The following is a 57,671-nucleotide window of genomic DNA, read 5'->3' on the forward strand; positions in this document are numbered from 1 at the left end:
GAGTTGTAACGGTGTTGCTGCAAAGCCTTGGTCACCAAAACGACGAGCAATTTCACCAGAGAGTGCGGCACCAACGGAACGATCGGTATTCATGATATCGTAGAAAAAGGTTTTTGATTGTTTTTGGGCTAAATAAGGCTCTGCATCACGTAAAATACGTTGGTTTAATAAACCTTCATCAAAAGAAGGGTTCTTTTCAGTACAAAACACCGCTGTGCCAGCCTGTGGTACGCTCGTCGCTAATAGGCTTTGCAAGTTAATTTTGCTCTGTTTTGCCGTAGTACCTTCAATAATTTCAAGTAAATCTGTGCGACCAATTAAATCAGTCAGTTTAGTCACACCCAATGCCGCCATTAGCTCGCGGGTTTCCCTTGCAATAAATCGAAAGTAATTAATCACCCGCTCAGGTAACCCATGATAGTGATGTTGCCTCAGGGAATCATCTTGTGTTGCAACACCGGTTGCACAGTTATTGAGATGGCATATGCGTAAGTATTTGCAACCTAATGCAACCATGGGGCCTGTGCCGAAACCAAAGCTTTCGGCGCCTAATATAGCGGCTTTGATGATATCAAGGCCCGTTTTTAGGCCGCCATCTGTTTGTAGCCGAATTTTATGACGTAACCCATTGGCGACAAGAGCTTGCTGCGTTTCTACAAGGCCAAGCTCCCATGGGCACCCAGCGTATTTAACCGAGGTAATTGGACTCGCTCCAGTTCCGCCATCATAACCTGCGACGGTGATCAAATCAGCATATGCCTTTGCAACCCCTGTCGCTATAGTGCCAACACCCGGCTCAGATACCAGTTTGACGGAAATAAGAGCGTGAGGGTTGACTTGTTTGAGGTCAAAAATAAGCTGTGCCAAATCTTCAATTGAATAAATATCGTGATGTGGTGGTGGTGAAATTAAGGTGACACCGGGCACGGAATAACGTAAACGTGCAATATACGGGGTGACCTTGTCTCCCGGTAATTGCCCACCTTCACCCGGTTTCGCGCCTTGAGCCACCTTGATTTGAATGACATCAGCATTGACTAAATAAGCCGGAGTGACGCCGAAACGCCCAGAAGCGACTTGTTTGATACGTGAACGTTTTTGTGTACCGTAGCGTGCGGGGTCTTCTCCACCTTCGCCTGAATTGGAAAAACCACCGAGCGTGTTCATTGCGATGGCTAACGCTTCATGTGCTTCTGGGCTTAATGCCCCAATCGACATTGCAGCGGTATCGAAACGTGAAAATAGCGCTTCTTCAGGCTCTACATCGTCCAGCAAAATTCCATTATCTGAAAATTTTAAGGTGAGTAAATCACGGAACGTCGTGACTGGGCGATTATTCACCAGTTGCGCATATTTTAGATAATCATTGTAGTCACCACTGTGGACGGCTTGCTGTAAGGTTTTTACCACATCAGGGTTGTAGGCATGGTACTCACCATTGTGCATATATTTGAGTAAACCGCCTTGCTCTATAGGTAGACGCGGTAGCCATGCTTTACGGGATAAATTAAATAGGTCTAATTCAAAGTCACTAAAGTTAGCTCCACTAACTCGACTGACTACACCGTCAAAGCACAGTTGGGTGACTTCTTCATGTAAGCCAACGGCTTCAAACAATTTTGAACAGCGATATGAGGCCACTGTCGAAATCCCCATTTTCGACATGATCTTATATAGCCCCTTATTAATACCATTGCGGTAATTCAGCAAAACATTACCAAGAGGCTTATCAAACAGCTGTTTTTCCGCCATTGCTGCGAGTGATTCATAGGCTAAGTAAGGGTAGATAGCCGTTGCTCCAAAACCTAATAACACCGCAAAGTGGTGTGGGTCTCTGGCGCTGGCTGTTTCGACAATTAAGTTAGCATCGCAACGTAAATGGTTTTCAACTAAACAGTGCTGGACGGCACCTACGGCCATTGCGGCAGGAATAGGCAAGCGCTCTGGTGAAATATTACGGTCAGAAAGCACTAATAATACGGCGCCATCACGCACTTTTTGCTGCGCTTCTTGGCACAGATTTTCAATCGCTTGTTTTAATGAATAAACAGAAGGTGGATAGGTAATATCGACAGTGGCTGTTTGATAGTAGCGACTATCTTGTTGGCATAATTGCTGGAAATCAGAATAGAGCAAAATAGGGGATTTAAAACTGAGCCGATGCGCTTGCCCTTCCGCTTCACAAAACACATTCATTTCTCGCCCAATACAGGTGGCAAGTGACATCACATGTGCTTCCCTAAGTGGATCGATAGGGGGGTTAGTGACTTGTGCAAATGACTGGCGAAAGTAATCATAAAGAATGCGTGGACGCTGTGAAAGCACGGCAAATGGGGTGTCATCCCCCATTGACCCTGTGGCTTCTTGGCCATTTTCACCAAGGACTCGGATAACTTGCTCTAACTCTTCGCTGCTGTAAGCAAATTGCTTTTGATATGAGGCAAGGGTTTGGTTGTCCATGGAGCGTTGCCCTACTGCATCTTGCGCTTGCTCCATGGCTTCAAATGGCGTTAACCGAATAACGTTTTTTTCAAGCCACTCTTTGTACGGATGACGACTCTTTAGGTCATTATCCGTTTCCGCACTGTGTAAAATACGCCCCTCTTGGGTGTCGATTAGCATTAGCTCACCGGGGCCAACACGGCCTTTTTCGACCACCTCATCAGGTTGGTAATCCCAAATGCCAACTTCAGAAGCGCATGTAATGAGCTTATCTTTGGTAATCACATAACGGGCTGGGCGTAGACCATTTCTATCTAGGTTACAAGCAGCATAACGGCCATCAGACATGACTAAACCTGCTGGGCCATCCCAAGGCTCCATATGCATGGAGTTGAAGTCAAAAAAGGCTTTGAGATCTTCATCCATGTCGGGGTTATTTTGCCAAGCGGGGGGAACAAGTAAACGGATCGCTCGAATAAGATCCATCCCTCCATTGAGCAATAATTCGAGCATATTGTCGAGAGAGCTTGAATCTGATCCGGTTTCATTGACAAAAGGTGCCGCTGTTTGCAAATCGGGGATCAGGGGGGTACGAAACTTGTATGAGCGCGCCCGCGCCCATTGGCGGTTGCCTGTAATGGTATTAATTTCCCCGTTATGTGCTAAATAGCGAAATGGCTGGGCCAGTGGCCAACGTGGTACGGTATTGGTTGAAAAGCGCTGGTGGAAAAGGCAGATAGCAGATTCCATTCGTAAGTCGGCGAGATCAGGGTAAAAACGGGGCAGATCCGTTGCCATACATAACCCTTTATAAATGGTGACAAGGTTAGATAGGCTACAGATATAAAAATCATCGTCATGAATACGTTTTTCGATACGACGACGGGCAACGAATAAGCGTCTTTCAAGGTCTCGTGGTCGCCAGCCGGCAGGGGCATTGATAAATAGCTGCTCAATTTTCGGGAGGCTAGAAAGTGCAATGCTGCCAAGAATTTCACGGTTAATAGGAACTTCACGCCACCCAACAATCGCTAAGGTTTCATCTAAGATCTCTTCTTCAATAATACGTCGGCAATCTGCTGCAATGGTTTCATCTTGACTTAGAAAGATCATCCCAACGGCATAGTTACGTGCTAAACGCCACCCTTGCTCTTGTGCCACTAAATGGAAAAAGCGGTCAGGTTTCTGTAACAATAAGCCGCAACCATCGCCTGTTTTTCCATCAGCGAGGATTGCACCGCGATGCTGCATTCTGGCGAGTGCATGGATAGCGGTTCTGACGATTTTATGGCTAGGTTCACCTTCGATATGGGCAATCAGGCCAAAACCACAGTTGTCTTTCTCTAATCTTTTATCGTACAGCATAGATTCTCCGTCGTCTTTCGTACTACAACGTTATTGCTATGTTTTTTCCGCTGAATAGAGAGTGTTGCTCTACTTTCAGGGAACCGGTTCTTTATGCCTAGTTGTAGCGCGAAATATCTAGGAAATAGCTACCGTAGAGGTTTTAACTACAACTGTATTGGCGTACTTCTTTGCTCTTCACTGTAAATAAATTCAATGGGTTATCTTGGTTTCTTCTATTTATTGCTCTGGCTTATTGCTTTGGGTTAATTCATTCATTTACTCATCTTTTTTGCTGGTTATCTTTTGAGCACACCAAACAACAGCGCCAATGAGTCGCTGTTTCTATTCTTAATAAAAAATAAACAGTGTATGGGAGTAATTGTTATGTATACGTCATCAGCAGAGAGGGCGGTACACGGTCAGGTTTTAACTTAGCGAGATTCCTTTTCTAGGTCAAATAGTGCGTAATAAGCATTATTTGCAAGATAAAATAATGTTATTTATTTGATAAAGAAAGAAAAACTTATCAAAAATGCTTTTGTGATGCACGTCTTGTTTTTGTAAATACTGTGATATACATCACCAATAAATTGATTTTTTTTGCGCTAACTCTATCGAGTTTTACTTATTAAATAATTAAATGTTTTTAGTTTAAGAGTTAGGCTGGTTTTTTATTCTGTTTTTTGTTGTTTTATAAAATTAATAATGTAGTTGTTTGTTATTATAAATGCTTATATTTTTGAAAAATAAAGTGTATTTTAGATAAGGAACGTGCTTCAATTAAAGAATATCGCGTATTATTTTATTTTTGAATAATAAGGTATCGAGCATAAAGACCGTGAATAAAGAGGGGGGGTAATCGTATGAGTAACAAAAAATCCCTTTTATTGATGAGCAGGATCGACATTTCTTATCAACAATGACTCGGATTTGCCTTATTTGATATATGATTCAATGAGTATCATATTAAGGGGTGGTTATGAAAGTACTTCGCGGTCTTGCGCAATATTATGTCGATTTAATGATGAAGCTCGGACTCGTCCGGTTTTCGCTCTTACTCGCATCTGCATTGGTTGTTCTCGCAATGATAATGCAAATGGCGGTGACAATTGTATTGCGTGGTCAAGTTGATAGCCTTGATTTGGTTGGCTCTATTTTCTTTGGTTTAATTATTACACCATTAGCTGTCTATTTTTTATCTGTGGTGGTTGAACAACTTGAAGAGTCTCGGCAGCGCCTTTCTCGCATGGTCGATAAGCTGGAAGTGATGCGTAAGCGCGATGCTGAACTTAATACGCAATTGCAAGGCAACATAGAGCAGCTTAATCAGGAAATTATTGAGCGGGAAAAAGCGGAAAGCGCGCATCTTGAATTGCTTGAGCAATTAAAACAAGAAATGAAACACCGCGAGCAAACACAAATTGAGCTTGAGCAGCAGTCCACATTATTGCGTTCGTTTCTTGATGCATCGCCAGATTTGGTCTATTACCGTAATGAAAACAATGAGTTTTCAGGGTGTAACCGGGCAATGGAGCTGTTAACAGGTAAGAGTGAAAAACACCTTGTTGGGTTAACCCCGTTAGATATTTATGATGTTGAAATCGCCTCTAAAGTGATGGAAACCGACGAAAAGGTATTCCGCCACAATGTTTCTCTCACCTATGAACAGTGGCTCGTTTATCCGGATGGGCGAAAAGCGTGTTTTGAGCTACGTAAAGTGCCGTTTTATGATCGGGTTGGTAAGCGACATGGTCTAATGGGCTTTGGGCGTGATATTACAGAGCGTAAGCGCTATCAAGAGGCATTGGAGAACGCAAGCCGCGATAAAACGACATTTATTTCAACAATTAGCCACGAACTTCGCACGCCGCTCAATGGTATTGTCGGGCTAAGCCGTATTTTGTTAGACACCGACCTAACGGCGGAACAAATGAATTATCTGAAAACCATCCATGTTAGTGCGGTCACATTAGGGAACATTTTCAATGACGTGATCGAAATGGATAAGATAGAACGTCGTAAAGTTCAATTAGATAATCAACCTGTTGCTTTACCTCAATTTGTCAATGACTTAGAAAATCTCAGTGGTCTTTTAGTTCAACCGAAAGGGTTGAAGTTTGTCATGGATGTGGCGGCTGGACTGCCTGAAAAAGTGCTGACAGATGGCACCCGACTTCGTCAAATTCTCTGGAATCTCATTGGAAACGCCGTCAAGTTCACTCAGCAAGGTGAAGTTAAATTGAGTATCTGGCGAGAAGGGGAAGATAAGCTATTCTTCCGTGTTCAAGATAGCGGTATTGGTATTCCGAAAGATGAGCTAGATAAAATTTTTGCGATGTATTACCAAGTAACAGACAGTGCGGGTGGCAAACCCGCAACAGGCACTGGGATCGGGCTGTCGGTATCACGCCGCCTTGCACAAAATATGGGCGGGGATATTCAAGTTGAAAGTGAAATTGGGCAAGGTTCAATTTTTACGCTATCCATTGTAGCACCTGTTATTGAAGAAGAAGTGATTGATTCACAAGTCAATGACGATGAGTATCCACTACCTGCTTTACATATCTTGCTTGTGGAAGATATTGAGCTAAATGTCGTCGTAGCCTGCTCTGTGCTGGAGAAATTAGGAAATACCGTTGATGTTGCCATGAACGGTAAAGAGGCATTAACGATGTTCGCTCCTGGTGAATACGATTTAGTGCTACTAGATATTCAACTGCCAGATATGACGGGAATTGATATTGCTCGTGAATTGAATCAACGCTACCAGAAAGAGGATCTCCCTCCATTAATCGCACTGACGGCGAATGTTTTGAAAGATAAGAAAGAGTATTTCGATGCAGGCATGGATGGCGTATTAAGCAAGCCATTGGCCGTCTCAGCCCTTAAACAGGTCATTGAGCAGTTCTGGGGTGAGCATGCGAATGAAACGCCTCAGAAGGGCATACAAAGCGTTTGCGGCGATACTGATGAGTCCGTGCTAGATTGTGAGATGCTGGAACAGTATATGGAGTTGGTTGGCCCGCAAGTTATTTATGACGGCCTCGAAGTCTTTGAAAAAATGCTACCAAGCTATTTAGCGATTTTAGATTCCAATATGGTGGCAAAAGATCAGAAAGGTATCGTCGAAGAAGCGCATAAAATTAAAGGGGCCGCAGGCTCTGTAGGATTGAAAAATTTGCAAAAAATTGCACAACAAATTCAATCACCTGAACTACCTGCTTGGTGGGATAATGTACAAGAGTGGGTGGATGAGTTAAAACAGGATTGGAAGTCGGATATAGAAACTTTGAGAAACTACGTTGACGGGCGTGCAAAAAAATAACCCCAACCGAAGTTGGGGTGCGCGAATACTGCGCCAACACCAGGGAAATCGTTGATCTACCTATGGTTTTCTTTTTGGGCAGACCTTTAGAATCTGTTTACTGCTTAAGAGAATAATACCAAGATACCAAATATTAGCGAATTTGTTACAAGATTCATTAAAATCTGTGATGAAGATTGATGTTTATTCCCTTTTTGCGGTTCAGTGATAATTTACTACAAATGGAGCGAGATATGAAATCAATTGCGGTTATTTTAAGTGGATGTGGTGTTTTTGATGGAAGCGAGATCCATGAGTCAGTATTAACTATGCTAGCTTTAAGTAAAAAAAATGTCGAAGTCCACTTTTTTGCACCAGATGAAGATCAACCTACTGTTATAAATCATATTACTGGTGAAGTAAAAACAGAAAAACGCAATCAAATGGAGGAGGCTGCAAGAATTTCTCGTGGGAAAATAGCGCCTTTATCCTCTGCGGATGCAAATAAGCTAGATGCCCTCATAATTCCTGGTGGTTTTGGTGCAGCAAAGAATTTATGTGATTTCGCGGTTAAAGGAAGTGACTGTGAAATTAATAAAGAACTATTAAGTTTAGTCCAACAAATGCACCAACAGAAAAAGCCATTAGGCCTAATATGTATTGCGCCCGTTATGCTTCCTAAGCTTTTAAATACATCAGTTGAATTAACAATTGGTAACGATAAGGAAACGATTGCCCACATTGAAAAGATGGGAGGTAAGCACATTACCTGTACTGTCGATAATATTGTGGTCGATCATGCTAACAAAGTCGTTACAACACCTGCTTATATGCTGGCTCAATCGATCTCAGAGGCTGAAATCGGTATTAATAAGCTCGTTGAGAAAGTATTAGAAATGGCATGATCAACTAAATGAGAGTGAAAATTTCTCTATTATGGCGCTGGTTAAGGAAAGTTTTTCTTTCATTAGCCGCTTTTTGGTTTTTGACTGTGATTGCATTTAAGTTCTTACCAGTGCCATTTTCTGCCGTCATGATAGAAAAGCAAATATCCGCATGGATAAACTTAAACTTTTCTTATGTTTCTCATTCTGAGTGGGTTGATGAAAATCACATTTCTCCCTATCTGTATTTGGCGGTAATAGCCGCCGAAGATCAAAATTTTCCTCATCACTGGGGTTTTGATCTCGAAGCGATAGAGAGGGCTTATAAGCATAATATGAGTAAAAAAAAGACGATTCAAGGCGCGTCAACTATCTCTCAACAAACAGTAAAAAACCTTTGGTTATGGAATGGGAGAAGTTGGATAAGAAAAGGGCTTGAAGCAACGATGACTCCTATTATGGAAGTTATGTGGTCTAAAACACGAATCCTTACTGTTTATTTAAACATAGTTGAGTTTGGTGATGGGGTTTTTGGGGTTGAAGAGGCATCAAAAAAATTCTTTAAAAAGTCAGCAAATCAATTAACTATGGAGGAAGCTGCACTATTAGCAGCAGTTCTACCAAATCCTCATCGATTTAAGGTAGAATCACCTTCTTCTTATGTGTTAAAGCGGCAGGCTTGGATCTTGAATCAGATGTACCTTCTTGGAGGTAGGAATTATCTGAAAAGCAACGCTATTGGTCCGACCAAATAAAAAAGTCATGAATTTTTACTCATGACTTTTGTTTTTATAACAATATATTATTGTTTATGATTAATTGAGATAGGTAAAAGCGGTCGTGACACGACGGACGCCATCTGTTTCACTGGCAATTTTTGCAGCAGCATCACCTTCTTGCTTAGTTAAAACACCTAGCAAGAATACTTCACCATTTTCAGTAATCACTTTCACACTGGAGGACTTCACCGCATCGCTAGTGAGAATTTTGGATTTGATTTTGGTTGTGAGCCAAGTATCTTTTGACGCTGTTCCTAAAGTAACGGGCTCTCCTTGGCGGACCTCATTATAAACCGCATTGGTTCCCTCGACATTTGCTGCTATCTGCTTCGCTCGCTCAGCCCATGACATATCAGGACTTTGGCCGGTTAGCAGAACATTTCCCTTATATGCTGTCGCAATAATGCGCGCTTTGCCTGTAATGTCTTTATCTTTGTTGAGTTGACCACTGACACGAGCTTCTAACGTGCCATCATCAACTTGCTGACCGACCGTACGAGGATCTGTCGCACTTTTGGTGGCAACCGCCGCTGAACCAACAACGGCAGCGCCAATACAGCCTTGTAGCATTGTCATGCTGACAACAATGGCTACTATTGGGAGTAATCGCATTTTTGCTCCTTAATCATCCTGATGGGGGAAAAGTGTATTATCGATGAGATCACAAAGACAATTCACGGTAAGAAGGTGGACCTCTTGGATCCTGACACTACGTTGTGATGGAATGCGTATTTCCACATCTTGAGGGCCTAAGAGGCCAGCTAGCTCGCCACCATCATAACCCGTCAGTGCTACAATCGTCATATCCCGCGTCACAGCAGCTTCAACCGCTTTGATAATATCGCTACTATTTCCATGTGTTGAGATAGCCATTAAAACATCACCATGCTGACCCAGTGCTCTCACCTGTTTAGCATATATTTCAGTTGGTTGTTTGCTACCAGAAATCGCGGTTAAAACGGCATTGTCCGTATTTAGTGCGAGTGCGGGAAGACTCGGACGCTCAGTTTCAAACCGATGGATCATACTCGCGGCAAAACGTTGTGCTGTTGCCGCTGAAGCACCATTTCCACAGCACAAAATTTTATTACCATTTAGCAGTGATTGAACCATCATCATTGCTGCCCGTGATATTGCATCCGGCAATGCTTCTGCCGCTGCTATCTGAGTTTGAATACTTTCTGTAAAACAGACTTTAATTCTATCCAGCACTTGCTTATTTTCCTGTGAAATTAACCAACATGTTCACTATCGTTAAAGGCATTCTGTATCCATTCAAACTGACGACCAGTAATCGCACAGATATCAAAACGACATGCGGTAGTTTCGAAGCTTTCTTGTTTTTCGGCAAGCCAATATTTAGCGGTGGCAATCAGTTTTCTGCGTTTGCACCGATCAATTGATAACAGTGCTCCACCATATTGCTTATCTTGGCGAAAACGTACTTCAACAAATACCCAACCAGTGCTATCACGCATGATAAGATCAATTTCACCATGGCGATTTCTGGCATTTCGTTCAATAAATGTTAACCCCTGTTGTTGCAGGAAAGCCAGTACCCGATTTTCATAGTACCGGCCAGTTAACCATTTTAATGTTTTTTTGAGAGGTTGCATGACGTCCTTGTCTTAAAGTTTGGCAATTATCCTAATTGCGCGACAAAATTTATTTTGCCAATTTGATTTGCCCTTGATTGAATTGCAACCAAGGAAGATCGCGGTATACAACACAGTTTTTATCGACACTTAAGGCACCAGATGCACCTTGTAAGCGGAATTGAGCATTGTGTTGTAATTGATCATAGTTATTCGCGAGTGCCCAAGCATCGACCCCTAACGCATAAAGACGTAATAGGGAATAGTCATTGTTGAGCTTTTGTTGAGCTTGTTTGCGCAAATTATTATTTGCACCCGCTAACAATGGAATATCACTGAATTTAACCCCTTCCATTTCGAAACGGAAATCAGCGCCATTACCTGCTTGGTTACTGCGTGAGCTAGCATAGAGCGCAGGGCGTTGGCGGCTACTAATCGCCATTTCAATCATTGGTTTGATTAAAGTTAATTCATCACGAGTCGCCACAATATAGACCGCATCAACGGCACTCGCTGAACTTACTTGCGGCTCAGGCTGAGTAAGCTCAGGATAATTTTGTCCATCGATTGATTTTGCCGCCACTTGCTGATTAACAATAACAGGTATACCTGTCATGCGAATACCCGCGCCGCGGTTTATCGACTCTTTGAGCGATGCAGTAGATCCAAAGGACTGTTTGAGTACGGTTGCGCCACCTTTTGATTGCCACTCTTCAGCGAATGCTTTAGCAATACGCTCACCAAAGGCATTTGAAGGAACGAGAAGCAATGGAGCACGTTTCCCATCGGCCATCATATGTGCAGCAGCATTTTTGGCCTCATCTTCTGGCGACAAGGAAAAATAGCAAAGATTTGGGCGTGGCTGTAGCTTATCGGCATCTAATTCATTCAGTGCCAATACACTTAATGGCGATCCTGCTTGCGCAATCGCTTGTACTTCAGGTTTCAATAGTGGACCAACCACTAACGTGAAGCCTTCACTTTGTGCTTGTTGCAGTAACTGAGGCAGTGACTTCCCATTCGTATCAAAGACTTTGACACTTTGGGTATTGGTTGGCGCGGGCGCAATGTTCAACGAAGGATTGACCACTTCAGACTCACTGCTTGGGCTATTATTACCTGTGGTCGCTGCAACTTCCGCATAGATTTGCTCTAATACATCGTTACCGCTATTTGCCTCAGGTGTTGCTACTGGTGCACTATTACTGGTTGCCACAGGGGCTTGTGGTAAGCCTTTTTGTGCATCCATAAAGCCCCGCATAATAGCTTCACCAAAGACTTTCCCTTGACCGCTCATAGGAAGGAAAAGCGCAATTTTTGGTGAGGTTCCAACTGGTGGTTGCAATGACTGAGTAAGTTGATTTGGTGGGGTTTTTACCGCTGGGTGATCCGCATAACGGATTTTCCAGTCATTAATACCGGCACGTAGTGCATCAATATCGTCACGGTTATTGAGGTAGATATCCAACAAATCAACCCATCCAGCGAGGGTATTTTCTTCGACTCCAATTCCCTCCACCTGATTAGGTGTCATTTGTGTTAACATTTGCCACGTACCATCGATATTTGCCTGATGAGCAGCTTGTTCTGTTAGCAATGGCTCTTGGCTGATATAGGCACGTAAAGCCTCAACGGAAGGCTTACCTTGTGCAGAATCAATGATAGACTGATAACGACTGACTTCAGAGCTGATTTGCTCAGGTGTCGTTGGGGTGATCGGTGCTCTGTTATCCCCTGTGAGTTGACAGCCTGACAACACTAAAGCAGATAGCATTGCCGTGCAGATTAACCCTTTTTTTACATGCAAAAAAATTGAAGGACGCATACTGTATCCAGTGGTGTATTTTCAGTTGCTTAATTTTAAACCGGCTATTCGGATGAAACAATGAATCAACCTAATCAAGCAGTGGTTATGGCATCCACGCTGTATATTGTGCCTACCCCTATCGGTAATATGGGCGATATCACGCAACGTGCGCTGGATGTTCTTAAACATGTTGACCTTGTCGCTGCAGAAGACACACGGCATTCAGGAATGCTGTTGCAGAATTTTGCCATTAATGCACGCATGTTTGCCTTACATGATCATAATGAACAGCAGAAGGCAGATCAATTAATTAGCAGACTTCAACAGGGTGATAGTATCGCATTAGTTTCCGATGCAGGTACACCTTTAATTAACGATCCTGGTTATCATTTAGTCACTCGCTGCCGTGAAGCCGGGATCCGCGTTGTTCCATTACCGGGAGCATGCGCCGCTATCACTGCTCTCAGTGCTGCGGGGTTACCTTCTGACCGTTTTTGCTATGAAGGTTTTTTACCCGCCAAAAGTAAAGGTCGTAAAGACGCCCTTAAAGCACTTGAACGAGAAACTCGCACATTAATTTTTTATGAGTCAACACATCGCTTACTCGATAGTTTAGCAGACATGGTTGAAGTGTGGGGGCCAGAACGGCATGTTGTACTTGCTCGTGAAATAACCAAGACTTGGGAGTCAATCGAAGGGCGTCCTGTCGGTGAATTATTAGCGTGGGTTAAAGAAGATGAAAACCGTCATCGAGGCGAAATGGTGCTGGTTGTTGAAGGCTATAAAGCGAATCTAGATGAGGATGATATTTCACCGGAAGTGATCCGTACCTTAAACTTATTACAGCAAGAGTTGCCACCGAAAAAAGCGGCTGCGATTACCGCCGAAATATACGGGTTGAAAAAGAACCGCTTATATAAATTGATGCTTGAACAATCAAGTGACGAGGAATAACGGTACAAACCCCTATACATGAATAGATAAAGTGCCTATAATCCGCCTCGGAGTTGGCTAGACAACCGCTGCTTTATCGTTGTCCTTTGGGAGACGGGTAGAGGGGAGGAAAGTCCGGGCTCCACAGGGCAGGGTGCCAGATAACGTCTGGGAGGCGTAAGCCTACGACTAGTGCAACAGAGAGCAAACCGCCGATGGCCTGTTTACAGGCTCAGGTAAGGGTGAAAGGGTGCGGTAAGAGCGCACCGCGCGGCTGGTAACAGTCCGTGGCACGGTAAACTCCACCCGGAGCAAGACCAAATAGGGGTTCATATGATGCGGCCCGCATTGAACTCGGGTAGGTTGCTGGAGCCAGTGCGCAAGTGCTGGCCTAGATGAATGGTTGTCCACGACAGAACCCGGCTTATCGGCCGACTCCTCAAATAAACGCCCCAACGTGCATGAGTACGGTGGGGCATTTTTTATACTCATATGCGATAGTGCCTATCTTTTGGGGGCCTAAAGGCTGCATCTTTTTTCATTGGTACGTTTTTATAGGGTGTCATGCATACCAAATTTTTATAGTAAATTATCGTATTCGAATAATATTGGTAATACCATATAATGAAGTCCGATAAGAGAAATATCCCATTCTAAAAGAGAGTTTATACAATGAAATATCTCGCTTTATTTCTAAGTCTTATAGTGATAGACGCGAATGCTTATTTACTTGATTATAAGCCAATTGATATAGAATCAATAATAAATGAAAAAGCGACAACACAAAAAATTAATCTTTTTTCAATAATTGAAAGTTGCGATAATGTTAATTTATTAAAAGAACAAGTCACAGAATTAGAAAATACTAAATTTATTGACTGTTCAATGATTGATGGGCGAGATTTCCTTGTGCTTGAAACGTCGATTGATTTAGGGGGAGGTTCATCACCAAAGACATTATCACTTCATGCAAATGGTAACGATGAATTTGGATTAGACGTCAATGATGAATGGATGATGAAGCTCAATGAAATTGCTCATAACTATTTATTTCTAATTAAATTAAAAAATAATAGTGATAAGCATTATCAAAGTGTATCAAGTACATCTGCCCCCATATTCAATAATTATCCTTCTAATGTGAATCGTCATTGGCTAAAGCCTGACGAAGAAGTCAATGTTATCGTTCCGTTATTATCGCCTAATTATAAGCCATTAATGGAAGGGCAAAAATTAAGAGAACCCTCTAAGCTGTTTATTAAAACCAATAAACTGGCAGATACTGGGAATGCTGAGGCGCAGTATCAGCTAGGTAACATGTATGAAAAGGATACCGTTCATATTCAGCGTGATAGAGATATGGCATTTGAATGGCATAAAAAGGCGGCAGATCATGGGGATGCTATTGCGCAATATATCACCAGTGAAAACGATTATTGGATGGCTAATGTTAAAAATAAGGTCAATATGAAACGCCTCAGCATTGAATATTTAAACAAATCAGCCGCTCAAAATGACCCCGTTGCACAAAAACATCTTGCTGAACATTATCTAACTGGGAGCTATCTTAAAAAAGATCCGCAAAAAGCATTATTACTATTGAAAGCCTCGGCGGAACAAGGAAATGAGCGCGCTCAAACAGAATTGGGGCGACAAACTTTTAACATGGGAGATAAAGTTACAGGTTACGCATGGTATTCGATAGCTGCTTATTCCGTTAAATACGATGAGGATACGTTAAATAACATGGAAAAACAGATGACCATTGATGAACTAAGAAAAGCAACGATATTATCGAAAGAGCTTAAGCGCAAATACCCAGTGAAAAAAATTGCATATGAATAGCTAATTAAATAGCTCATATATAATAGCGTATTGTCCGTCAAATAAGCTATATTTTTGCTTTGTGTATTTCTTTTTTTGCCTTTTTATAATGTGTAAGTTGAGCGCTTTAAAAATAATAAAAACGTTATCACTATTAAAGATAAAGTAATGCTGGAAAAGTGATGAGTAGAAAATAGTATATTTAGTCATGAATGGAGATTAAGTCAGTTAGATGGAATTTAAAAGTGTCGTTTGTTTAAGAAGTAATAAATAGGTGAGCCAGTCATTATTAATGATACAGAAAGAAAAATACGCAACTATCGCGATGAAAAAACTTTAATTTAGATATAGCCTGTTGCAGTAAAAAATTAATAGAGTTTTTTGCGAATAAGGATATTCATTACTTTATTAGAAAAATATTTTTCAGTTTCCCCGTTGGTAATATGGGTTTACAAGAGAAATGAATGAGATAAAAAATTATCGGTCTGATTTTGGTTCCGGTGGAAAAGCGATATACCAGTCAACATAGTTATGGGCGATTAATAGGGGGAGCTATGGATATGAATTTTATTCTTTATGATAGACAAAATAATAGATGTTTATTGTAGAGGGGAAAATATCCCCCTCTACTCTTTGAGGCAAACTGATTAACGCTATTTTAGTGCTTGTTTAACCATTGTGAGCAGTTGGCGTACATCTTCTGGACGTGTATTTCCACTCTCTTTATCAATGATTGAACTATAGATATGAGGGATGATTTTTTTCACACCAGCATCTAATGCAATCTGTAAAATTTGGGAAAAGTTTTCCAAATCAATCCCCCCTGTAGGTTCAAGGGAAAAGTCAAATTTGGCACAGGCTTGTGCAACGACTTTATACTCTTCAATATAAGTTAACCCTTTCATATTAAAGAATTTGATTGAACTAGCTCCCATGTCTTTAAGCATCATAATCGCCGTTTCTACCGGCACGATACCATCAGGTGCTTGGGAGCTTAATGGCCCCGTTGATATTTTCACCATGCCTTTTGTTCCACTTGGTGAAACCAGCGCATTGACAAAGGTTTCATCCTGCCCAAGCAGGGCGCGGCTAATTGGAGCGCATGTGAAGACTTGGTTAACGTGTTGCGGTTGGATCGCTTTTGAAATCAACGAAACCATTGTGGATTGGTTAGGGTCACCGGCCCCTAAACCAATAGAAAGCGCATTATTGGTTTCTTTTGCATAGATGCGCATATCTGCAATGGCACTGGTTAAATCAGGGTAATTTTTAGAGAGCACGCCAACGACCACAAAGGTTTCCGCGGCTTCATAAATATCTTTGGCATTTTGATGGCTGCCTGCGAGTACATTTAAACATACCCGATCTTGATAAAAATTTGGTGATAATTTCATACTACATTCCTTTAACTAACAATCGGATACGTTCAGCAATCGTATTAAGTTGCTCATTGCTAACACTACGAATATCAGCTTCCACTTTGCCTTCATTCGCTTTGTATTCACGGAAATAGATTGCTGTATCCCCTTGTTTTAATTCATTCATGATTTGGTAAGTTGTTTTACCTATCATTTTTTCATCGAAACTAATTTCAGCACGTGCAATATCACGTCCAGCCGCATCCCAAACGATACGTGCTGAAATGGCAGGCAGCGAATTGAGTGCTTCGATAAATTCACCCATGCGCTCAACCATCTCCGCGCCAGTTTCTTTAGTGGCTGTCAAATATTGCTCGATCGCGAGCGTCAGGCCTAAAATCCCTTCTTTTCCGACTTTCATGGCTCGGCCAATACCTTGGCTCTGACGTTTTACCCATTCCACATAGGTTTTTTTACCGATCACTAACCCACTTGTAGGGCCTTCAATGGCCTTTGCGCCACTGTAAATAACTAAATCAGCGCCGGATTGGTAGTAACTGGTGAGATCTTCTTCCGCAGCAGCATCAACAATTAAAGGAAGATTGTGTTGGCGAGCAACGGCAGCCGCTTCGCTAACACTGAGCATACTTTTTTGAACTGTATGGTGAGATTTAATATAGAGGATGGCTGCTGTTTGTGGCGTTACCTTAGCTGATAGTTGTGTAGGTGAACACTCATTGGCAAAGCCCGCTTCGATAACCTTACCACCACCTAATGCCACCATAGTATCGACAGGCGCACCGAAATTCACATTATGGCCTTTCGGTAAAATGATTTCCCGTGGTACGTTTTTTGACGATGAGTGCAGATTTAGCAGTAAATCATCATCATCACGCACGATTACCGCAGCAATCGCCTGTGCTATCCCTGCTGAAGCACAAGAGACGACAACGGCGCTTTCGACATTGAGCAATTTGGCAATATAATCGCCCGTTTTATTAACCAGATCTTTGATCTCAAAGTAATGGTTTAGGCCGTAAGCTACGCGTTCGACAACTTCTGGACTCGGCGTAGAGACGCCGAGTATGGTCATGCGGCCAGAGGCGTTAATCACATGTCTTAGCTGATATTTCTCATAAATCGATTGCATATTCAGATTCACCTTCTGCATGAACAATATGTTTTCCGCCAATAATTGCCGCTATAGGCACAAAGCGATGAGTGCCAGTACGACATTCTCCTTCTGCATCCGTCAGCTCTGTGCGTTCTTCTTTCAGGTCAAATAGCGTGATATCAGCATCAAAACCAGGTTTTAAGTAACCTTTTGCGGGAAGCGCTAATAAATCGGCAGCTTTTTCTGTTACACAACGAATTATTTTTTCAGCACTAAAGCCCATGCAAAGGAATTTCGTCATCACAAATGCAAGGCTGTAGACAGGGCCATTAACGCGGTTACGGTGGTAGATATCGGAACTAATAATGTCTGGGTAGGTACCAATACGCATGGCTTGTTCGGCGACTTTAAAACTAAAGCTTTCAGCGCCATGACCCACATCCAAAATCACTCCTCGAGCTAATGCTCGGGCAATAGAGGGTTTTAAGTTACCATCACTACCGAGAATTTGATTCGGTTTACCGTTGAAACAGTGAGTAATAATATCGCCGCGTGTTAAGAGATCGGCAATTTCATCAATATTGGGTGGGTTATTACCGATATGTACCATAAGTGGCAGTCGATGTTTTTTCTGCATTTGTTTCGCTTTAAGCAGCGGTTCAATACCGTTATCACCAACAACACTTTTACTCATGCGAGCCTTCATACCAACGACAAAACCCTCATGGCGCTCAATCGCTTGCTGAAAACAGGTTTCATCAATATTCTTCATATCTGATAACTCATTTTGCGCGATAATACCGATACGAGAGATATTTAATAATGAAAAGACGTTGGTTTGGGCTTTTTGGGTTAATTGATAAAATTTGTCGATATCATCAGCACCAACACTGCCTGCATCAACTAATGAAGTAACACCTCCAGCAGCACCGGCTAAATCTGGTTGATCGAAATAGATAGGAGACTCAACAAAACAGTGAGCATGTGAATCAATCCATCCGGCACTGACGTAGATTTTTCCTTTCAGATCAATCCATTTTTCAGCTTGTTGGTTGCAGGCCAACTCAGGGCCTGCAGCTTCGATTTTTCCATCTTTAATAAGAATATCAATGTGTGTTCCATCGATACGTTTACCCTGTTTGATGATTAGAGAATACATAGTTACCTTCTTTTTTATCATGAGGTTAGGCTGCAAGAGGGAAGAAATACCCAAATAGCATCGCCCCTAAAATTGCGCCACCTGCGACGGGTTTTTGCCATACATAGAAGATCAATGAACCAATTAGTGACCCAATACCAATTGGTATCGATGCAGCCATAGCGGCGAGGATAATCAAAGGCCCTAAGAAGCGACCTGAGGTATTACCAGCCCCCATCATGATGTCTGCACCAAAGGTGGAGTTGGCTTGTGCAATGGTAAATTTACGCGCAAAGATAATGATCAGGCCGATAATTAAACCAAGCACTAAACCTGTGACCAGTGAGATCCAGAAATTGGTAACTAAAATATCCCATCCGGCGGCAAGGAACAGTGCAGGAACACCGAGGCCTATCCCTGTTTGTAGTGCACCGCCAATATCTAAAATACCAACCAATGAACCTTCGATAATACGAGCAAATAGGAAGCTGGCACCAAATGCGGCGACCGCACCGTAAACCCCCGTATCTAAGTCGGCTTTTAACATTGCCACGAACGCAACTTCGTTAAATGCCCCGAACCCATAAACAACATACATATGAGTACCGGCAAAAATTCCAGCAGATAACAGTCCGACAAAGATTGGGAAGGACCACTCCGCGTACCAAAAATCTTGTTTGTTAATTTCAGTTGTCATGATTATTTCCCGCTCAATAGTCCATGGATGTATTCAAGCCACAGAGGTTTATCCAGATGGAAAGAGGTGATCATCTTCAAGTCAAATTCACGGAAGAAGCCACTCAAAACAAACAGCAATACGACAGTGATCATCATTGTGCGTGTCACACGGTTCCAGCCGTTATCATCAACGCCTTTACCGATCAGGATACCGAGGACTAAACCTGGGATAGCATTTCCCATAATCAGCTGAGCACAACCACCGAAAAGGGTTGCCCAGAAGCCAGAGCGTCGACCTGCATCCATAGCGGCTAGCCAGAAAATCACAGGCATCACTGTGTTAACCAACAGGTTTGCCGCAGGAACTAACACATTAATTGCGGTTGTTTGCAGCGCAGCAGGAACAGCAGAAGCGGTCGTATTTAAGAACGCGACGACTAAGGCCCCGATCACGGTACAGGCAATCGCCATTTTTTTCGGGTTATGCAGTGTTTCAGCCACATTACGATTTTTGGATAATAAAGCGGCTGCCCCCCAGTTAGGAATAATGCGGTGATCAACGTCTTGTGTGAATGCACCCGCGGCAACGGATGATGCCCATGCGTTGAAAAAGAATCCTAAACCGAATGAGAAGTGAGATGCGGGATCTCCTTCACAGGCATTAAGTTCCCCAAGTGTACGGAATGCCCCCATTCCTTGCACTGTAGGGGCATGGAACATACGAGCAGCCCCTGCACCAAGGCCAAAGCCACATAGGCCGCCGATGATGAGGGACATACCCAATATTTCTAAGAAAGATGCAGTTTCACTCATAGAAATGCCTCCAGACCTGAATTGTTTTTATTGTTCTGTAAATGGTATTTCGTTGACAGAAAGTAGGGTGACATCTAGCGAAACGTCGAGCACCACACGGAAATGTTCACGTTTACGCGGCAGAAAGACGAAAAGAAATTTTTCTGTCCGCGAGTGCGAGTGTGCACTTACAACGGCAACATCCTTAGGTTCGATTCGCAGGATTATGTCATTGCTCTCTTTTAGTACCGTGCGTTGAACCGAGTTCAGTGCATCAGCGATCGCTTTTTGCTTGCTGTCACCTTGCCCCGAGACTCGCACAACCGTTTCGATAGATTTCTTCATTACGCGTCGCCGTATTTTTTGATATAAGCTTTAACCAAGCGCTCACCTAATTCTTCTTTATCCATAAAACCGAAACCTAATACAGTGCAGCCTTCTGCGATGGCGGTTTCTCCTTCTTCAATTGAACGCATACCGTAACGTGCTTTGTAGCCATATTTGGTTTGTGCAGTGATGGCTCCAGCGCCGCCACTACCACAAAACGAGATCCCCAAATCAGCGTGTTCGGCATTCATGACATCACCTAGCTTCATATCAGCGGCAACGCCAGGTACAACAATCGCTTTGCCACCTGCTGCCTCTACACCTGCGGCAACTTTTTGGCCTTTCCCTAAACGATCTCCGATAGCAACAACAACTTGTTTCATAGTGATATTCCCCAAAAATTAATCATTCGAACGGATAACTTCAAAGTGAACAGAGAGTAAAAATGTCTCTTCTGGCGCTAATCCAGGAAGTGCATCGACAACACGTTGTGATAATGCTATCGAGTGCGCCGAAATCTCATCGAACAAACTGATATCGACTTCTGGTAACGCTTCACCCGTTTTTGCTCTCGCAACCATGGCTCTCAGATGAGACTCCAACATCTGTTGTTGTACATCGGTGGTGTAGCAATCTTCTTGTTGAAGCCAGCCACTAATGATGACCAACAGCTCCTGTGTTACTTCATCGATATCGAGGTTATCTTCCGACATCTTGAAAACGACAACTGATTCACTCATAACTGTTTAAAATCCAAGGTAATAATGCAATTAAACCGCTTTGTTCCTTCATGATGAATACCTTAGTCGGTTCTATAGGAGTTGTGCAGACATTGAATTTCCACTTGTAAGTGGAAATAAATTGGAAGGGAAAATAAGTGTAATGCGTATAAAAATTAAACCAACCGGAAATAAAATGGAAAATAACTCAATATTGGAGTGTCTAAAATAAGCATAACTAAGTAATTTATTTATTAAATCTTTTGAAATTCAAATTATTAGCAATGTAATGATAGAACTGGAAAGGCGAAATAGCCGCTGTAAATAAAGTGGAAATCGAAAAGTGGAAATAGGTATAAAAGGGAACTGAGCATTTCCACTTAGAGAGATTAGCCCTGAAACAGGCGATTTTTGGTGAAAAACAAAATAACAGAATTGCGGTTATGATCACGCAAAATAGTCGATTCTTCCCTTTTCCGCTAACAAGTGGAAGCGAGCGATGATCTGCGTTAAAAGTTGCTGTAACCACAAAGATGTTGAACTCATTTCAGGCAATCGGAGGCCCTTGTGATTCGAGAGTAGGAAGCTACCGTTTTATCACACTGAATTTTTGCCTATCGTTTAATACGCAGTGAGATAGGCAAAGTGATTGATAAATCGAGCAAACCACTAGATACGCGCCAGACTGTCTTTCGCGATCACTTGGAATTCATTGAAATTTTTAACCGTAATCAGCCTACGGGTGGTTTTCTCTTTTACGAAGGTAACGAAAAGATCATAAATCGCCATAGCCTCCTCATAGTCAGCCTTGCTAATCGCCAATAGGAAAACTACGTAGGCGTTTTCTTTCGTCTCTTTGTTCCATTCAATACCTTTAGGGGCAACAATCGTCACGACAACCGTTTTATTTGCCAATAATCCCAGTGAATGAGGAAGCGCAATTCCTTCGCCTAATAATGTAGAAACAATCGATTCGCGCTCTTGTAATGATGGATAAAAATCCGCAGTCACATAGCCATCTTGTTGTAATTTATGGCAAACCGTTTGGAATAATGTTTCTTGGCTGATTTTGTCATTAATCACCATAAAGTAGCGTTCATCAAAGAAGCGCTCAATAATATAGGGGCGGGTTTGATCTATCATGGCTAATTTGCCGATCTGCTCTAGTTGATAAGGCGTCGGAAATGGCGCTATCTTGATCACGGGTTTATTTTTTTCAGAAATACGAACGGTGGTGATCACAAAGTCTTCTTCGACTTCATCTAATGACTCATATTCTTGTAGAGTTAACCCTCGGCTAAATTTGAGTTGTGGAAACTCACGCATGATTTTTGATTCAACGACTCGAAATGTGGAATTTCCCGCATCGGTGACAACCAGCACTTCTGTCTGGCGAATAGAGCCGGCACCATAATTCCTTTCCAAACTAACACCAATGTGAACGGCAAGGTAACCAAGCTCATCTTCATTGATTGGATAAGGAAGTAATTGCTTACTTGCACTGGTCAGTGCACTGAGCGTGACATCATAGGCGAAAGGATAATATTGCTTGATATCACTTAACAAAGGGTTAGGGGTAATAATGTGATATTGCAGACGTGTCATCAGGGCCGCAATATGGGTATTGAGATCCTTTTTGAGTTTCTCATCATCACGTAAGTCATAATTATATAATTCATTAATATAATTAAGAATATATTCAACCAATTCATGATGATGATGATTTTTTTGTTGAGTAATATCTTGGTGGCCAATGCGCTGTGCGATGATTTGATCATGCAGATAGCTGAGTTCTGCACTTGATAGATCACTGCCAAGAAAATAAATAAGCCCTTTCGAAACTTCTTCACAGGCTTTACGTAGCGTCTCTTCACTATCATGATCTTTAACGATAGATGTAAGTTCATGGCCTCGAGTGATCCGCAAAATAGTGACAGCGCAATTAAATACCAGATATAGATGCCCTTCATTACTTAAACGAACATCAAAACGGTTCATACTGTTATGGAGAACTTTATCGATATAGGTCAAATCAAGGTTATCTAAACATTCAGGCTGGAAAATGGATAAGTCTTGATTAATTTGCTGTGAAAAGCGGCGCCATAGGGTTTCGGTCATGCAAGCTCGGATGGCCCACTCACTACCGTTAAGACGGATCCCTTGATGTGGAATGCTTTCTAATAAGATCTGGTATTTTTGTAGATGCTCTCTGACAACACTCATATCTTGCTGTAGCGTTCCACGGCTAATAAACCACTCTTCCGCGATATCGTCCAATTTTACGGGTAAAGAGAGCATCAATAGTTTTAGCAATAACGCATCAACACGCTCTTTACTGGTACGAGGAATACTATTTTCGACTTGGTTTTGCTGGGTAAGTTTAGCAAAAAGCGCTTCATCATCGACTTTTAAACGGTAACCATGGCCTCGCTCATAGAGGATATGAGCGCTGTAATTTTGTATGAGTGCATTTATCTCATTAATGTCAGAGCGAATTGTTCGGGTTGATACCGAAAAACGCTTAGCTAGCTCATCTTGAGGCACTACCTCATCAAGGATACTTGCAAAAATTTGATTGAGTCGCTGTTGAGTGAATAAAGCCACGAAAATACCTTCTCGACCTAAAACCATAAGCTTAATAGCCAAAAGAGTTCTTTTATTTTGGCTGACTATGGATTGGACTCTATCATAAGCCTATCAACATACCGAGTATGGCAGATCATAAATTTGAGAATATCTTCGCAAAAACCGAGAGATTTTAAGAAATAGTGCACTTTTTGTATGGGCCAAAAAGGTCATTTGGCCCATTGAAGATCATGCACCGAGGTCAATGAGTAAAGCGCGCATTGATTTTGATGATGAGAGTGTTAGTGCATTTTCATTTTGAATAAATACACCATCATTACAACTCATTTCTATGGTTTCGCCATTTTCTGCTTGGAGAGTCGCTCCTCCACGAATGGATTGGAGATAAGCATTTTTCCCCTTAAGCTTAATATGTTGAGCACTTTCAGGCGTAATATTGAGCTGTGTAATCCAAATTTGTTGACGTAATTGAATGCTCTCATTTTCGCCATCAGGTGAAGCAACTAACATATTACTATCAGGCGGTAATTGAATTTTTTGGGCCGGATAGTACTCTTGCTGTGGGCAAGCATTTAGCCATAACTGCAAACGAGTTAACGGCTTATATGGACACATATTATGTTCACTGTAACTTAAATCAGGACGAGGTGAGAAACGAATACACTCGCCTTCACTTACATTGATTTTATTACCTAAACTATCGCGATATTCGGCACTTCCTTGTAGTATAAAGTTAAGAATATCGACATGTGGGTAGCTTTTAGGCTGAAACGCACTTTCAGGCGCAATAACTTCCTGATTGAGTACTCGTAGTGTCTTAAACCCCATAAAATCAGGGTCAAAATAATGGCCGAAGGAAAACGCATAACGTGCCTGTAACCAGCCATAGTCAGCCTTTCCACAGTGCTTAACTGCCCTTAATGTCATCATGGTGGCTAACCCTCCTTCGCTCGACAAAAATACACAAAAATTGATAAATTTATAGAGTTATCATAAATAGCTGGACGTTGAATTGTTAGCCAGTTAATCTGTTTACTTCATTCAAATTTCCTGAAAGAGATATCCCATGAGTAAAGAGAGAGCATTAACACTTGAATCATTAAGGGTGATGGATGCAATCGACCGGCGTGGTAGCTTTGCTGCTGCTGCTGACGAATTGGGCCGAGTGCCCTCAGCACTCAGTTATACCATGCAAAAGTTAGAAGAAGAGTTGGATGTTATTCTATTTGATCGTTCAGGACATAGAACAAAATTTACGAATGTCGGTAGGATGTTGTTAGAACGAGGTCGAGTATTACTTGAAGCCGCAGAAAAATTGACATCCGATGCAGAAGCGCTCGCTAAAGGTTGGGAAACTCACCTTACCATTGTTTGTGAAGCATTAGTTCCTGCGTATTACTTATTCCCGTTAGTGGATAAATTAGCTGAAAAATCCGAAACGCAACTTTCTATTTTAACTGAAGTACTTGCAGGGGCGTGGGAACGGTTAGAAAGTGGAAAGGCGGATATTGTTATCGCACCGGATATGCACTTTCGTTCCTCCTCAGAGATAAACTCTAAGTCGTTATACAGCGTTAACCATGTCTATGTTGCTAGCCCTGATCACCCGATCCACCAAGAGCCAGAGCCGCTGTCAGATACGACACGTATTAAATATCGAGGTATTGCGGTGGCCGATACCGCACGTGAACGGCCAGTTATTACAGTACAGTTATTAGATAAACAGCAAAGATTAACGGTCTCCACTATTGAAGATAAGCGTAGTGCGCTATTAGCAGGGTTAGGTGTAGCAACGATGCCATATCCAATGGTAGAGCAAGATATTCGTGAAGGGCGCTTGCGTGTAGTCAGTGCAGAATATAGCCATCAGACGAATATTATTATGGCGTGGCGCAGAGACAGTATGGGTGAAGCAAAATCGTGGTGCTTACGAGAAATACCTAAATTATTTGCTAATAAATAAAGAGTAAAAAAGCACCTCTATATAGCACTATAGAGGTGCAACCAAATTCGGTTATCAATTTATCAAGTAAAGGTTAATGATGAAAAAGCAACTTTTACCATTTTCTATTCAATAAATGGTCAATACTAAATTTACCAGGGCCTGTGACTGCCAGTAATAAAAAGCCACCTGCAATAGTCATGTTCTTCATAAACATCAAACTATTTGGCTCTACACTGAAATTAATGTGGAAGAGCAGGGATGTTAATACACAAAAAACAGCAGTAAAAATAGCCACTGTTCTGGTGAGGAAACCAAAAAGCACAGCAAGCCCGCCACCCAGTTCTAATAAAATAGTCAGGGGAAGTAAAAAGCCGGGAACACCCATCGCTTGCATATATTGTTGAGTGCCTGCATAAGCGTCACCTAACTTACCATACCCAGCAACAATAAACAGAATCGGCATCATAATGCGGGCAAGTAATAGCACGCTATTTTCTAAATTTTTCATTAAGATTCTCCAGCTAACTAGGTCAGCAAGTGTCAATAAAATGAGATACACATCGCGATATAAATTGTTTTTTTAGCATTAAATGACAAGAAATCACCTAACGACGCTATGGTAGTGATTTGCTGGTTCAATAAAAAGCAAAGGTTATTAACAAAGATGGACAAAAATATTGAATAATGGCAGGGAGAGGAAACCTGAAATGGTCAGATTTCAGGTTTGGAGCAGAGTAGGTTATTTTTTACCCGTATTAACAACGCTTTGGAGGGTTCGCACTAAACTCCAAGCGGCAATCGCTTTTTTGCCTAGGGAAAAAATACGCTGAGGCCGTTTAATGGTATAAAGAGAAATAAGACCGGCAGCGGCAACAAAAATAGGCCGGAAGGTGACAAAGATTTGCCATGAGCGATCGTAAGGCTCTGTCATCTGTAACCAATCTTTGGAAGCCGCAGAGAGTTCAGAACGCTGTTGCTCAATTTGTTTGATTAAACGCTGTTTCTTTTTAACCAATAATAGGCGCTTGCTTTTATTCATCTTTTGACCCCATTAACGCTTTAGAATCTTCCTTTAACTGCTCTCGAGTTGCGCCGAGTAAGGTCGATTGTCTCGCTTTTTTTAGGGTCCAAATTGCGCCAATAATAGCGAGTAATATTAAAACGCCTGTAGTAATCGCAAGGGCTTGATAGCGATAAATAGGATCAACTGACCAAAAGATCAAACCAATGAGGCACATTAGACCAAAGGCAGTAAAAAGTAGGGTGATACCCGCCATTAAAATGAGTTGAATAAGAGTGGTTTTTTCTTCCTCTAATTCAACTGCGATTAATTGGATCCGAGTTTCCACCATTTGCACGGCGATACCGGCGATGCGTTGTAAGGTATTAAGGACCCCTTTTCCGGGGCCCTGACGCTCTTGTTGTTCCATAAAAATTAACGCTTAGCGAGTAATACGCCAAGAACGACGCCAACAGCAGCACCGATACCGATGCCAGTCCACGGATTTTCGCGCACATAATTATCCGCACGACCCGCGATTTCTTTTGTTTGCTCGGTGATTTTATCACCCGCGTTGCTCAGTTTGGCGCGTGAAGCGTGTAAGGCATCTTGAGCTTTTTGCTTCAGGCTGTCTATTTCTTCTTTCGATTTGTTTCCAGTATCGTTTAGCATCGCTTCGAGAGAGTCAGCCAGTGCTTTTAGTTCTGCGCGTAGATCTTCTGATGAGTTATTCGATGACATATGGAACCTCCTATCAATAGAAAAATATAGTTAGCAGCTTTAACAATAGCTATTTTTACAGTAAGTGCAATGAGGAGAGGGGGAATTATTGATTAAATTAATGTAAAAGAATGTTTTATTTCAAGTAAGAGAGAATAATATTATGTTTATGTTAAATAAAAAACGAATTTATATCCAAGACGGATGCTCTAATAAAGATGTATTTACTGTCAGAGAGAATAAACGAGAGGCGTAATTTGCCTCTCGCCTCGTGATGTGGTCAGTTAACTTTTTTTGTGGAAAGTTTTTTCTTAATGACGACGGCAATACTTCCGATAAGACCAATGATAAGTAGGCCGACAGGGATCAGCATCAACACGTTCATAATATGCTGTTCATACTGTAGAAATATTGGGCTTTTCCCAAAACCAAAACCAATAGCAGTTAAGATTAAGACCCAAAGAAGACCACTTAGCCAGTTAAATATTTGGAAGCGGCCATTCTGTAGCCCTGCTAGACCAGCAATTGTAGGCAGGAGCGTCCTGACAAAAGCTAAAAAGCGACCAATCAATAATGCTGCTAAACCATGGCGATGGAATAAGCCGTAAGCACGTTGATGATAATGCTCAGGAAGATGGGCTAGCCAACCTTTCACCAGTTTCGTGTTGCCAAGCCATCGACCTTGAATATAACCAACCCAGCAACCAAGGCTAGCGCCCGCAGTCAAAATAACAATCGTCAATGGATAACTTAGTGTACCTTTTGCTATGAGAACACCAACGAGGATCAATAAGCTGTCACCTGGTAGGAATGCGGCAGGGAGAACCCCATTCTCAAGAAAAAGAATAGCGAATAACATAAGGTAAATAGCCCAAACCAACGTAGGGTTGGAGAGCGTGACATAGTCTTGATGCCAAAGGGCAAAAAATAATTCTTTAACTAATTCCATTAATGTTTCCTAAACGGCAATAACAGCAACAATTTTATTGTTGGGTAGGGAGACATGGATTATGCGAATACCTAAGTGAAAAGTCATGTTTCCTCAGGCTGTTAGTTCAAAGCCTCTCCACTTTAACAAAACAAAAAATAACTAAACAGCGAATTCTCGTTCTATTTTTAGAATTCATTTAAGTTTTGCGGAAAAACGCAATCTTCTTCCTCGCGTTTTTTCTACAATAAATGGTGTGAAAATGGGCTTTACCAAGATGTTTCTTGACAAAAATGGTAAAAAAAGGTGTTTCCTTATTCAATAGTCTTTAAATATTTTTACTCAAATTATACCTATGGATTATTGATTTTTAGGACTAATTACCGTAATTTATCAGTCATAGCAAAGGGGAGTAACTTCTTCTTGTCGGTTTATCGTCATTACGGTGCTCATCATATTGCACCCGGTAGCCGAGCACCACAATTTCCTAACCTAGGATTATTGTGTTGTAAGTGAGACCTTGCCAGAAGGCAAGGTTTGCTCATCGTTTACAACCAAAAGATAGTCACTCTAGGTTAAAAACAGTTAAGCGGCTGATGCCTTCTGAGGTGTCAGCCGTTTTTTTGTAATTAAGGAAATTATATGCACTCTGTTGGTAGCCCTATTTTATGGGGAAGTTTCGCGGTTATCATTCTCATAATGTTGCTTGTTGACCTATTATGGCAAGGCAAACATAAAGACCAAGTTATGTCGATGAAACAAGCGGCGATTTGGAGCACGGTGTGGGTGACGCTAGCATTGATGTTTGCTGGGGGATTTTGGTGGTATCTCAAAGATACGGTAAGCCTTGAATTTGCTAATAGCCAAACAACGGCTTTCTTAACGGGTTATGTATTAGAGAAAGCTTTAGCGGTTGATAACGTATTTGTGTGGTTAATGTTGTTCAGCTATTTTGCGATCCCAGCGAACCTACAAAGACGTGTTTTAGTTTATGGGGTACTCGGTGCGATTATACTGCGTACCATTATGATCTTTGCAGGCAGTTGGCTCGTATCTCAATTTAGTTGGATTCTTTACATTTTTGGCCTGTTCCTTCTCTTTACAGGTATCAAAATGGCTTTTACAAAGGAAGATGGCTCTCCAATTACCGATAAGCCCTTGGTAAAGTGGGTTCGTTCTCATTTACGCATGACTGATGAATTACACGGTGAAAAGTTTTTCATTAAACGAAATGGGTTACTTTTTGCTACACCACTTTTTTTAGTCTTGATCCTTGTTGAAATCAGCGATGTGATTTTTGCGGTAGATAGCATTCCCGCTATTTTTGCTGTCACCACGGATCCGTTTATCGTATTAACCTCAAATCTTTTTGCTATTTTAGGCTTACGTGCAATGTATTTCCTACTGGCTGGGGTCGCTGAAAAATTCACTATGCTTAAGTACGGTTTGGCGGTGATTTTGACCTTTATCGGTGTGAAAATGCTTTTAATGGATATTTATCACATTCCAACGATCATCTCTTTGGGGACGGTTGCAACAATTTTAGTCGCCACTTTAGTGATTAATGTTATCGTTAATAAAAGAAACGCTTCTAACGGCTAATCTTTCACTGCTTAATTAACTCAAGCACTCGGCATAAAAACCGAGTGCTTTTTCTCTTTAACAGACTGAAAAATATCATAGATTTCTCAGTTTCCTATCCTACTATAAGAAACAAAATACAATTAGGATCACAGATATGTAAATATATTGTTAAAATAAAAAAATTATTGTCTATATTTAAAATAATCGCCTTTCCATAAGGTATTTATTCCTTATACTGGCAGAGCAAACACATTTAATTCCTAATAAAGATAAATAATGTATGGGTCTCTTATGGAAACAAACAAAACAGGGTTATGGCAGGTTATTACGAGCGGTAGCTTAGTTAAGCAAATACTCGTAGGCCTGATCGCAGGTATTTTATTGGCATGGTTATGGCCATCAGCAGCAAAAAATGTTAGGTTATTGGGCGATTTGTTTGTTAGTGCGCTAAAAGCGGTTGCTCCTATACTCGTTTGGGTACTGGTCATGGCATCCATTGCGAATCATCGCAAAGGGCAAAAAACCAATATCCGTCCTATCTTAGTATTGTATATATTAGGTACGTTCTTCGCGGCGTTGGTAGCCGTTATTGGTTCTTTTATATTCCCATCCAGACTGGTATTAGCACTCGGTGATACTCAGTTAACACCTCCTGGAAATATTGCAGAAGTGCTTAAAGGCTTGTTAGTGAATATTTTTGCTAACCCAGTCGATGCATTGATCAAGGGGAACTATATCGGGATCCTCGCATGGGCGATTGGTTTAGGTATCGCTTTACGCCATGCTAGCGAGACGACTAAGAACCTGATTCAAGACTTCTCAGAAAGTGTGACACAGCTTGTTAGAGTGGTGATCCGCTTAGCGCCTCTTGGGATTTTTGGTCTCGTTTCTTCAACAATCGCAATAACAGGTTTTGCAACATTAAAAGGCTACTTCCATGTTCTCGCTGTGCTTATTGGTTGTATGCTGATTGTGGCATTAGTTGTTAACCCTCTGATTGTATATTGGAAAATTAAACGTAATCCGTATCCACTCGTTTTCGCATGTTTACGTGAAAGTGGTGTAACCGCCTTCTTTACGCGTAGCTCTGCTGCAAACATTCCAGTGAATATGGGGATGTGTCGTCGCATGAATTTGCATGAAGATACCTACTCGGTTTCTATTCCTCTGGGTGCGACGATCAATATGGGCGGGGCTGCGGTTACCATTACAGTACTGACCTTAGCGGCAGTGCATACTTTAGGGATCCCTGTTGATATTCCGACAGCGCTCTTACTGAGTGTGGTTGCTGCGGTTTGCGCATGTGGTGCTTCTGGTGTTGCGGGTGGCTCCTTACTGCTCATTCCATTAGCCTGTAACATGTTTGGTATTTCGAACGAAATCGCTATGCAAGTAGTTGCTGTTGGGGTGATGATTGGTGTGCTGCAAGATTCAGCAGAAACAGCACTTAACTCTTCGACTGATGTACTATTTACAGCAGCGGTTTGCCTTGCTGAAGATGAGAAATTGGCTGATCCTACAGCGCAATTATCACAAAAAGACTAGTTTAGTCTCGATAAATATCCATAGAAAAACCCGCTGACGGATAGCGGGTTTTTTATAGGTTAGCATTATAAATATGGCGCTTTTTATAGCTGATAGGCTACTTTCATTCCTTGTTCAATTGCTCTTCTTGCATCAAGCTCAGCAGCGACATCAGCGCCACCAATGACGTGAGCTTGAATCCCATGCTCTGCGAGAGGCTCTTTTAATGGGTGATATGGCTCTTGGCCTGCACAAAGAATGACATTATCGACGGGGAGGCAATGTATTTTATCTTGATAGCGAATATGCAAGCCATCATCATCAACTCGCATATATTCAACACCATTAAACATCTGCACGCCACGCTTCATGAGTGATAAACGATGAACCCAGCCTGTGGTTTTACCTAGCCCAGCGCCAACTTTACTGTTTTTGCGTTGTAACAAATAGAGTTGGCGAGAAGAGGGGATAGGATGAGGAGATTGGCTCAATATTCCTCCGGTCGAATTGATGCTGGTATCAATATTCCACTCTTGATTAAATAACGATATATTCAAACTGCTGCTTGGGCCTTTTTGGCTTAAAAACTCAGCAATATCAAAGCCAATTCCCCCGGCACCAATGATAGCAGCCGAACGGCCTACCAAGCGCTTTCCAGTTAGTACATCAATATAGGAGAGTACCTTCTCGTGTTCACGCCCTTCTAGATTAATGGTTCTGGGCACAACCCCCGTTGCAATAACAACTTCATCGTAACCAATAAGGTCACGAATATGCGCTTGATGTTCAAGCTTGACTTCAATATTTAGAATTTCCAGTTGGCGGCAGAAATAGCGGATTGTTTCGTGGAACTCCTCTTTTCCGGGGATCTGTTTAGCCATATTAAATTGGCCACCAATTTGATTGGCTTTTTCAAATAAAGTCACTTTATGACCGCGCTTGGCTGCATAAATGGCACAAGAGAGTCCGGCAGGGCCTGCACCAACAATGGCTACTGTTTTTATTTGTGTCGCCTGTTCATCGGGATAATTCAATTCTTTTACGGCCCGAGGATTCACTAGGCAGGTAGCGAGCTTGCCATTAAAAATTTGATCAAGGCAGGCTTGATTGCAGCCAATGCAAGTATTGATTTCATCAGCACGATTTTCTTGTGCTTTCCGAACAAATGCTTCGTCGGCAAGGAATGGGCGAGCCATCGATACCATATCCGCTTGACCTGAACTAATGATCCGTTCGGCAACAAAGGGATCGTTGAGCCTATTCGTTGTGATCAAAGGAATGGTGACTTTTCCCATTAATTTTTCTGTTACCCAGCTAAATGCATGACGTGGTACTTGTGTTGCAATAGTTGGGATCCTCGCTTCATGCCAACCAATACCTGTGTTGATCATTGTTGCGCCAGCTTGCTCAATCGCTTTCGCTAAATATTCAATTTCTTCCCAGTTGGAACCTTCCTCTACGAGATCTAACATTGAGAGGCGATAAATAATGATAAAGTTTTCACCCACTGCCTGACGGATTTTACTGACAATTTCGAGAGGGAAACGGATCCTATTATCGTAGCTTCCTCCCCATTCATCAGTTCTATGGTTTGTGCGCTTGGCGATAAATTGATTAATAAGGTAGCCTTCTGAGCCCATTATTTCGACGCCATCATAGCCTGCTTGCTGTGCGAGTTTTGCTGTGGTGACAAAATCATTAATCGTTTTATTAATTTGTTCTGTTGTGAGAGCGTTGGGGGTAAATGGAATGATCTCAGCTTGGATGGCACTAGGGGCAACAATATGAGGATGAAAACCATAACGACCCGCATGTAAGATCTGCAAAGCAATTTTACTGTCAGCGCTGTGTACTGCTTGGGTGATTTCTTGGTGAAAAGGCAACTGTTCCGGAGTATTGAGCACCGCGCCATGAGCGGTTAAGGCACCTTCTTTATTTGGTGCGATCCCTCCTGTAATTATTAAGCTAACACCATTTTCTGCGCGTAACCGATAAAAATGAGCCAAACGCTGGCTTCCTTCCGGATGTTCTTCAAGCCCCGTATGCATGGAACCCATTAAAATACGGTTTTTTAGTACTGTGTGCCCCAAATTCAGTGGGGTAAAAAGATGTGGAAAATTGCTCATATTTTTGCTCCCCTGCGGGGTTTTATTAACAGGTCAGATGAGTTAACTCTAGCGCAATGATGGGAACAATAGAAAAATATGTTAAAAAAATGTGATATTTATCATATGATTTATTGGTAAATTGCAGGTAGTCTAGGTCGGCACAGGCGATTTTATTTTTTTGTCATAATTGGCGTGTAAAACAGGGTGGCTATTAGGGAACTTAACCAGTAAAGCTATTTTACCATTGTACGAAAAAGGATGGTTACGATGAAAACGATTTGCGAGGCTATAGAACTTGAAGGGGGCTTTGTAAAACTGGAGCTGCTGTCCCACCAATATGACTCTGAGTTTATGGAAATTATTCAACGAGATAGTTTACATAAACTATGGTATACCTCAGTACCTGAACCAGAAAACCTTGCTAAAGATGTTGAACGGCGTTTAAAGCTATATCAGCAACAAGAAATGCTACCCTTTGCAGTGATGAATAAAAAATCAGGTAAAGCTGTTGGGATGACCGCCTACAATAAAATTGACCAAGAGACTCGTCGAGTTGAAATTGGTGCAACCTGGTATAGTCGAGAAGTTCAACGAACTGCAATTAATACAGAAGCGAAATTCTTGTTACTCCAACACGCGTTTGAAACCTTATCTTGCGTTGCCGTGGAATTTAGAACTCATTTTTTAAATCAGCAAAGTCGAAGGGCGATAGAGAGACTGGGCGCTAAACTTGACGGGGTACTAAGAAGTCATATGTATACTCGTACTGGTGAATTACGGGATACCTGCGTATACAGTATTATTGCGTCAGAGTGGCCATCGATAAAACACCATCTACAGTGGCAATTGGAGAAACCTCGCTAGTAGCCATTCGCTGAGTTTATAAAAAATAAGTCTCTGTGATTAATCAATAAGAGAGGTTGGTTAATCGGTGCTGTTTTCTGTTTAAGAAATAGTCATTATCAATTAAATCGTTTGATTTTTATATAGTTAGACTAATTTTTTTGATTTTTTATGCATAGCATTTGGTTGTTATCAGTGCTGAGTTGTAAAAATACTTGTTTAAAAGGCAGAGGGAAGAGGGATAAATGCGGCTCTTTGAACAAGAGTTATCATTTTGAGTAATGATATCTTGCTGAATGATAAAGCAGAAAATGGAATTGCGTAGAAAATCACCATACAGTTTTGAAAGACTAGACCTGAGAGAAAACAGCACGTATAATCGCTTCCACTTTGGCCCCTTAGCTCAGTTGGTTAGAGCAGTCGACTCATAATCGATTGGTCACTGGTTCAAGTCCAGTAGGGGCCACCAAATTTTAGCTGTTAAATCAGCGCATTAAGCCACTTCTTAGCAAGTGGCTTTTTTGTTTCCATCCTATTCCTTTAGTTCAAGAAATCTCTTCACTGAAGTTCTCCCTATCTATTGAAAATAATGAATTTAAACTATTCGCTTCAAGATTAATTAGGTATCCGTTCCAGTTAAGGACCTAATGATAAAAGTATTTCTTTATGCTGCTAATGGGAGTTTGACTTCTACAAGATATAGTTTATTTTTATTTGATTGTCATATATAGACTATCTATTTAAGGTTGGTTGAGTAATGTTTATTTTTAAATGAGAAAGAAGTATTCCCATAATCATTAAAACTATTCCTTTATGAGTGTTTAATTAATTATAAAAATCACCATTGAGAATGTTCTTAATAGTGATCAGATTGATGGATTTTATAGGTGTTTCGTGATGACAACTTTGTTGTATGTTTAATCATGCACATTGGTTTAAAGAAAATCCCCTCATAAAAATCACGATTAATTTTAAAAAACATATATCTGTTAAGATTTTAAATTATATTATTAATTAAAATTTAAAGTGAGAAAGAAATATTTTTATATAAAGAAGTGTTTTTCTTGTTAATTGGTCTAATTTTTTATAATTAATGGAATTTAAAAATATATTATGGTATTTATGTGGTGTTTAAATCTATTTAGTTATCCTTTGTTGCGTTTTTATATTCTGTAATTGTAGTTTTTCGTATTTTTATAGTTGTTTTTACTTATGTGATTATTGTTCTATGGTGAGATTAGTCTTAAATGGTGTTTTTTTATTTTTTTGAAATCTTTTGTAATAAGTTTGTTTTAATTTGTTCTGGCTTCTTAACTTCATGATTATTAATGAGTATTTTTAATTTTATAATTTAAATATTACAACTTTAAAGGGTTTTTGGGGAATTTTAAGCTATTGAATATTTAAAATTGCTGGAATATTATTAATCCCGAATTAGGTGTAACGACGATTGAAATATATTGTTTAAATTTAGTTTGCACATAAATGTATATAAAGTGTTGTCCTCCCAGGTTTTACTTTAATATGGTTGTTGTGCACTCTGAAGTTTAATTTTTTGTCCATGTTACTATTTCTACAATTACAATAATTTATTAACGCTTGGTTACTATATTTTGTGTTGTAGAAATAGTTTCTTTTTGAAAATAACTGTAGGAGTTAGGTAAAAAGCTCCTTAATGTTAAAGCGCCTACCTTAATCATACAATCATAATCTTATCAAGTTGACAAAAGCGAACTGAGAATGAGTGATTTTATAGGTTCGTTATCGATCGGTATATTTTTACAGCTATAAATATTTGAACGTTTCGATAAATAAATTGTTTTTGATAGCGACTATCTATTTGAATTGCTACCTTGGCGGTATTATTGTTTTCACACAGAAGGAAATGGTGCGATTGTCGTGATATAGCTAATTTAGCAACTTGAACTAGGGAACGAGTATTTCATTACTCAACAGAGGATATTGATAACATATAAGGTTCATGTAATCTCAGTGCTGAATTTTAACTTGGGGTCACTTAACGGGGTCTAGGCTAAAATAACACTGTATCTAAAGCTATCAATGCGTTAATCAACCATAGATGAATAGCAGGCAGTTCAAGTGAAAGCCTAAAGGCATTCACAATAAGCCTCACCGATGAATAAAAAAATCAGCCGGTTGCAAGCACACAATACAATTCAAGAAAGCTACCGCACTGCTGATACTAGACCTTCTGTATAATTCGCGATAGCTCAAGTGCTGTGGGCAAATTTTATTGACCATGACAATTTTTTGAGAGAAAACCACTTTCCAATATTTCCTCATAAGACAAAATGAGCTTACTGAAAATGGATAGAGTCATACGTTATCATTAATGTGAAGAAAACCTCGACTTATCAAAAGTAAGAAAATTATTATTTTATAACTTAAATTATGACTTTGACTGTTTTATAAAGTAAGCAACTAAGGCGAATGAGCATAGGGTGCATAACGCTGCAAAACTAATAAAGGTCAACATTTGTGTCGAATTGACTAAAATATATCCACCAATGGCAGGGCCAATAGCCATTCCACCACCAATTACCAAATTTATGTTATTCATGAGCCTACCGCTGGTATCAAGCTGGGAGACCGCTCCCATAATAAAAGGTAAGACAAATGTCCATGTGAATTTAAACAATAAGGCGGCAACAATAAACCGTATTACGGTAGGTGAACCAATCAATAACAAGATACTTGCCATTAATAATCCATATCCTAAAAACACTAATTTATTGGTTTTAAACCGATTAGAAACAGTTGCCGCAATCACCGCACCAACCATACCTAAAATGGTGGCGATCGCTAAAATCTGACCATTCTCTTCAGCATCTAGCCCGCTATTTTGGCCAAATACACCTATGAATGTCCAAACTTGGCTCAAACAAATATAGAAAATGAGTATCGCAATAATGGCCATCGCCTTATTAATAAATGCATTTCGCGGGTGAGTTGATGAGTAATGATGTTGATCTTTTTCCATTATCACATTAGGAAATGCTCGAATTAATGGAAAAAAGATGACCATAAAAGCAGCGAGAATAAAGTAAACGATACGTAATCCGTAGAGTTCAAATAACGGTGGTAAGACAAGTAGTCCAAGTGTACCTAATGCGAGTTGACCTAAAACCCAAAAAGCGTACATGCGGCTCGGGTTTTCTGTTTTTCCGGCACATGAAATACACAGGATCATTAATGTACCACCAGCTAATGATGCTATGACGCGAAAAATTAACAAGGTGATATAGGTGGCCGCGAAAGCAGAGAGTAGGTTACCTATGATAAAAATAATGGCAGAGATAATGGCTATTTTTTGCCAATTAATACGGTTGATCCAATACCAAGCAGGAACAGTTGCAAAGCTCATAGCCCCTAATTCTGCTGAAAAAAGATAACCTATTTTATCGGCCGATAACTGCCATTGAGAGCCCAATTGAGTTGCAACTGCCGGCGCTGTCATCAAAATACCTGGGGCAATGGCCGCAAAAATAATAATTGCGAGTAGTAAACTCAATGAAGATTTTAGGATGACTTTTGGTGGCATGGCATTGACATCTTGTGTGTGCAGCGATTCGTTCATTTAAGCACCTCGTCAATAATAAGCAGTACCTTCGGTGAATGTTAATAAAAAGTTAATAATTACTTGTCGATTTTAGGGTGAAATAACGAAAGGTGACTATCATTCTTAAGAACGAAAAATAGGGCTTTTTTTGTTTTTTAGCGGCAACATCAAGAAATTTGCAGATTATCTGATAGGTTGAATAAACATACATTGGGAAAAGTTAATGGGATTTAAGTTCCCATTAACGTTTAAATAGAGAGGCTGTTTTAGAAATGTTCGCTATGCGATTTTTCTAGCGCGAAGCAGGCTTTTTCTAAGCCCCCTTTGCAGGCCAACTCAAAATAGTAGCGTGCCGCATAAGGAGAAGCATTTTCGACTTCACCTTTTTGCATGAGCCAGCCAAGGTTATATTGTGCATATGCATTGCCCTGTTCTGCTGCACGCATAAACCATTTCTGTGCTTGTTCAATGGAAACAGGAACTCCATCTCCTTGATAGTACATTAAGCCAAGGTTGAGCTGTGCATCTTTATCGCCCAGTTCAGCGCTGGTTTTTGTTTTTTCTGATTCTTCGAGTCGTTGACTTAACAAGTTTATATTATCAATCAAATTAAAATATTCATTTTTTCTTATTTCTAGATATGGGGTTTTATACTGCTTCTTAAAGATATCTAGCACTTAAATTTTATTGTTTAGCGATTTTCATCTCCATTTCGGTAGTTGAATTCCACTTTGAGCAATATCATTAATTTCATTCTAATTTATATTTTTCATCATTTTTTATTGTATTCATGAGTAAATGTCAATAGGTCAGAGGGGGGAGCTTTTATTCAAGGATAGTGAATATGAAAAATAAGTGTTGTAAAGATATTAATAGATAATTTGTATGGTGAGCAGCTATCTTCATAATATGATCTCGAAAATAATAAAGTGATTGTCATTTAATGATGGTTTCTCTAAAGGTGATGAAGTTAGCAATAATAATTTTTTAATTAAGAATAGCTCTGTAAGAATATAAATAAAAAACGTGAAGTAAAAATAAACTTCTGTTTTATTTAATCCTAAACAATTAGTTTGATTAGAACAATATTACAGATATTGCAAAATATTATATCTAAAATTGAAGTGTTAATTAAAATTACCACACTATTCAATGTATTGATTTTATTGAGTTTATTTTGCTTTGTTGGATTGATGTATTTTTCCATATATTTTTTTTGTTAAGTGTTATTACTTAAATTCTGAAAAAATATGAATTTCAGAATTATAAATCTAATTTTAAATCTTTTTGGGATTCTTGTAATATATAATTCTGGTCTAATTTGTATTCTCTTAATAGGAGTGTTGAATGTACCAAGCTAATGTGGTTTTTTGTGTTTGAATTACTCATTATTTGGATATTTAACTTATATCAATAACTGCTTGGTAGATATAGCTTTGTTTGATTTTGAGCAGCAGGTACAGTAAATTTATCTGCAACAGAGCAAGGCGTAAATATTTTCGTGCAAGCGGGCTTTAATAAATGAAGTTTGTTGTATCAGGAATTGAGGGCCTAATATGATAGTGGAACATGAAGTGTCAAAAAATATTTTTATGATTGCTGTTGGTAAAGAGATATTTCGTTTAAGGAAAAAGAGAGGGTTAACAGGAAAACAGTTAGCTGAAAAACTAAATGTCTCGCAGCAGCAAATATCTCGATATGAAAGAGGTGTGTGTAATATTAATGTTGATACCCTCTTTGTTATTTTGCATGAATTGGATTGTAGTTTAAGTAATTTCTTTAGTGCTGTTTATCTTAATGTTAATGATACAGAAAAAAAAGTTGGTTCTCATTATATTAATTTGTTTTTACCTCCATCTCCTTACTATAAAGGTGAGGATGCTTTTTCAGTAAAGATGAATAATTTGGTTGGCTAATTATAGTCGACCAAATAATAAACTATTAAAGATTTATGTTTAACTGAGAATAAAGAAAATACTTTCTGTTCTCAGAAAGTATTTTATTTGTTTTTATTTATTATTTAATAAATAAATTCTATTAATTATTTAACCAAGTGAGCTAATTAATAGCTTACTTTTTTTAGTGTTCATCGTAAAGGCGTAACCAATATGAAAAAGATTCTTTTAGCAACTCTGATTTCTGGCGCAATGAGCGCATCAGCTATGGCTGCTCCAGTCAGCGCAGGTCAAGGTACTGTGACATTCTACGGCTCAATCATTGAAGCCGCATGTGGTATCGCGCCAGAGTCTACAGACCAAACGGTTAACCTAGGTCAGGTAGCATCAGCACAATTAGCCGATGGTGGTACTTCTCGTCCAGTGCCATTCACTATTGAGCTGGTTGACTGTGATACAACCACGCTGACAGACAATACGGCGACCGTCACCTTTACGGGTGGTGTGAATCCTAACTTAGCTGATTCACTGGCTATTCAAGGTCAAGCATCTGGCGCAGGTGTTCAAATTGCAGGTCTGGGTGGTGTACCAGTGAAATTAGATGGCTCTGCTGGAACTGACTTAAAAATTCAAAATGGTGATAACTCACTGCTGTTCTCTGCTTATTTGAAAGGTGATGGCAAAACTATTGTTCCAGGTGAATTTACAGCACTCGCTAACTTCACAATGAGCTACGAGTAATCAGAACACTAGTGTGTTATTCAAAGGAGGGTAAAACCATGGGGTGTCAAGCTGTATTCGGATGGAGTGTATTACTCCTCACTACGAGTTTTACCTCACCTTTGGTGCACGCAGCTGGGCAAGGTGTAGGTACGGTGACTATGAACGGTGAAATCACCGATGCTGCCTGCACAATTGCCATGGAATCACGTGACCAAATCATTGATATGGGTGTGTTGCCGATTGGTACGATCCGTCAAGAAGGCCAAGGCCCCAAACAAGATTTTGAAATTCAATTAGTTAATTGTGATTTAGTCAAACACAGTGATCCGACTCAAACTTGGCGTGCCTTGCGCATGACCTTTGATGGACCTTCCGATAACGGGTTGTTTCAAGTATTTGGTGAAGCGCGCGGCGTAGGGTTACTTATGCAAGATGCACAATCGCGTCAAGTGGTACCGGGGGAAGCATCTCCGGAGCAAGATATTGTACCGCCGAGTATGCGATTAGCTTATCAATTACGGTTAGTCTCTGACTCTCGCCCACTAAGAGCAGGATATTACCAAAGCTTGATCCGTTTTAAAGTCGATTATTACTAATTAAGCCGGTTGAATTTATTTTTCTCTTTATTGTTATTGTGAATGTTCACGAGGGATATTTTTTATGTCTTCACCAAAGGCTACTTATTTTCGCCTTGCATTGCTGTCGCTGTCCATTGCGTTTGCTTTGGGTGAAAGCCAGATAGCATTGGCATCATCTGATGTTATCCAATTCAATATGGATGTATTGGATGTGGAAGACAAAAAAAATATCAATCTAGAACATTTTTCGCGTGCTGGTTATGTGATGCCAGGAACCTATAGCTTAGCGCTTAAGGTCAATGACGATACGTTACCAGAAGTGAAAGTACCATTTTATCCCCCTGAGAATGATCCTCAAGGCAGTGAGCCGTGCTTATCACCCGATATCACTGCCCAATTAGGGCTGACCGCAGACAGCTTGAAAAAGCTGACATGGTGGCACGATGACCAATGCTTAAATTTGGAAAGTTTGCCGGGAATACAGGTGCGTGGGGATCTCTCAACTTCATCCTTATACGTGAGTATTCCACAAGCTTACATGGAGTATACGGCTCCTAATTGGGATCCACCATCGCGTTGGGATGAAGGGATTGCTGCGATTTTGTTGGATTACAACATTAACGGTAACACTTATCGCCCGCACAACAAAGGTCATAATACCTACACCTTAAACGGTAACGGGGTGGCGGGGGTAAACTTAGGTGCATGGCGTTTTCGTGCAGATTGGCAAGGCCGTTTAAATCATGCAACAGGCTCAAACCAAGCTATCAATCGTGATTTTCAATGGAATCGATTTTACGCCTTTCGTGCGCTGCCGGCTCTCGGAGCCAAACTGATTTTGGGTGAAGATTACCTGAACTCAAATATGTTTGATTCATTCCGTTTTATTGGCGCCAGTTTGCGCTCGGATTTGAACATGTTGCCGCCGAATTTACGCGGTTACGCACCGGAAGTAACAGGGATCGCACAATCCAATGCGACGGTGACGATAAGCCAGCAAGGGCGTGTGATTTATACCGAACAAGTGGCACCGGGGCCGTTTCGTATTCAAAACTTGAGCGATGCGATTAGTGGTACGTTGGGCGTCAAAATTGAAGAGCAAGATGGTACGGTACAAGAGTATCAACTCGATACAGCTAACTTACCTTACCTAACTCGTCCGGGACAGCTTCAATATAAGTTGGCATTGGGTCAGCCGAATGATGTTAACCGGCACAAAGAGGGTGATAACTTTATCACTGGTGAGTTTTCGTGGGGGGTGAATAACGGTTGGTCACTGTTCAGTGGTTTGCTTGGCAGCAAAAACTACCAAGCGATTTCAGCGGGTATTGGTCGAGACTTACTGGCGTTCGGTGCGTTGTCATTCGATGTGACTCAGTCGTTTGCGCGTTTGGCAGGTGAAAACACTATTAACGGTGGATCTTATCGTGTCAGCTACGCAAAACGTTTTGATGCTATTGATAGTCAAATTCAATTCGCGGGTTATCGCTTCTCGGAGCGAGACTTTATGAGTATGTCAGACTTCTTACAGGCAAGGAAAACAGGTATTCGTTATGGTGGTAGCAAAGAGCTGTACACCATTTCACTGAGCAAAAATTTCCGTGATATCGGTATGTCTGTATATTTGAACTACAACCACCAAACCTATTGGGATCGACCGGAAAACAACTATTACAGCCTGACGTTATCCAAATATTTTGATGTGGGAACGATTAAGAATGTCAGCGTTAACCTGTCGGCAAACCGCAGTATGTATAACGGAGTGACGGATGACAGTATTTATTTATCGACCTCATTCCCGCTGAGTAATGGTGCTAATGTGGGGTATTCCTTAAATAGCAGCCGTTACGACACGGTCAATCGAGTGACTTACCATGACCGCATTGATGAGCGTACCAATTATCAATTGGGCGTAGGATCAAACCGTAAAGGAGCGAGTGGAACTGCGTATCTGACTCACCAAGGCGATACCGCGCGAGTCTCGGGTAATGCGAGTTACGCCAATAACCAATATACCGCGTTTGGGTTAGCAGCAACTGGTGGGATCACGCTGACGGCAGAAGGTGGTGGTGTACATCGCATGAGCATACCTGGAGGAACCCGTTTACTGGTGGACACCGATGGTATTGCTAATGTGCCTGTCAAAGGGTTTGGAGCTCCGGTTACCACCAATATGTTTGGTAAAGCGGTGGTTGGTGACATGAACAGTTACTACCGCAGCAAGGCACAAATTGACTTGAACGCGCTGCCAGATGATGTGGATGCACAGCAATCGGTGGTGCAAGTGACCTTAACCGAAGGGGCGGTGGGTTACCGCGAATTTGCGGTTGTAGCAGGGCAAAAAGCGATGACGGTGTTGCGCTTACCGGATGGCAGTTACCCTCCGTTTGGGGCGCAAATATTCAATACAAAAGGCCAAAGCACCGGCATCGTAGGGGATAGCGGCAGTGCGTATATCAGCGGTATTGAACCAAATTCCCTAATGACCATACAGTGGGGAGACGAGGACGGATGCCAAGTGGCTTTCCCTGAGAGTATCGATATCAACAATCCATCGCTGTTGTTGCAGTGTACTCCGCTAGCAGCAAAGCAGTTAGCGCAGCGATAACACGCGTTAGCACGGTATGAACAGAATTTGCGGTGACGCGATGGTGTCTCCGAGATGACATTAAAAAGGTTATAACAGCATGAAACTGAATAAAAAATACGCTTTGATAGCGGGTGTGATGGGCATGATGTGGTTAAGCAGCATGGCACACGCGGCGATTGGTCTTGACCGTACTCGGGTGATTTTTAATGGTGACCAAAAATCGATGTCACTCAACATTTCTAACAACAATAAACAATTACCGTATCTAGCACAGGCGTGGATTGATGATGCTGAAGGCAACAAAATTACGTCGCCATTGGTGGTATTGCCGCCAGTGCAGCGTGTGGAGCCCGGCAAATCTAGCCAAGTGAAAATCGAAGCCCTGCCAGCGGTTAGTACCTTGCCACAAGATCGCGAGAGCTTGTTTTACTTTAACTTGCGTGAAATACCGCCTAAAAGCGATAAGCCCAACACGTTACAGATTGCCTTACAAACCCGCGTAAAAATGTTCTATCGACCAAAAGCGATTGTGCCGGCCAAAATGGGCACACCATGGCAAGAAAAATTAACCCTGCAAAAACAAGGCGATACGGTAATGGTCAAAAATCCCACGCCGTATTATGTGACAGTGATTAATGCAGCAGAAAGCCTTAAGGCATTGGACAACAAAGATAAAAAAGAATTTAAACCCATCATGTTGCCACCGTTTGGTGAAAGCGCGTTGGGGGTGAGTGCCAATGCATTAGGGCAGCGTCCGGTCGTGACTTACATCAATGATTACGGCGGGCGTCCAAACTTGACCTTCCAATGTCAAGGTAGCCAATGTCACGTGGTACCGAACGATAAGCCTGCGACACCGTAAACCATTATATTTGCTTTGTCTGCATCATGACGATAAGGAATAACCGATGACACACAAATTACTCCATCATGCTGTCACCTCTGTGTTGTTTGGCAGCGTACTTGTCTGTTCATGGGGCAGTCAGGCCGAAGATAACAATACGCGTTTGTATCGTCCTGTGGATAACTGGCAGGTCGATGGTGCCAACGGTGCGCTGTATGTGTCGGGTTCACTGACCGAAAGTCCGTGCCGTTTAGCGATGACCTCGGCGTATCAAGCGGTTGAATTGGGCAATACCGAAACGGCGGAACTGAAAGCCGTGGGGGATAAAGGGCGTGCAACGGCGTTTCACCTTGAACTGCAAGATTGTATCGAAGTGAACAGTGCCTTGGAAAACGTCCAAACTGGGCAAACCGCGTGGAGTAGCACCCAACCGGCGGTTAAAATCCGTTTTATTGCGCCAACGGTGCCGTGGATGCCTGATTTTGCCAAAGTGATGGGCGCACAAGGAATTGGTTTAGTACTGAGCGATAAGGCAGGGCACACCTTGCCATTAAATCGTAACAGTAACCCCGAGCTACTACCATCAGGGCAATCGACGTTGACCTATTATGTTTCACCGGTACGTACTGCCGCACAAATGCAGCCGGGCGCATACTCTGCGCTGATTTCTTTTGAAATGCTGTATGAGTAATAGGAGCTGTCAACAATGAAAGGGATGGTAAGTCATCGGTTTTGGTTGTGTGCAGTAGCATTAGGGCTCAGCGGTGCTTTTTCAATGATAAGCCAAGCGGGTTCGGATCGATTGTCATTTGAGGTGAAGTTTACTGTGGAGCTGAAAACCTGCGATATCAATAATAATCAAACCATTGAGGTCGATTTTGGTGACATGATCATCAATAACATTGATGGTGTGGCGTATGAGCAGCCTATACCGTACAGCTTGCATTGCGATGATGCGGTCAATGGAACGTCTTTGAATTTGTTTTTTGAAAATAATTCAGGGGCAAATTTTACGGCGGGCGGCTATCGATTGTTAAGAACTGACAGAACAGGTTTAGGACTACTGGTGAAGCAAAATGGTCATCCTTTCTCATTTAATGATGAGATCCCGTTTACCTATGGCAATGAGCCCACATTAACGGTTGTTCCCGTGAAAAATGCGAATGTCGGGTTGGATGATGGTGAGTTTGACGCTTCCGCATTACTGACGGTGGAGTATAACTAATGAAACTTCAGCGATTCAATCAGTCAGCGGCTTGGTGTGCGATGGCAATATTGCTGCTTAGCTTCAATGCACCGTTTACGAATGCATCAACACGCGTCAATTTTACTGGCAATCTCATTGGCAACCCCCCTTGTGATATCACGGGGGACAATGATCCCATTATGGTGGATTTTGATGAAGTCGGGATCACCAAAATTGATGGCGTCAATTACATGCAGAATTTCTCATTGAGAGTCACTTGCGGCGATGACCTCGGGAACGATGTACGACTTTATCTGGGTTATACAGGGATGGAGGCCAGATCATTCGATAATAATGCCGTGCTGACTAATCGAGATGGCCTTGCAATCCGTTTGTATTATCAAGGACAAGTCGTTGCGCCGGATGATGCCAATATCCCGATTGTGATGTCGAGTGGTGGCTCTGCTGTCATTCCATTGTCAGCTGTTCCTGTCAGAGACCCAGCAGTGGATTTACTGGAAGGTGATTTTTATGCCACAGGCACAGTCGAAATACGCTATCCGTAAGGTGAATGAGATGATGATGAAGAAAGTTTTTAGAGGGAGTTGCACCTTATTATTGTCGAGTTTGCTGTTTTCGTCATGGTCAGCAAGGGCGGATTCCACAGTCGACATTCACTACAAAGGCACCTTGATTGCATTACCTTGCACTATCGTCCCAGGTACTGAAGATCCTTATTATTATTTAGGGGTCACACCAACTAAGTCTCTATACCGCTTTACACGCACATCGGGTTTCTTGATTACGTTTGAGCTAAAGGATTGTGATACCTCATTAGGTAGTACAGTAAAAGCCTCATTTTCAGGCCCTGTGAATAGTGAGGGGTTACTGATGTTTACTCCTAGTAGCGAAGCAAAAGGGGCAGGAATTGGCTTGGAGTATTTAGATGGGCGTCCTATTCCGATAGACGGAACAACTGATTATGCCGTACCTCTAAGAGATGGAGATATGACCATTCGTTTAAAGGCTTATGTACAAGGTGAGCGAGAGGCACTGGCGAATAAAAGTTTAGTGCCAGGAAATTTTGAAGCAATAATGACTTATACGTTGAGTTATGAGTAATAGAATATAGATAATGTAATGGTGTTACTCATTATATCTATTTCTTTATTGGTATTTCGTTCTTCAATGGATGCTAGGTTTTTTTATTAACACCTTTGTTTGAAAACAGAAATAAATATTTATTTTAATCATGTGTATTGAGTTATTGACTCGGTAATATGGTGGGACAATATGAATAGATTAGTTATTCTATTTTTTACAATGATATCATCGTATGGTTACGGTGGTTCAGCAGACTATTTATGGAGCGGCCAAGGAGGTGGTGCAGGAACTGGTGCAGTACTAGACCCTCAATATGAGATAGTTCATACTGGTTATGCACAATCAATACCAACAGGACGCTCATGGCAAGGGCGTGGCAGTGATGGAGTTACTCGAACTATCAGTGAATTACAAGTCTCCTTTCCAGGAACAATGGAAGTCGCACTTCCAAATGAGTGCTTAGGAGGTCAGGCATTTATTGGTATTGTTGTACTTCGACCAGGTATGGGACCTATATATCAAGAGTCATATAAAGCAATGTATGGCCCCAATAACTCAGGAGGAGTATCTATAGGTTCCTATTACAGTATTAGTAATACTGGGCCTGAAAACCCTGTCATTGTTAGATATCAGGCACAATCTTCTACAGGTAATATCTATGTTGTATCTGGGCCAGCAGGATTTTACTCACCAATAACAGGACGCCCTCCCGGGGGCCCAAACCAAGGTTCTCCTTATGTATTTAGTGCTGGAAATTCTCCTGATGTAGTTCCATATATTGACCATCATAATGGCCCTTGTGGAATGAAATATAATCTTGGCGATCCACCTATATATATTCCACCAATTGTGGATCCAAATAATGACCTTGTGTGTAATTTTGACATTGATGGCGATATTAACTTAGGAACTATTTCGAGTAATTCGGCAGGAGAATATGAATCAACGGTATTAACAACCCAATGCAATGGGGATGCGACAATTACAGGATCTATTGTTACTGCTGATGGTTCTGGTAATCCCTATACACAAGGTGGCGTTACAATTTGGGTACCATGGGAAAACTCAATAAATGGGACAAGTGGAAGCTGGATTGTGCGTGAAGGAATACTGGATAGGAAATCCATTTATGGAATGGTTCAGTCTGTCGGGAATATTATTCCAGGAGAATACAGTAAATCGATGATCGTTCGATTGGAATTCGAGTAATTGATATTAGAAATAAATCAATAAAATTGAGTTTTAAATTAGCAGAAGAAAAATATCAAAAATGATTCTCGATGATCTCTGTTTATCATTTGATGATGCTATATAAAAATCCAAATATTGTGATTTATTTTAAAAAAAATGCCCATTGAAGGGTAATAAAGTAATTTCTATAAAAATCTAGGGTCAGAATAACTCTGTCTCTATGTGGTGTCGCACGTTTATATCATTATAAAAGAGGTTCAATATGAAAATTAAATTAGCATCTATCGCTGCATTAATGTTAGCGGCTGGCGTTGCAAGTTCTGCTATGGCAGCAACAACAACAACGGTAACTTTTAAAGCACAATTGCAGAAAGGAACTTGTGATATTGCAACAAGCTCTGGCTCTATTGTTGACTTTGGTGTTTTCACAACTGAGAGCGTGACTCAAGGTCCAACAACATCCATTGCTAATAAAGATTTCAACTTAGTATTAACTAATTGTGCGGGTGCTGAAACCACTTCTGGTGCATTAAGTTTATACGCAGATGGTCAAGCAAGTATCTTTAATCCTAATCTCTTTGCTAACACTGATGCAAAAACATTAGCAGTGGGAATTAAAACCAATCCTGCTTCAGGCACAGCCACTGAAATTAAACCAAACCAATTAATCAGTGTTAATCAATCACTGGCTATGAGTACGGATGATGAAGGCGCTGCAACTGATGTTGATGGTAACGCAGTAAATTTATTACCAATGCAGGCAGACCTGTTCGCACTCAATGGTGCTAATGATACAGATATTCTGAATGTACCTGTTATCTTTAGCGTAGCTTATAACTAATTAAAGCAAGGTGATTACAAATTTTGTAATCACCTTAATAAAAATTTATGAAAAATACACTGTCATTAAAAATTTGGTTGTTTATTATTTTAGTTAATTTTTTATTGTTAAATAACTTTGCTTATTCCGCTGGAGTAGGTATTGATGCAACACGCATTATTTATCCTCAAGGTGAAAAAAGTGTTTCTGTGACACTAAGAAATAATGACGAAAAGATTAATTATCTGACACAAATCACGATAGCGAGTGAGCAATATCCCGATGCCTTTGAAGTGGCTCCACCTTTATTTCGTTTAGAAAAAATGAGCAGGCAAGATGTGCGCATTATGTTGATCAATAATCAATTACCTAAAGATAGAGAGTCTGTTTTTTACTTTAAAGCACGAATGGTGCCAGCGAGAGATAAAAATAGCGAAGGGGTAATTATCGGTTTTGATAATATTATCAAATTATTTTATCGACCTACAGATTTAAAGCAAACAGCCAAAGAAGCACAGTCATCGCTAGTATTTAAAAATGTTGGTAATAAAACTGAGGTTATCAATCGTTCACCTTATTACATCAGTCTATTTAGCGTTACGCTGAATAATAAAGTGATGACTATTAGTTCAGATAATAAAAATAACATGATAGCACCATTTTCAAGTATTAATTTTGACCTAAAAATGCCAAAAGGGGCAATAGCAAAATGGACTGCAATTAATGATTTAGGGGGTTATGATGGCTATTCAGCAGAAATTCAATAAGTATTTTTTAGGGGTATTATTGCCAGCAGTTTTACTATCTAAGGTCAGCTTGGCTGATGAAAGTGCGACGATTTATTTTAGTGGTACGGTAGCTAATGCAACTTGTGAATTCGCCGCAGATAGCGATCAGGAAGTTATTTTTGATGAGCCTTTTAGCAGCAGTGTACTGAACGCGCTGCAGCCGGGCGAAGAAAGTAATTATCGCAAGTCTTTCACGGTGGAATATAGCTGTGAAGGGATCTCAGAGGACACCGAATCCATCGATATTGTGATTACACCATTAAGCAGTACACACATAAAAAATAACGTGTTGTATGAAGATAGCGCGATCAATGTGGGTTTTTTATTGATGAATTGCGGTGATGACAATGGTGCATGTGAGGAAGTGATTTTTTCTGGTGATGAGGCAATCGTCGAGTCAGGGACTGGTGAGCATTATTTTGAAGTTGTTGCTGCAAAAATTGACAATCAAACCATAACATCAGGTGATATTGATGCTGCCATTGAACTCTCATTACAAATACCATAATAAGAAAAAATATTGGGTTACTTTTTCTTTCTTATTTTGTTTATTGTTTTCCATTTCAGTGAAAGCTGATAATGATTCGATCCGTTTTGAATTTACAGCTTATGTTGATCAAGAGCCCTGTGACATTATTGTCGAAGATCTTTATGAAGCTTCTGATGAAATTGATTTTGGCATTGTATCAATGCAGGACATTATTGAGCAAACGCAGAGGAGAAAGTTTGAAATTATTCTTCAAGATTGTGAAGGTGATTTTTCAACCAGCTATATTCAAATGACGTCTGGAAGTATTGTTGATGGCTCTGATGGCTATGTCTTTAATAGCGATCCCGATGCTTATTTTGGTGTCGCTATCATGGATGAAGATGAACAAGAGAATTTTGCAGTTGGAGATATCGTTTTTGATGATATTGATGATGGAGATGAACATATTATCTTAACCGCAGTATTAGCCTGTTATGATCTTAGACAAAGCTGTTCGGAAGATGATGTTGGTGACTTTACCGCTCATGTCACTTTTAGCTATTTTTCAGATTAGGGCGATTATAATGAAAAAAATAACGCTTACTGTCTTCTTATTTTTTCTCTCTTTTTTTACTTATTCTGCTGGTTTAAGTTTAAATAAGACCCGGATCATTTTCAATGAAGGTGATAAATCTGCATCTGTGACATTTAAAAATAATGTGGGATCTCCCTTTCTTGTTCAGAATGAAATTTATGATGTAGATAATAAAAAAAGCGATTTTTTTATTATTACACCTAATATTTTTAGAGTTGAAAAAAACTCAACCTTTATGATGCGTATTTTTCCTGCATCATTAAGCTTGTTGCCAAAAGATCGTGAGAGTGTATTTTATTTTAGCTCAAGAGCTATTCCACCAAAGAAAAATGATGAAAAAGGTAGTGGAAAATTATCCATAGTTACAAATTTGGTTATTAAACTTTATTATCGGCCTAAAAACTTAGATATGGCAGTTAAAGACTCGTATGGAAAGATATCAGTGAGCTATGAAAATAATACATTAACCATTAATAATCCAACACCTTATTATACTACTTTAGTTGATATGAAGGTGAATAATAATCGTAAAATAAAGAATAAAATGGTTGCTCCATATTCACATATAACGATACCTGATATGGCGGGGCTTAGTTCTTTTTCATGGCGAATAATGAATGATTATGGCGGCACAACTAAACCTTTTATATTTGAAAGTAAGGCTAAAAAATGAAAATAATTTCATTAATCATATTATTTTTAGGTCTATTAAACTTTCATCAAGCTATTGCAAAAAATACTAGCAGTGGCTTGCGCTTTCCTAATGAACGATTGGTTTTTCATCAAGAAAGCCGAGGACTATCATTTTTATTAAAAAATAATGATGAAAATGCGTATCTTGTTCAAGCTGATATTGCCATTCCTGATGAGTCGACAGGGCTGAATGCGAAAAAAGCGGATTCAGTTCTTTTTATGATTACACCACCCTTATATCGGCTAGAGGCCAAGTCAGAATATAACTGGCAAATCAAAAAAATTGATAATTTAAAAAAATTACCTCAAGACCGGGAGTCAGTGTTTTTTATTCGATTAAAGTCTATTCCCCCGAAAGGAACTAAAAATACTGTTAAATTTAAAAAAATGGATAGAAGCTTAACTCTATCAAAAGTTTTACATTATAAGTTTTATTATCGCCCAGAAGCGATTAAAAATCTTAAAATGGTTAATGTTAAAGATAAATTTAAATTTACTGTTTCTGATGGAAAACTGATCGTTGATAACCAGTCTCCACTTTATTTAACCTTTGGGAAATTAGCGGTGGGTCAATATCAAATTGACAATATGCAACTGTTTAAATTAATTCCACCTTTTGGCAAACAAAGTTATTCATTACCGAAAGGGAATTATGCGAATGCCACGGTGAAATGGCGATTATTAAATGAATTCATGCTGGAAATGCCAGAGCAAACCCAAAAACTATAAAAAAAATCACTGAGAGATAACTATGAAATTATATCATTCGTCTAAGATGAAAAGTGGAATTTTTTATCTGAGCTTTATTTCTTATTGTCTTGGCATTGCTGGTTATTCTTATGCAGAGGATTACTTTGACCCAAAACTATTATCTTTGCAGTCAGGAATGGATCCGAACTCAATCGATTTATCTCAATTTGAAAAAGCCAATACGGTTCCTGAAGGTAAATACAATATTACGGTATTTATCAATAAAAAAGATATGGGAAGCATGGATGTTACTTTCGTAAAAGGCCATGATGGTGATGTTTCCGCTGAGTTCACTAAGTCTATGCTCGGTGAGTTTGGTGTGAATGTAGCCTCGATCCCAACGTTACAAAAACTTTCGGATGATGAAGCGATCACCGCATTAGGGGATTATATTCCCGACGCGTTTGTGAAAACAAATTTGTCTAAACTGAGCATGGAAATCAGTATTCCGCAAATTTATATGGATAACCGTGCTAATGGTTATGTGCCTGAAGGGCTGTTGGAAAATGGGATCCCTGCAATTTTGCTTTCTTATCAGCTCAATGGGAGTCACAGCCGTAATAAGTCCCAACGAGAAACTCAAAATAATGATAATGCCTTTTTAAGCCTGCGTGGCGGCGTCAATTTAGGGGCTTGGCGTTTGCGTTCAAATTATCGTTATTACTATTCGAATTCAGAAGGAAGGCGTAATTACACTAACCGCACGTCGACTTTTTCAAACACCTATGTGATGCGAGCCATTAACGCGTTACGGGGGGAGGTGTTGGTGGGGGAAAGTTCAACGGGCAGTAATGTATTTGACAGTATTCCTTTTAAAGGAATTAAGCTGTTTTCGAATGAAAAAATGCTGCCTTCCAGTATGCGTGGTTTTGCTCCTGAAATTAATGGCATTGCACAATCTAATGCGCGGATCACTGTCAGCCAAAATGGTAATGTGGTGTATCAAACTTATGTTGCACCGGGGCCTTTTAGCATTAAAGATTTATACCCAACGGGCTCTTCAGGGAACTTACAGGTCAATATCAGTGAAGAAGATGGTTCTGAAAGAACCTTTGTTTATCCCTATTCTTCATTACCCGTGATGTTAAGACCGGGTGGCATGAAATATGAAGTGACGGCGGGAGAATATAACGGCAATTTAACGCGCTCTTCTAAACGCGCTAAATTTTTGTTGGGTAGCTTGGTTTATGGCTTGCCTTATGATGTGACCTTATACGGTGGCTCTTTATTCTCCAAAGATTATTTTTCTGGGGTGATGGGGACGGGGATTTCGTTAGGGAATTTTGGCGCTTTGTCCGTCGATATTACCCATGCAGCAGCTTCTTTTGTCTCTGGTGATCGAAAAGAAGGTCAATCTTTTAGGATTAAATATTCAAAAAGCTTAACCTCTACAGGAACTAATGTCGATTTAACCGCATTACGTTATTCCACACGTCATTTCTTCAGCTTCTCTGATTTTAATACACATAATTATCAGCTCAATGATGGTGTGGCACCTTGGTTAGGATTACGCCAACGTTCTAGTTTCCGAACCGCGCTTTCACAATCACTGGGCAAATATGGCTCGATTTATTTAAGTGGCAGTCGTACCGATTATTGGGACTCCAATACTGAAACTACCCAATTATCGACAGGGTATAACGGTAATTTTAAAGGGGTGAATTACAACGTCAGTTATGCGATTGACTACAGAAAATCCGATAGCCGTAATGATTGGCCTAAAAACCATCAAATTTCTTTCAATGTGAATGTGCCTTTCAGTTTATTTACCAATGAAGAGCACTTACGAAATATGAGCAGTAATTATTATATTTCCAAAAACAACCGCGGTAACTATAGCCAGCAAGTCGGGCTGCACGGTTCATTATTGGACAGAGACTTGTCTTATTCTGTTTCACAGAGTATGGGAAATAACAACCAAGAAAGTAATAGCGCCATTAGTCTGAATTACAACACCTCAAAAGGCAGCTTTTCTGGGGGATATAACTATTCATCAAGTTCTTCTTCTGTGAATGCGGGCGTCAATGGTGGGATGGTGATCCATTCAGGTGGCCTGACATTAGCACGAACATTAGGCAATTCCGTGGTGTTAGTTGAAGCACCGGATGCGGATGGGACCTCGTTAAATCAAGGTAATGCAAAAATTGATATGTTTGGTTATGCGGTTGCCCCGAACGTGAACGAATACGCCAAAAATACCATTGGTTTGAATGTAAATACGTTACCCGATGATGTGACGTTACCAAAGACCTCGCAAAACGTTTACCCGACGAAAGGCGCGGTGGTTAAAGCGAAATTCCCAACACGTGTCGGGATGCAGGCACTGATTTCACTAACCTATCGAGACGGTGTGATCCCTTTTGGGGCGATTGCTAAGCTGGTTGATGATGAAACAAATGAAGAAAACACCAGTATTGTGGGTGATAACGGCCAACTTTATATGAGTGGGTTACCTGATTCCGGAACATTGCTGATCCAATGGGGAAATAGCCACAGTGCATCGTGTGGTGCTCATTATTCTCATTTGAAAGATATTGCAGTAACGGAAGACAACCCAATTAGAAAAATTAACTTAACGTGTCAGTAATCAGCGTGAAATGGCGAATATTAAATTTAGGAGTTAAATAATGGCATTGACTTTAAAAAGAAACGTCGTTAAGGCCATCTTAGCGTTATGTTTACTGAATAGCTCATTAGGGTTTGCTAATACTATTGATGTAACTATTCCACCGGATACAGAAGTATCTTATGTATCAATTAGTTCTAGTATTAATTTAATTGGCCCTACTGAAGATCCTAGGAATTGGGATGTATTTGGGATTATCTCTATAAGCCATGATGGAAACTATTGCCTAAATAGCGACAAACTTTATGAAGAAGATGACCAATATTACTTTCATTTGTTAAATAGTGACATGGAACATGTGGGTTATTTTTCATTAAGTTTTTTCGCTACATCCAGTTGGGTTGATTTAGATGGTAATCACGATAATGGTAGTGTAAGAGTTGTTAATGGTAAAGTTGTTCAGATTGATAATTTAGTGCAGTCTAGTTCATATGCATATTGTTACTCCCCATCAGAAAACCTTAATGGGGAACTATTTTCACCAAATGATGATCGAGTTACTGATATTACTGTAACAGGAGCAGAAATTAAATTTATATCACCGGATCTGGCAGAGCCTGGGGAATATTTTATAGCATTAAGTGATGGTACAATAGTTCCTCAACTATATGGTGCATCATTAACGGCAAAAGCAAACGGAACTACAGATTTATCTGAGATATTAGTTAGTTCTTTTAACATTGATGTTCTTGATGCTTGCACAATCGATGTGAATGGAAATACTTCATCTAGGTTTTATCTATCTTCTGATGAGTCAACAGGATTGGTTGATTATGAAAGAGTGACTGTTGAAATTGATTGTGATAGTAACATTGGAAATACTGTTCTAGGCTCTGTTCGATTGCAAACTGGGCTAATAAAAGACGAACCAAATAAGTTTTACTTAATTAATGAAGATTATGAAGATAATGGTTTATATATTGAAGGGATAATCAATCAGAATGGTTCAGACTGTGATGATGAGGGGGATATTTTATTTAATGGTGAAGCCTTTGATATTGATTTAGAACATAAATATGATAATTATAGTGGTGAGTTCACTATAGATTGGAATTTATGCAAAGATGAACACTATATTGAGCCTGGTGTTTATTATGGTGCTTTAGACTTATCTATATTTGCTAAGTAATGTAATTCCTCTCATATTGATTTAATATGAGAGGTTGCTATTTTAATTTATTTTTTTTGGTAATATTTAATTGAGTTATTGCTAATATATTCTTGGTTGATTTTTTAAATAAAAGATCACTTAATTAAGTGTTGGAATTTAATAAGTATAACTAGTAAGTTAAAATATAACAAATGTTACTTATTTCTTAATTTGAAATGGTTAAGTAGATTTTTTTTGCTGTTTTTAAACGGTTTGTTTATATGGAAATTATATTAATATCATTAAGTTACCTCTTCTAAAGTATTCATGTGGTGGAATTAGTAGTTTCAGGTGCCTGTCTTAATCTTCAATAGATTTTAACTTCATAATATTTTTGCCTTCATATTTTTCTATATTATAACTCCACATTATATCTATTCGCCCTGAATATATCAATTTTACGGCTGGTATCGTTAATTGATTCCCATTTTTAACGGGCTTTAGTATTACAACAACTTGATGTTCAACAATTAGGTTTTATACATAGCGATCTTCTCTGAGTACGCAATGAGTATGGATGGCGATTTTAAACTATGAGTCGTGTTTTTTAACGAAGGATAGTGCCCTTTCATCCAACGATGAGTATTTTATGTTATAAATCTTACGTCTAATTTGAACTATCGCTATAAATATTAAAACACATAATAAATGGGAGTAAATTTCCAATTAGCCACTTAAATTGTTCTTGAATACAGTAGGATGTAATTAGTTATTTGACTTAAAATAACCAAGTACATTCACTTATTTCTTACTATAACAGGCTAACTCATGGAAAAACAAATAATAAGCACATTGATTGAGCTTACCTTTAGAGGTAACGATGATGTCAAAATTGCGGCTATTTCTGCATTAGGGGATTATAAAGCAACGATTGAGCAACATAATGCTGTTGTAAGATTAATGGCGCTATGCAAGGATCCTAACAAAGAGGTGGCAGTATCATCAATTAGGTCATTAAGTAAGCTAGCCGGTTATTTTCCGGGGACAGAAAAATAATGAAATCTCTATGCTCATTTATTCCAATAAACAATTTATATTTTAAATATTAGATTCAGTGATAGGTTTATATTATTATTTTTTATTTACTCTTATAGAAACTTAAATGAAAGTTTTTTTCTATTTTATCAATTTAAGTTAATTATAAAAAGATGGTCAAATTAAGTCTTTTGTTTTCTATTTTTATCATCCAAATAAGATTATATAAACTTTAATAAGTTTGTGATAAAAATAAACAGCCACATTGTTATGCATTATTTATACACATAAGAGGTTTATAATGAAAAAGATTGTTATCTCTAGCGTTTTAGCTGCTATGGCAGCATTCTCTTTTAATGCGATGGCTGCGGACTCGAATATTGTCACGCCTGAAAAAATGACTTGTCAGGAATATATTAACCTGAACCCGCAAAGCTGGGCACCTGTTGCATTGTGGATCACCAATATGGATACACAATTTAAAGGTGGTGATTATGTTGCGTTAACAGAGCAAAGCGTTGCTGAAGCGCCACAGATTGTTGAATTCTGTAAGAAGCACCCTGAAGGTACGTTACAAGATTACTTAGCGTCAAAAAAATAAGTTAAATTTATGCCCTAGATAATTTCAATTTAGGTTAGTTGATAAGTGAGTAAGTCGTTAGGCACAGACAAAATGTTGTGGCGAATACGAGCGAACCTAATCAATAACGTTGTCACTTGAAATATTATGGGGAGTACAAAATCAAAGCCTTGTTAATGTGGTGTTTGTTTTTAGTTTATCAAAGGCAAACACCTTACTATTCGTTTTATATATCGTTTTAATTGGCTCGACAAC

The 57,671-nt window shown here is 40.2% G+C and carries 52 protein-coding genes, 1 tRNA gene and 1 other RNA gene (1 of these 54 only partly in view); 31 read left to right on the plus strand and 23 right to left on the minus strand.

Features of this window, described 5'->3' with window-relative positions; all coding sequences use genetic code 11:
- Positions 1–3,807, minus strand: partial view of a glutamate synthase large subunit gene (gene gltB / locus PR699_RS13835; RefSeq protein ID WP_014657581.1) — the 5' portion only. It extends 657 nt beyond the left edge of the window; the window shows 3,807 of its 4,464 coding nt (coding positions 1–3,807); the start codon lies at positions 3,805–3,807; its stop codon lies off the left edge, out of view.
- Between the two features lie 961 nt (positions 3,808–4,768).
- Between gltB and arcB the strand changes: the two genes are divergently transcribed.
- The 3 genes from arcB (at position 4,769) to mtgA (ending at position 8,732) form a co-directional block, all read left to right on the plus strand.
- Positions 4,769–7,114, plus strand: a complete 2,346-nt coding sequence (arcB, locus tag PR699_RS13840; protein WP_014657582.1) for an aerobic respiration two-component sensor histidine kinase ArcB — start codon at positions 4,769–4,771, stop codon at positions 7,112–7,114.
- A 233-nt stretch (positions 7,115–7,347) separates the two neighbouring features.
- Positions 7,348–7,998, plus strand: a complete 651-nt coding sequence (gene elbB, locus PR699_RS13845) for an isoprenoid biosynthesis glyoxalase ElbB (RefSeq protein ID WP_014657583.1) — start codon at positions 7,348–7,350, stop codon at positions 7,996–7,998.
- An 8-nt stretch (positions 7,999–8,006) separates the two neighbouring features.
- Positions 8,007–8,732, plus strand: a complete 726-nt coding sequence (gene mtgA, locus PR699_RS13850) for a monofunctional biosynthetic peptidoglycan transglycosylase (RefSeq protein ID WP_014657584.1) — start codon at positions 8,007–8,009, stop codon at positions 8,730–8,732.
- Positions 8,733–8,792: 60 nt separating this feature from the next.
- On the opposite strand, the gene dolP is transcribed toward mtgA, so the two are convergent.
- The 4 genes from dolP to PR699_RS13870 are packed head-to-tail and all read right to left on the minus strand — an operon-like array spanning position 8,793 to position 12,176.
- Positions 8,793–9,368: a division/outer membrane stress-associated lipid-binding lipoprotein gene (dolP, locus tag PR699_RS13855; protein WP_004925393.1), complete on the minus strand. Its 576-nt coding sequence runs from the start codon at positions 9,366–9,368 to the stop codon at positions 8,793–8,795.
- 9 nt (positions 9,369–9,377) lie between these two features.
- Positions 9,378–9,968: a DnaA initiator-associating protein DiaA gene (diaA, locus tag PR699_RS13860; RefSeq protein WP_004925390.1), complete on the minus strand. Its 591-nt coding sequence runs from the start codon at positions 9,966–9,968 to the stop codon at positions 9,378–9,380.
- Between the two features lie 20 nt (positions 9,969–9,988).
- On the minus strand, positions 9,989–10,372 hold the full coding sequence (locus PR699_RS13865) for a YraN family protein (protein ID WP_004925388.1): 384 nt from the start codon (positions 10,370–10,372) through the stop codon (positions 9,989–9,991).
- Between the two features lie 49 nt (positions 10,373–10,421).
- Complete coding sequence (locus tag PR699_RS13870) at positions 10,422–12,176, minus strand: penicillin-binding protein activator (RefSeq protein WP_014657585.1); 1,755 nt, start codon at positions 12,174–12,176, stop codon at positions 10,422–10,424.
- A gap of 60 nt (positions 12,177–12,236) precedes the next feature.
- Here PR699_RS13870 and rsmI point away from each other — a divergent pair, with 60 nt between their 5' ends.
- From rsmI to PR699_RS13885, 3 genes are all read left to right on the plus strand, one after another.
- Entirely contained in the window at positions 12,237–13,112 is an 876-nt protein-coding gene (rsmI, locus tag PR699_RS13875; protein ID WP_004925382.1) for a 16S rRNA (cytidine(1402)-2'-O)-methyltransferase, read from the plus strand.
- A gap of 49 nt (positions 13,113–13,161) precedes the next feature.
- Positions 13,162–13,534, plus strand: an RNA gene (gene rnpB, locus PR699_RS13880) — RNase P RNA component class A.
- Between the two features lie 229 nt (positions 13,535–13,763).
- Entirely contained in the window at positions 13,764–14,936 is a 1,173-nt protein-coding gene (locus tag PR699_RS13885; protein WP_014657588.1) for a tetratricopeptide repeat protein, read from the plus strand.
- A 632-nt stretch (positions 14,937–15,568) separates the two neighbouring features.
- On the opposite strand, the gene PR699_RS13890 is transcribed toward PR699_RS13885, so the two are convergent.
- The 10 genes from PR699_RS13890 to PR699_RS13935 form a co-directional block, all read right to left on the minus strand.
- On the minus strand, positions 15,569–16,309 hold the full coding sequence (locus PR699_RS13890) for a KDGP aldolase family protein (RefSeq protein WP_014657589.1): 741 nt from the start codon (positions 16,307–16,309) through the stop codon (positions 15,569–15,571).
- Between the two features lies 1 nt (position 16,310).
- The gene (locus tag PR699_RS13895) at positions 16,311–17,423 is read right to left on the minus strand and encodes a DgaE family pyridoxal phosphate-dependent ammonia lyase (RefSeq protein ID WP_004925369.1); all 1,113 of its coding nucleotides are present in this window, start codon (positions 17,421–17,423) and stop codon (positions 16,311–16,313) included.
- A complete protein-coding gene (locus tag PR699_RS13900) occupies positions 17,407–18,546 on the minus strand; it encodes an amidohydrolase/deacetylase family metallohydrolase (RefSeq protein ID WP_014657590.1) in 1,140 nt (379 codons plus the stop codon). Before PR699_RS13900 ends, PR699_RS13895 begins: the two co-directional genes overlap by 17 nt.
- Positions 18,547–18,571: 25 nt before the next feature.
- A complete protein-coding gene (locus tag PR699_RS13905; protein ID WP_272577851.1) occupies positions 18,572–19,222 on the minus strand; it encodes a DUF4310 family protein in 651 nt (216 codons plus the stop codon).
- Positions 19,223–19,224: 2 nt separating this feature from the next.
- Complete coding sequence (locus PR699_RS13910; RefSeq protein WP_014657591.1) at positions 19,225–20,016, minus strand: DUF4311 domain-containing protein; 792 nt, start codon at positions 20,014–20,016, stop codon at positions 19,225–19,227.
- A 27-nt stretch (positions 20,017–20,043) separates the two neighbouring features.
- A complete protein-coding gene (locus PR699_RS13915; RefSeq protein WP_004925357.1) occupies positions 20,044–20,340 on the minus strand; it encodes a DUF4312 family protein in 297 nt (98 codons plus the stop codon).
- The gene (locus PR699_RS13920) at positions 20,340–20,705 is read right to left on the minus strand and encodes an SFCGS family glycine-rich protein (protein WP_004925354.1); all 366 of its coding nucleotides are present in this window, start codon (positions 20,703–20,705) and stop codon (positions 20,340–20,342) included. The genes PR699_RS13915 and PR699_RS13920 overlap by 1 nt, the downstream gene beginning before the upstream one ends.
- Before the next feature lie 18 nt (positions 20,706–20,723).
- Positions 20,724–21,062, minus strand: a complete 339-nt coding sequence (locus PR699_RS13925) for a transcriptional antiterminator (RefSeq protein WP_004925351.1) — start codon at positions 21,060–21,062, stop codon at positions 20,724–20,726.
- Positions 21,063–21,710: 648 nt separating this feature from the next.
- The gene (locus PR699_RS13930) at positions 21,711–23,672 is read right to left on the minus strand and encodes a transcription antiterminator (protein WP_014657592.1); all 1,962 of its coding nucleotides are present in this window, start codon (positions 23,670–23,672) and stop codon (positions 21,711–21,713) included.
- 183 nt (positions 23,673–23,855) lie between these two features.
- Positions 23,856–24,557 (minus strand): pirin family protein, encoded by a 702-nt coding sequence (locus tag PR699_RS13935; protein ID WP_004925342.1) that lies wholly within the window; start codon positions 24,555–24,557, stop codon positions 23,856–23,858.
- Positions 24,558–24,693: 136 nt separating this feature from the next.
- Here PR699_RS13935 and PR699_RS13940 point away from each other — a divergent pair, with 136 nt between their 5' ends.
- A complete protein-coding gene (locus PR699_RS13940; protein WP_004925339.1) occupies positions 24,694–25,590 on the plus strand; it encodes a LysR family transcriptional regulator in 897 nt (298 codons plus the stop codon).
- A 94-nt stretch (positions 25,591–25,684) separates the two neighbouring features.
- On the opposite strand, the gene PR699_RS13945 is transcribed toward PR699_RS13940, so the two are convergent.
- The 5 genes from PR699_RS13945 to PR699_RS13965 all read right to left on the minus strand — a co-directional run bounded on the left by PR699_RS13945 (position 25,685) and on the right by PR699_RS13965 (position 28,241).
- Positions 25,685–26,080, minus strand: coding sequence for a DoxX family protein (locus PR699_RS13945; RefSeq protein ID WP_004925336.1), 396 nt, complete (start codon positions 26,078–26,080; stop codon positions 25,685–25,687).
- Between the two features lie 231 nt (positions 26,081–26,311).
- On the minus strand, positions 26,312–26,611 hold the full coding sequence (locus PR699_RS13950) for a YqjK-like family protein (RefSeq protein WP_014657593.1): 300 nt from the start codon (positions 26,609–26,611) through the stop codon (positions 26,312–26,314).
- Entirely contained in the window at positions 26,604–27,002 is a 399-nt protein-coding gene (locus PR699_RS13955; protein WP_004925329.1) for a phage holin family protein, read from the minus strand. The genes PR699_RS13950 and PR699_RS13955 overlap by 8 nt, the downstream gene beginning before the upstream one ends.
- Positions 27,003–27,007: 5 nt before the next feature.
- Complete coding sequence (locus tag PR699_RS13960) at positions 27,008–27,313, minus strand: YqjD family protein (protein ID WP_004925327.1); 306 nt, start codon at positions 27,311–27,313, stop codon at positions 27,008–27,010.
- Positions 27,314–27,572: 259 nt separating this feature from the next.
- Positions 27,573–28,241 carry a DedA family protein gene (locus tag PR699_RS13965; RefSeq protein ID WP_004925324.1) on the minus strand — a complete coding sequence of 223 codons (669 nt, stop codon included), beginning with the start codon at positions 28,239–28,241 and terminating at the stop codon, positions 27,573–27,575.
- Between the two features lie 621 nt (positions 28,242–28,862).
- Here PR699_RS13965 and PR699_RS13970 point away from each other — a divergent pair.
- Together PR699_RS13970 and sstT are read left to right on the plus strand one after the other, a co-directional pair.
- Positions 28,863–29,822: a TerC family protein gene (locus PR699_RS13970; protein ID WP_014657594.1), complete on the plus strand. Its 960-nt coding sequence runs from the start codon at positions 28,863–28,865 to the stop codon at positions 29,820–29,822.
- 273 nt (positions 29,823–30,095) lie between these two features.
- Positions 30,096–31,349 (plus strand): serine/threonine transporter SstT, encoded by a 1,254-nt coding sequence (gene sstT / locus PR699_RS13975; RefSeq protein WP_014657595.1) that lies wholly within the window; start codon positions 30,096–30,098, stop codon positions 31,347–31,349.
- An 83-nt stretch (positions 31,350–31,432) separates the two neighbouring features.
- On the opposite strand, the gene PR699_RS13980 is transcribed toward sstT, so the two are convergent.
- On the minus strand, positions 31,433–33,454 hold the full coding sequence (locus PR699_RS13980; RefSeq protein ID WP_014657596.1) for an NADPH-dependent 2,4-dienoyl-CoA reductase: 2,022 nt from the start codon (positions 33,452–33,454) through the stop codon (positions 31,433–31,435).
- A 249-nt stretch (positions 33,455–33,703) separates the two neighbouring features.
- Here PR699_RS13980 and PR699_RS13985 point away from each other — a divergent pair, with 249 nt between their 5' ends.
- Positions 33,704–34,300: a GNAT family N-acetyltransferase gene (locus PR699_RS13985; RefSeq protein ID WP_014657597.1), complete on the plus strand. Its 597-nt coding sequence runs from the start codon at positions 33,704–33,706 to the stop codon at positions 34,298–34,300.
- Positions 34,301–34,671: 371 nt separating this feature from the next.
- Positions 34,672–34,748: transfer RNA gene (locus PR699_RS13990), tRNA-Ile, on the plus strand.
- Between the two features lie 1,941 nt (positions 34,749–36,689).
- Here PR699_RS13990 and PR699_RS13995 read toward each other — a convergent pair.
- On the minus strand, positions 36,690–37,877 hold the full coding sequence (locus PR699_RS13995; protein ID WP_014657598.1) for an MFS transporter: 1,188 nt from the start codon (positions 37,875–37,877) through the stop codon (positions 36,690–36,692).
- 248 nt (positions 37,878–38,125) lie between these two features.
- Complete coding sequence (locus tag PR699_RS14000; protein WP_014657599.1) at positions 38,126–38,467, minus strand: tetratricopeptide repeat protein; 342 nt, start codon at positions 38,465–38,467, stop codon at positions 38,126–38,128.
- A gap of 966 nt (positions 38,468–39,433) precedes the next feature.
- On the opposite strand from PR699_RS14000, the gene PR699_RS14005 reads away from it, so the two are divergent.
- The 20 genes from PR699_RS14005 to PR699_RS14100 all read left to right on the plus strand — a co-directional run bounded on the left by PR699_RS14005 (position 39,434) and on the right by PR699_RS14100 (position 57,437).
- The gene (locus tag PR699_RS14005; protein ID WP_223854670.1) at positions 39,434–39,775 is read left to right on the plus strand and encodes a helix-turn-helix domain-containing protein; all 342 of its coding nucleotides are present in this window, start codon (positions 39,434–39,436) and stop codon (positions 39,773–39,775) included.
- A gap of 192 nt (positions 39,776–39,967) precedes the next feature.
- The gene (locus tag PR699_RS14010) at positions 39,968–40,495 is read left to right on the plus strand and encodes a fimbrial protein (RefSeq protein WP_014657601.1); all 528 of its coding nucleotides are present in this window, start codon (positions 39,968–39,970) and stop codon (positions 40,493–40,495) included.
- A 38-nt stretch (positions 40,496–40,533) separates the two neighbouring features.
- On the plus strand, positions 40,534–41,073 hold the full coding sequence (locus PR699_RS14015; RefSeq protein ID WP_014657602.1) for a fimbrial protein: 540 nt from the start codon (positions 40,534–40,536) through the stop codon (positions 41,071–41,073).
- Positions 41,074–41,137: 64 nt separating this feature from the next.
- Entirely contained in the window at positions 41,138–43,663 is a 2,526-nt protein-coding gene (locus PR699_RS14020; RefSeq protein ID WP_272577852.1) for an outer membrane usher protein, read from the plus strand.
- A gap of 79 nt (positions 43,664–43,742) precedes the next feature.
- Positions 43,743–44,507 (plus strand): fimbria/pilus periplasmic chaperone, encoded by a 765-nt coding sequence (locus PR699_RS14025; protein ID WP_014657604.1) that lies wholly within the window; start codon positions 43,743–43,745, stop codon positions 44,505–44,507.
- Positions 44,508–44,553: 46 nt separating this feature from the next.
- Positions 44,554–45,180, plus strand: a complete 627-nt coding sequence (locus PR699_RS14030; protein WP_014657605.1) for a fimbrial protein — start codon at positions 44,554–44,556, stop codon at positions 45,178–45,180.
- A gap of 15 nt (positions 45,181–45,195) precedes the next feature.
- Positions 45,196–45,714: a fimbrial protein gene (locus PR699_RS14035; RefSeq protein WP_014657606.1), complete on the plus strand. Its 519-nt coding sequence runs from the start codon at positions 45,196–45,198 to the stop codon at positions 45,712–45,714.
- Positions 45,714–46,241 carry a fimbrial protein gene (locus PR699_RS14040; RefSeq protein ID WP_014657607.1) on the plus strand — a complete coding sequence of 176 codons (528 nt, stop codon included), beginning with the start codon at positions 45,714–45,716 and terminating at the stop codon, positions 46,239–46,241. The genes PR699_RS14035 and PR699_RS14040 overlap by 1 nt, the downstream gene beginning before the upstream one ends.
- Entirely contained in the window at positions 46,207–46,797 is a 591-nt protein-coding gene (locus tag PR699_RS14045) for a fimbrial protein (protein ID WP_127891331.1), read from the plus strand. The genes PR699_RS14040 and PR699_RS14045 overlap by 35 nt, the downstream gene beginning before the upstream one ends.
- Positions 46,798–46,968: 171 nt before the next feature.
- The gene (locus PR699_RS14050) at positions 46,969–47,988 is read left to right on the plus strand and encodes a hypothetical protein (protein WP_014657609.1); all 1,020 of its coding nucleotides are present in this window, start codon (positions 46,969–46,971) and stop codon (positions 47,986–47,988) included.
- A gap of 244 nt (positions 47,989–48,232) precedes the next feature.
- Entirely contained in the window at positions 48,233–48,811 is a 579-nt protein-coding gene (locus tag PR699_RS14055; protein WP_014657610.1) for a fimbrial protein, read from the plus strand.
- A 47-nt stretch (positions 48,812–48,858) separates the two neighbouring features.
- Positions 48,859–49,557 (plus strand): molecular chaperone, encoded by a 699-nt coding sequence (locus tag PR699_RS14060; RefSeq protein ID WP_272577853.1) that lies wholly within the window; start codon positions 48,859–48,861, stop codon positions 49,555–49,557.
- Positions 49,529–50,086, plus strand: coding sequence for a fimbrial protein (locus tag PR699_RS14065; RefSeq protein ID WP_080574253.1), 558 nt, complete (start codon positions 49,529–49,531; stop codon positions 50,084–50,086). The genes PR699_RS14060 and PR699_RS14065 overlap by 29 nt, the downstream gene beginning before the upstream one ends.
- The gene (locus PR699_RS14070; protein ID WP_014657613.1) at positions 50,052–50,621 is read left to right on the plus strand and encodes a fimbrial protein; all 570 of its coding nucleotides are present in this window, start codon (positions 50,052–50,054) and stop codon (positions 50,619–50,621) included. Before PR699_RS14065 ends, PR699_RS14070 begins: the two co-directional genes overlap by 35 nt.
- A 10-nt stretch (positions 50,622–50,631) precedes the next feature.
- The gene (locus tag PR699_RS14075; RefSeq protein ID WP_014657614.1) at positions 50,632–51,315 is read left to right on the plus strand and encodes a molecular chaperone; all 684 of its coding nucleotides are present in this window, start codon (positions 50,632–50,634) and stop codon (positions 51,313–51,315) included.
- Positions 51,312–52,064 carry a molecular chaperone gene (locus PR699_RS14080; RefSeq protein ID WP_104873240.1) on the plus strand — a complete coding sequence of 251 codons (753 nt, stop codon included), beginning with the start codon at positions 51,312–51,314 and terminating at the stop codon, positions 52,062–52,064. Before PR699_RS14075 ends, PR699_RS14080 begins: the two co-directional genes overlap by 4 nt.
- A gap of 22 nt (positions 52,065–52,086) precedes the next feature.
- Positions 52,087–54,672 (plus strand): fimbria/pilus outer membrane usher protein, encoded by a 2,586-nt coding sequence (locus PR699_RS14085; RefSeq protein WP_237713149.1) that lies wholly within the window; start codon positions 52,087–52,089, stop codon positions 54,670–54,672.
- A 40-nt stretch (positions 54,673–54,712) separates the two neighbouring features.
- Positions 54,713–55,840: a hypothetical protein gene (locus tag PR699_RS14090; RefSeq protein WP_014657619.1), complete on the plus strand. Its 1,128-nt coding sequence runs from the start codon at positions 54,713–54,715 to the stop codon at positions 55,838–55,840.
- 789 nt (positions 55,841–56,629) lie between these two features.
- A complete protein-coding gene (locus PR699_RS14095; RefSeq protein WP_014657620.1) occupies positions 56,630–56,857 on the plus strand; it encodes a HEAT repeat domain-containing protein in 228 nt (75 codons plus the stop codon).
- A 280-nt stretch (positions 56,858–57,137) separates the two neighbouring features.
- Complete coding sequence (locus PR699_RS14100; RefSeq protein ID WP_014657621.1) at positions 57,138–57,437, plus strand: HdeA/HdeB family chaperone; 300 nt, start codon at positions 57,138–57,140, stop codon at positions 57,435–57,437.
- Positions 57,438–57,671 lie beyond the last annotated feature (234 nt).

The organism is Providencia sp. PROV268 (assembly GCF_028477805.1).
Lineage (GTDB): Bacteria > Pseudomonadota > Gammaproteobacteria > Enterobacterales > Enterobacteriaceae > Providencia > Providencia stuartii.

What these genes read in the sequence shown, in the direction of transcription:
- arcB (WP_014657582.1), top strand. Translation starts at nt 4,769, where the DNA reads ATGAAAGTACTTCGCGGTCTTGCGCAATATTATGTCGATTTAATGATG.
- elbB (WP_014657583.1), top strand. Translation starts at nt 7,348, where the DNA reads ATGAAATCAATTGCGGTTATTTTAAGTGGATGTGGTGTTTTTGATGGA.
- mtgA (WP_014657584.1), top strand. Translation starts at nt 8,007, where the DNA reads ATGAGAGTGAAAATTTCTCTATTATGGCGCTGGTTAAGGAAAGTTTTT.
- dolP (WP_004925393.1), bottom strand. Translation starts at nt 9,368, where the DNA reads ATGCGATTACTCCCAATAGTAGCCATTGTTGTCAGCATGACAATGCTA.
- PR699_RS13865 (WP_004925388.1), bottom strand. Translation starts at nt 10,372, where the DNA reads ATGCAACCTCTCAAAAAAACATTAAAATGGTTAACTGGCCGGTACTAT.
- PR699_RS13870 (WP_014657585.1), bottom strand. Translation starts at nt 12,176, where the DNA reads ATGCGTCCTTCAATTTTTTTGCATGTAAAAAAAGGGTTAATCTGCACG.
- rsmI (WP_004925382.1), top strand. Translation starts at nt 12,237, where the DNA reads ATGAATCAACCTAATCAAGCAGTGGTTATGGCATCCACGCTGTATATT.
- PR699_RS13885 (WP_014657588.1), top strand. Translation starts at nt 13,764, where the DNA reads ATGAAATATCTCGCTTTATTTCTAAGTCTTATAGTGATAGACGCGAAT.
- PR699_RS13890 (WP_014657589.1), bottom strand. Translation starts at nt 16,309, where the DNA reads ATGAAATTATCACCAAATTTTTATCAAGATCGGGTATGTTTAAATGTA.
- PR699_RS13895 (WP_004925369.1), bottom strand. Translation starts at nt 17,423, where the DNA reads ATGCAATCGATTTATGAGAAATATCAGCTAAGACATGTGATTAACGCC.
- PR699_RS13900 (WP_014657590.1), bottom strand. Translation starts at nt 18,546, where the DNA reads ATGTATTCTCTAATCATCAAACAGGGTAAACGTATCGATGGAACACAC.
- PR699_RS13905 (WP_272577851.1), bottom strand. Translation starts at nt 19,222, where the DNA reads ATGACAACTGAAATTAACAAACAAGATTTTTGGTACGCGGAGTGGTCC.
- PR699_RS13910 (WP_014657591.1), bottom strand. Translation starts at nt 20,016, where the DNA reads ATGAGTGAAACTGCATCTTTCTTAGAAATATTGGGTATGTCCCTCATC.
- PR699_RS13915 (WP_004925357.1), bottom strand. Translation starts at nt 20,340, where the DNA reads ATGAAGAAATCTATCGAAACGGTTGTGCGAGTCTCGGGGCAAGGTGAC.
- PR699_RS13920 (WP_004925354.1), bottom strand. Translation starts at nt 20,705, where the DNA reads ATGAAACAAGTTGTTGTTGCTATCGGAGATCGTTTAGGGAAAGGCCAA.
- PR699_RS13925 (WP_004925351.1), bottom strand. Translation starts at nt 21,062, where the DNA reads ATGAGTGAATCAGTTGTCGTTTTCAAGATGTCGGAAGATAACCTCGAT.
- PR699_RS13930 (WP_014657592.1), bottom strand. Translation starts at nt 23,672, where the DNA reads ATGGTTTTAGGTCGAGAAGGTATTTTCGTGGCTTTATTCACTCAACAG.
- PR699_RS13935 (WP_004925342.1), bottom strand. Translation starts at nt 24,557, where the DNA reads ATGATGACATTAAGGGCAGTTAAGCACTGTGGAAAGGCTGACTATGGC.
- PR699_RS13940 (WP_004925339.1), top strand. Translation starts at nt 24,694, where the DNA reads ATGAGTAAAGAGAGAGCATTAACACTTGAATCATTAAGGGTGATGGAT.
- PR699_RS13945 (WP_004925336.1), bottom strand. Translation starts at nt 26,080, where the DNA reads ATGAAAAATTTAGAAAATAGCGTGCTATTACTTGCCCGCATTATGATG.
- PR699_RS13950 (WP_014657593.1), bottom strand. Translation starts at nt 26,611, where the DNA reads ATGAATAAAAGCAAGCGCCTATTATTGGTTAAAAAGAAACAGCGTTTA.
- PR699_RS13955 (WP_004925329.1), bottom strand. Translation starts at nt 27,002, where the DNA reads ATGGAACAACAAGAGCGTCAGGGCCCCGGAAAAGGGGTCCTTAATACC.
- PR699_RS13960 (WP_004925327.1), bottom strand. Translation starts at nt 27,313, where the DNA reads ATGTCATCGAATAACTCATCAGAAGATCTACGCGCAGAACTAAAAGCA.
- PR699_RS13965 (WP_004925324.1), bottom strand. Translation starts at nt 28,241, where the DNA reads ATGGAATTAGTTAAAGAATTATTTTTTGCCCTTTGGCATCAAGACTAT.
- PR699_RS13970 (WP_014657594.1), top strand. Translation starts at nt 28,863, where the DNA reads ATGCACTCTGTTGGTAGCCCTATTTTATGGGGAAGTTTCGCGGTTATC.
- sstT (WP_014657595.1), top strand. Translation starts at nt 30,096, where the DNA reads ATGGAAACAAACAAAACAGGGTTATGGCAGGTTATTACGAGCGGTAGC.
- PR699_RS13980 (WP_014657596.1), bottom strand. Translation starts at nt 33,454, where the DNA reads ATGAGCAATTTTCCACATCTTTTTACCCCACTGAATTTGGGGCACACA.
- PR699_RS13985 (WP_014657597.1), top strand. Translation starts at nt 33,704, where the DNA reads ATGAAAACGATTTGCGAGGCTATAGAACTTGAAGGGGGCTTTGTAAAA.
- PR699_RS13995 (WP_014657598.1), bottom strand. Translation starts at nt 37,877, where the DNA reads ATGAACGAATCGCTGCACACACAAGATGTCAATGCCATGCCACCAAAA.
- PR699_RS14010 (WP_014657601.1), top strand. Translation starts at nt 39,968, where the DNA reads ATGAAAAAGATTCTTTTAGCAACTCTGATTTCTGGCGCAATGAGCGCA.
- PR699_RS14015 (WP_014657602.1), top strand. Translation starts at nt 40,534, where the DNA reads ATGGGGTGTCAAGCTGTATTCGGATGGAGTGTATTACTCCTCACTACG.
- PR699_RS14020 (WP_272577852.1), top strand. Translation starts at nt 41,138, where the DNA reads ATGTCTTCACCAAAGGCTACTTATTTTCGCCTTGCATTGCTGTCGCTG.
- PR699_RS14025 (WP_014657604.1), top strand. Translation starts at nt 43,743, where the DNA reads ATGAAACTGAATAAAAAATACGCTTTGATAGCGGGTGTGATGGGCATG.
- PR699_RS14030 (WP_014657605.1), top strand. Translation starts at nt 44,554, where the DNA reads ATGACACACAAATTACTCCATCATGCTGTCACCTCTGTGTTGTTTGGC.
- PR699_RS14035 (WP_014657606.1), top strand. Translation starts at nt 45,196, where the DNA reads ATGAAAGGGATGGTAAGTCATCGGTTTTGGTTGTGTGCAGTAGCATTA.
- PR699_RS14040 (WP_014657607.1), top strand. Translation starts at nt 45,714, where the DNA reads ATGAAACTTCAGCGATTCAATCAGTCAGCGGCTTGGTGTGCGATGGCA.
- PR699_RS14045 (WP_127891331.1), top strand. Translation starts at nt 46,207, where the DNA reads ATGCCACAGGCACAGTCGAAATACGCTATCCGTAAGGTGAATGAGATG.
- PR699_RS14050 (WP_014657609.1), top strand. Translation starts at nt 46,969, where the DNA reads ATGAATAGATTAGTTATTCTATTTTTTACAATGATATCATCGTATGGT.
- PR699_RS14055 (WP_014657610.1), top strand. Translation starts at nt 48,233, where the DNA reads ATGAAAATTAAATTAGCATCTATCGCTGCATTAATGTTAGCGGCTGGC.
- PR699_RS14060 (WP_272577853.1), top strand. Translation starts at nt 48,859, where the DNA reads ATGAAAAATACACTGTCATTAAAAATTTGGTTGTTTATTATTTTAGTT.
- PR699_RS14065 (WP_080574253.1), top strand. Translation starts at nt 49,529, where the DNA reads ATGATGGCTATTCAGCAGAAATTCAATAAGTATTTTTTAGGGGTATTA.
- PR699_RS14070 (WP_014657613.1), top strand. Translation starts at nt 50,052, where the DNA reads ATGCTGCCATTGAACTCTCATTACAAATACCATAATAAGAAAAAATAT.
- PR699_RS14075 (WP_014657614.1), top strand. Translation starts at nt 50,632, where the DNA reads ATGAAAAAAATAACGCTTACTGTCTTCTTATTTTTTCTCTCTTTTTTT.
- PR699_RS14080 (WP_104873240.1), top strand. Translation starts at nt 51,312, where the DNA reads ATGAAAATAATTTCATTAATCATATTATTTTTAGGTCTATTAAACTTT.
- PR699_RS14085 (WP_237713149.1), top strand. Translation starts at nt 52,087, where the DNA reads ATGAAATTATATCATTCGTCTAAGATGAAAAGTGGAATTTTTTATCTG.
- PR699_RS14090 (WP_014657619.1), top strand. Translation starts at nt 54,713, where the DNA reads ATGGCATTGACTTTAAAAAGAAACGTCGTTAAGGCCATCTTAGCGTTA.
- PR699_RS14095 (WP_014657620.1), top strand. Translation starts at nt 56,630, where the DNA reads ATGGAAAAACAAATAATAAGCACATTGATTGAGCTTACCTTTAGAGGT.
- PR699_RS14100 (WP_014657621.1), top strand. Translation starts at nt 57,138, where the DNA reads ATGAAAAAGATTGTTATCTCTAGCGTTTTAGCTGCTATGGCAGCATTC.